This window comes from Halopseudomonas sp. SMJS2 (assembly GCF_029866945.1).
Lineage (GTDB): Bacteria > Pseudomonadota > Gammaproteobacteria > Pseudomonadales > Pseudomonadaceae > Halopseudomonas > Halopseudomonas bauzanensis.
Map to the genome: position 1 here is coordinate 3,260,864 of NZ_CP123445.1, position 57,671 is coordinate 3,318,534.

49 protein-coding genes (2 of these 49 running past the window's edge) are annotated in these 57,671 nt (G+C 58.8%); 15 read left to right on the forward strand and 34 right to left on the reverse strand.

Going from position 1 to position 57,671, the window contains the following annotated elements:
• From QAO71_RS15275 to QAO71_RS15400, 26 genes are all read right to left on the reverse strand, one after another.
• On the reverse strand, positions 1-300 hold the 5' end (the start) of the coding sequence (locus QAO71_RS15275) for a sigma 54-interacting transcriptional regulator (protein WP_136868749.1). The gene continues 1,563 nt to the left of window position 1, outside the view; 300 of the gene's 1,863 nt are visible here — the first part of the coding sequence; the start codon lies at positions 298-300; the stop codon falls past the left edge of the window.
• A gap of 38 nt (positions 301-338) precedes the next feature.
• The gene (gene leuD, locus QAO71_RS15280) at positions 339-977 is read right to left on the reverse strand and encodes a 3-isopropylmalate dehydratase small subunit (protein WP_136868748.1); all 639 of its coding nucleotides are present in this window, start codon (positions 975-977) and stop codon (positions 339-341) included.
• Positions 978-980: 3 nt separating this feature from the next.
• Positions 981-2,396 carry a 3-isopropylmalate dehydratase large subunit gene (gene leuC, locus QAO71_RS15285; protein ID WP_280164813.1) on the reverse strand — a complete coding sequence of 472 codons (1,416 nt, stop codon included), beginning with the start codon at positions 2,394-2,396 and terminating at the stop codon, positions 981-983.
• Positions 2,397-2,793: 397 nt separating this feature from the next.
• Positions 2,794-3,384, reverse strand: coding sequence for an isochorismatase family protein (locus tag QAO71_RS15290; protein WP_280164814.1), 591 nt, complete (start codon positions 3,382-3,384; stop codon positions 2,794-2,796).
• A gap of 8 nt (positions 3,385-3,392) precedes the next feature.
• On the reverse strand, positions 3,393-5,246 hold the full coding sequence (locus QAO71_RS15295) for a hydantoinase B/oxoprolinase family protein (protein WP_280164815.1): 1,854 nt from the start codon (positions 5,244-5,246) through the stop codon (positions 3,393-3,395).
• Positions 5,247-5,250: 4 nt separating this feature from the next.
• Positions 5,251-7,314, reverse strand: a complete 2,064-nt coding sequence (locus QAO71_RS15300) for a hydantoinase/oxoprolinase family protein (protein WP_280164816.1) — start codon at positions 7,312-7,314, stop codon at positions 5,251-5,253.
• 72 nt (positions 7,315-7,386) lie between these two features.
• Positions 7,387-8,643, reverse strand: a complete 1,257-nt coding sequence (locus QAO71_RS15305) for a DUF1329 domain-containing protein (RefSeq protein ID WP_211242594.1) — start codon at positions 8,641-8,643, stop codon at positions 7,387-7,389.
• 16 nt (positions 8,644-8,659) lie between these two features.
• Entirely contained in the window at positions 8,660-10,312 is a 1,653-nt protein-coding gene (locus tag QAO71_RS15310; protein ID WP_211242593.1) for a DUF1302 family protein, read from the reverse strand.
• A gap of 19 nt (positions 10,313-10,331) precedes the next feature.
• Entirely contained in the window at positions 10,332-11,858 is a 1,527-nt protein-coding gene (locus QAO71_RS15315; RefSeq protein ID WP_280164817.1) for an efflux RND transporter permease subunit, read from the reverse strand.
• The gene (locus tag QAO71_RS15320) at positions 11,855-12,745 is read right to left on the reverse strand and encodes a hypothetical protein (protein WP_280164818.1); all 891 of its coding nucleotides are present in this window, start codon (positions 12,743-12,745) and stop codon (positions 11,855-11,857) included. The genes QAO71_RS15315 and QAO71_RS15320 overlap by 4 nt, the downstream gene beginning before the upstream one ends.
• Before the next feature lie 2 nt (positions 12,746-12,747).
• Entirely contained in the window at positions 12,748-13,725 is a 978-nt protein-coding gene (locus QAO71_RS15325) for a YCF48-related protein (protein ID WP_136868740.1), read from the reverse strand.
• The gene (locus QAO71_RS15330; protein WP_280164819.1) at positions 13,718-14,641 is read right to left on the reverse strand and encodes a hydroxymethylglutaryl-CoA lyase; all 924 of its coding nucleotides are present in this window, start codon (positions 14,639-14,641) and stop codon (positions 13,718-13,720) included. The genes QAO71_RS15325 and QAO71_RS15330 overlap by 8 nt, the downstream gene beginning before the upstream one ends.
• A 2-nt stretch (positions 14,642-14,643) precedes the next feature.
• A complete protein-coding gene (locus QAO71_RS15335) occupies positions 14,644-15,843 on the reverse strand; it encodes a CoA transferase (protein ID WP_280164820.1) in 1,200 nt (399 codons plus the stop codon).
• A 314-nt stretch (positions 15,844-16,157) separates the two neighbouring features.
• Positions 16,158-18,236 carry an FAD-dependent oxidoreductase gene (locus QAO71_RS15340; protein ID WP_136868738.1) on the reverse strand — a complete coding sequence of 693 codons (2,079 nt, stop codon included), beginning with the start codon at positions 18,234-18,236 and terminating at the stop codon, positions 16,158-16,160.
• Positions 18,237-18,293: 57 nt separating this feature from the next.
• Positions 18,294-20,411 carry an FAD-dependent oxidoreductase gene (locus QAO71_RS15345; RefSeq protein ID WP_136868737.1) on the reverse strand — a complete coding sequence of 706 codons (2,118 nt, stop codon included), beginning with the start codon at positions 20,409-20,411 and terminating at the stop codon, positions 18,294-18,296.
• Between the two features lie 102 nt (positions 20,412-20,513).
• Positions 20,514-20,903: a nuclear transport factor 2 family protein gene (locus QAO71_RS15350; RefSeq protein ID WP_169304553.1), complete on the reverse strand. Its 390-nt coding sequence runs from the start codon at positions 20,901-20,903 to the stop codon at positions 20,514-20,516.
• 22 nt (positions 20,904-20,925) lie between these two features.
• Positions 20,926-21,672, reverse strand: coding sequence for an aspartate/glutamate racemase family protein (locus tag QAO71_RS15355; protein WP_136868735.1), 747 nt, complete (start codon positions 21,670-21,672; stop codon positions 20,926-20,928).
• 262 nt (positions 21,673-21,934) lie between these two features.
• On the reverse strand, positions 21,935-23,896 hold the full coding sequence (locus tag QAO71_RS15360; RefSeq protein ID WP_169304552.1) for a carboxylesterase family protein: 1,962 nt from the start codon (positions 23,894-23,896) through the stop codon (positions 21,935-21,937).
• 155 nt (positions 23,897-24,051) lie between these two features.
• Complete coding sequence (dctM, locus tag QAO71_RS15365) at positions 24,052-25,332, reverse strand: C4-dicarboxylate TRAP transporter large permease protein DctM (RefSeq protein ID WP_280164821.1); 1,281 nt, start codon at positions 25,330-25,332, stop codon at positions 24,052-24,054.
• Positions 25,329-25,976 carry a TRAP transporter small permease gene (locus QAO71_RS15370; protein WP_036989021.1) on the reverse strand — a complete coding sequence of 216 codons (648 nt, stop codon included), beginning with the start codon at positions 25,974-25,976 and terminating at the stop codon, positions 25,329-25,331. The genes dctM and QAO71_RS15370 overlap by 4 nt, the downstream gene beginning before the upstream one ends.
• Before the next feature lie 68 nt (positions 25,977-26,044).
• Positions 26,045-27,043, reverse strand: coding sequence for a TRAP transporter substrate-binding protein (locus QAO71_RS15375; RefSeq protein WP_280164822.1), 999 nt, complete (start codon positions 27,041-27,043; stop codon positions 26,045-26,047).
• Positions 27,044-27,100: 57 nt separating this feature from the next.
• The gene (locus tag QAO71_RS15380; protein WP_280164823.1) at positions 27,101-27,928 is read right to left on the reverse strand and encodes a CoA ester lyase; all 828 of its coding nucleotides are present in this window, start codon (positions 27,926-27,928) and stop codon (positions 27,101-27,103) included.
• Positions 27,925-29,130, reverse strand: a complete 1,206-nt coding sequence (locus tag QAO71_RS15385) for a CaiB/BaiF CoA-transferase family protein (RefSeq protein ID WP_036989018.1) — start codon at positions 29,128-29,130, stop codon at positions 27,925-27,927. Before QAO71_RS15385 ends, QAO71_RS15380 begins: the two co-directional genes overlap by 4 nt.
• Entirely contained in the window at positions 29,123-30,499 is a 1,377-nt protein-coding gene (locus QAO71_RS15390) for an MmgE/PrpD family protein (RefSeq protein ID WP_280164824.1), read from the reverse strand. The genes QAO71_RS15385 and QAO71_RS15390 overlap by 8 nt, the downstream gene beginning before the upstream one ends.
• A 29-nt stretch (positions 30,500-30,528) precedes the next feature.
• Positions 30,529-31,692 (reverse strand): acyl-CoA dehydrogenase family protein, encoded by a 1,164-nt coding sequence (locus tag QAO71_RS15395; RefSeq protein ID WP_036989016.1) that lies wholly within the window; start codon positions 31,690-31,692, stop codon positions 30,529-30,531.
• A 74-nt stretch (positions 31,693-31,766) separates the two neighbouring features.
• The gene (locus QAO71_RS15400) at positions 31,767-32,594 is read right to left on the reverse strand and encodes a MaoC family dehydratase N-terminal domain-containing protein (protein WP_136868730.1); all 828 of its coding nucleotides are present in this window, start codon (positions 32,592-32,594) and stop codon (positions 31,767-31,769) included.
• Positions 32,595-32,739: 145 nt separating this feature from the next.
• Here QAO71_RS15400 and QAO71_RS15405 point away from each other — a divergent pair, with 145 nt between their 5' ends.
• Complete coding sequence (locus QAO71_RS15405; RefSeq protein WP_036989013.1) at positions 32,740-33,645, forward strand: LysR family transcriptional regulator; 906 nt, start codon at positions 32,740-32,742, stop codon at positions 33,643-33,645.
• Here the strand turns inward: QAO71_RS15405 and QAO71_RS15410 are convergent.
• The 5 genes from QAO71_RS15410 to QAO71_RS15430 form a co-directional block, all read right to left on the reverse strand.
• The gene (locus QAO71_RS15410) at positions 33,618-34,478 is read right to left on the reverse strand and encodes a zinc-dependent peptidase (protein WP_280164825.1); all 861 of its coding nucleotides are present in this window, start codon (positions 34,476-34,478) and stop codon (positions 33,618-33,620) included. The two genes, QAO71_RS15405 and QAO71_RS15410, sit on opposite strands and share 28 nt — an antisense overlap.
• 243 nt (positions 34,479-34,721) lie before the next feature.
• Complete coding sequence (locus QAO71_RS15415) at positions 34,722-35,231, reverse strand: flavin reductase family protein (RefSeq protein WP_280164826.1); 510 nt, start codon at positions 35,229-35,231, stop codon at positions 34,722-34,724.
• A 110-nt stretch (positions 35,232-35,341) separates the two neighbouring features.
• Positions 35,342-36,376 (reverse strand): methionine synthase, encoded by a 1,035-nt coding sequence (locus QAO71_RS15420; RefSeq protein WP_074779483.1) that lies wholly within the window; start codon positions 36,374-36,376, stop codon positions 35,342-35,344.
• Positions 36,377-36,402: 26 nt separating this feature from the next.
• Positions 36,403-37,386: a DUF1852 domain-containing protein gene (locus tag QAO71_RS15425; protein ID WP_280164827.1), complete on the reverse strand. Its 984-nt coding sequence runs from the start codon at positions 37,384-37,386 to the stop codon at positions 36,403-36,405.
• A 267-nt stretch (positions 37,387-37,653) separates the two neighbouring features.
• Positions 37,654-38,553 carry an MBL fold metallo-hydrolase gene (locus QAO71_RS15430; protein ID WP_280164828.1) on the reverse strand — a complete coding sequence of 300 codons (900 nt, stop codon included), beginning with the start codon at positions 38,551-38,553 and terminating at the stop codon, positions 37,654-37,656.
• Between the two features lie 208 nt (positions 38,554-38,761).
• On the opposite strand from QAO71_RS15430, the gene QAO71_RS15435 reads away from it, so the two are divergent.
• A complete protein-coding gene (locus QAO71_RS15435) occupies positions 38,762-39,742 on the forward strand; it encodes a helix-turn-helix domain-containing protein (protein WP_074779489.1) in 981 nt (326 codons plus the stop codon).
• 113 nt (positions 39,743-39,855) lie between these two features.
• Here QAO71_RS15435 and QAO71_RS15440 read toward each other — a convergent pair whose 3' ends face one another.
• Positions 39,856-41,295: a glutamine synthetase family protein gene (locus tag QAO71_RS15440; RefSeq protein WP_280164829.1), complete on the reverse strand. Its 1,440-nt coding sequence runs from the start codon at positions 41,293-41,295 to the stop codon at positions 39,856-39,858.
• A gap of 268 nt (positions 41,296-41,563) precedes the next feature.
• Between QAO71_RS15440 and QAO71_RS15445 the strand changes: the two genes are divergently transcribed.
• The 11 genes from QAO71_RS15445 (at position 41,564) to QAO71_RS15495 (ending at position 52,680) form a co-directional block, all read left to right on the forward strand.
• Positions 41,564-42,334 (forward strand): gamma-glutamyl-gamma-aminobutyrate hydrolase family protein, encoded by a 771-nt coding sequence (locus tag QAO71_RS15445; protein ID WP_280164830.1) that lies wholly within the window; start codon positions 41,564-41,566, stop codon positions 42,332-42,334.
• Positions 42,331-43,677, forward strand: coding sequence for a glutamine synthetase family protein (locus QAO71_RS15450; RefSeq protein ID WP_074779493.1), 1,347 nt, complete (start codon positions 42,331-42,333; stop codon positions 43,675-43,677). The genes QAO71_RS15445 and QAO71_RS15450 overlap by 4 nt, the downstream gene beginning before the upstream one ends.
• A 51-nt stretch (positions 43,678-43,728) precedes the next feature.
• The gene (locus QAO71_RS15455) at positions 43,729-45,099 is read left to right on the forward strand and encodes an aspartate aminotransferase family protein (RefSeq protein ID WP_280164831.1); all 1,371 of its coding nucleotides are present in this window, start codon (positions 43,729-43,731) and stop codon (positions 45,097-45,099) included.
• Positions 45,100-45,326: 227 nt separating this feature from the next.
• On the forward strand, positions 45,327-46,424 hold the full coding sequence (locus QAO71_RS15460; RefSeq protein ID WP_074779495.1) for a polyamine ABC transporter substrate-binding protein: 1,098 nt from the start codon (positions 45,327-45,329) through the stop codon (positions 46,422-46,424).
• Between the two features lie 46 nt (positions 46,425-46,470).
• On the forward strand, positions 46,471-47,607 hold the full coding sequence (potA, locus tag QAO71_RS15465; RefSeq protein WP_036989000.1) for a polyamine ABC transporter ATP-binding protein: 1,137 nt from the start codon (positions 46,471-46,473) through the stop codon (positions 47,605-47,607).
• On the forward strand, positions 47,604-48,503 hold the full coding sequence (locus tag QAO71_RS15470) for an ABC transporter permease subunit (protein WP_036988999.1): 900 nt from the start codon (positions 47,604-47,606) through the stop codon (positions 48,501-48,503). Before potA ends, QAO71_RS15470 begins: the two co-directional genes overlap by 4 nt.
• The gene (locus tag QAO71_RS15475; protein WP_280164833.1) at positions 48,500-49,345 is read left to right on the forward strand and encodes an ABC transporter permease subunit; all 846 of its coding nucleotides are present in this window, start codon (positions 48,500-48,502) and stop codon (positions 49,343-49,345) included. The genes QAO71_RS15470 and QAO71_RS15475 overlap by 4 nt, the downstream gene beginning before the upstream one ends.
• 135 nt (positions 49,346-49,480) lie before the next feature.
• Positions 49,481-50,254, forward strand: a complete 774-nt coding sequence (locus QAO71_RS15480) for a hypothetical protein (RefSeq protein ID WP_280164834.1) — start codon at positions 49,481-49,483, stop codon at positions 50,252-50,254.
• 38 nt (positions 50,255-50,292) lie between these two features.
• Positions 50,293-50,922, forward strand: a complete 630-nt coding sequence (locus QAO71_RS15485; protein ID WP_136868726.1) for a TetR/AcrR family transcriptional regulator — start codon at positions 50,293-50,295, stop codon at positions 50,920-50,922.
• Positions 50,923-50,965: 43 nt separating this feature from the next.
• Positions 50,966-51,466 (forward strand): DUF4334 domain-containing protein, encoded by a 501-nt coding sequence (locus QAO71_RS15490; RefSeq protein ID WP_280164835.1) that lies wholly within the window; start codon positions 50,966-50,968, stop codon positions 51,464-51,466.
• 89 nt (positions 51,467-51,555) lie between these two features.
• Complete coding sequence (locus QAO71_RS15495; protein WP_280164836.1) at positions 51,556-52,680, forward strand: aminotransferase class V-fold PLP-dependent enzyme; 1,125 nt, start codon at positions 51,556-51,558, stop codon at positions 52,678-52,680.
• Positions 52,681-52,702: 22 nt separating this feature from the next.
• Here the strand turns inward: QAO71_RS15495 and QAO71_RS15500 are convergent, their stop codons facing one another.
• Positions 52,703-53,425 carry a VC0807 family protein gene (locus QAO71_RS15500; RefSeq protein ID WP_036988995.1) on the reverse strand — a complete coding sequence of 241 codons (723 nt, stop codon included), beginning with the start codon at positions 53,423-53,425 and terminating at the stop codon, positions 52,703-52,705.
• 91 nt (positions 53,426-53,516) lie between these two features.
• On the reverse strand, positions 53,517-54,497 hold the full coding sequence (locus QAO71_RS15505; protein WP_074779503.1) for a calcium/sodium antiporter: 981 nt from the start codon (positions 54,495-54,497) through the stop codon (positions 53,517-53,519).
• Between the two features lie 163 nt (positions 54,498-54,660).
• Here QAO71_RS15505 and QAO71_RS15510 point away from each other — a divergent pair, with 163 nt between their 5' ends.
• Both QAO71_RS15510 and QAO71_RS15515 read left to right on the forward strand, forming a co-directional pair.
• The gene (locus QAO71_RS15510; RefSeq protein WP_280164837.1) at positions 54,661-56,283 is read left to right on the forward strand and encodes a methyl-accepting chemotaxis protein; all 1,623 of its coding nucleotides are present in this window, start codon (positions 54,661-54,663) and stop codon (positions 56,281-56,283) included.
• Between the two features lie 66 nt (positions 56,284-56,349).
• On the forward strand, positions 56,350-57,671 hold the 5' portion of the coding sequence (locus tag QAO71_RS15515) for a methyl-accepting chemotaxis protein (RefSeq protein WP_280164838.1). The gene runs 586 nt beyond the window's last position; the window shows 1,322 of its 1,908 coding nt (coding positions 1-1,322); its start codon is at positions 56,350-56,352; its stop codon lies beyond the right edge, outside the window.

Genomic DNA, 57,671 nt, shown 5'->3' on the forward strand with positions numbered 1-57,671 from the left:
CCGGGCGGTAATAACCGCCTGGACCAGATCCGTTTGCTCTACCTTCAACGCCAATACCGGCATCGGCAAGGTATCGTTCAGATAGAAGGCATTGGCGCCAGCGCTGATAAATACATCTACCGCCTGACGCTCGATCAAATCCCGTGCTGAGCGCACCGCGTCATTGAAAATGTTATCAATGATGGTGATGCTGGCGACCGCCTCAAACTCAGGTATGAGGCTATGCACCAGCCGGCTCAGCTTCGAGTTACCGATCAGGCACACCCTGACCCGGTCAAGTTCCGCATTGGCAAATTCCACGCTCTGACCTCTTTTATTGTTATCGGGGCAGTGGGAGCTCAGGAACGAAAAACCCAGGGTTCTTCGCGCTGCCTTATGGCCTCATATGTTTTTATCTGTTCCGCGTACTGCAGGGTCTCGCCAATCTCATCCAACCCGCTGAGCAAACGCTGACGACGGCCCTCCTCCAGCTCGAAGACCCAGTTGAGGGTACCGACTCGCAACATTCTGTCGGTCAAATTTACCTGCACTTGCAGGCCGATCTCGGCCTGCGCCAGGTCGAACAACTGATCGACCTCGGCCTGCGGTAACCTCAGCGGCAGCACACCATTATTGAAACAGTTATTGTCGAATATATCGCCGAAGCTGGGAGCGATAATGACCCGCACACCAAAATCCCGCAGGGCCCATACGGCATGTTCACGACTGGAGCCGCAGCCGAAATTGGCTTGGGCAAGCACCACACTACCACGCCGATAAGGCTCCCGGTTAAGAATGAAATCAGGGTTTTCCCGCCGCGATGAAAGCGGGGTATCAATCTCTCCCGGATCGAGATAACGCTCGTCGTCGAATAGAAAATTGCCGAAGCCGTGAGAGTCCAGACTCTTCAGGTATTGCTTGGGTAGCAACATATCGGTATCAATGTTGGCCCGGTTCAGCGGAATAAGAATTCCCGAATGCGTGATCAAAGGCTGCATATTTCAAAGGCTCCTGAAATCAACCAGTTCCCCAGCCACTGCCGCAGCAGCGGCCATAGCCGGGGACATCAAATGGGTACGTCCACCCTTGCCCTGGCGTCCTTCAAAGTTACGATTGGAAGTCGCGGCGCAGCGCTCGCCTGGATTCAATCGGTCCGCATTCATGCCCAGACACATGGAGCAGCCCGGCGCTCGCCATTCAAACCCAGCTGCCTTGAAGATGCGATCCAGCCCTTCCCGCTCTGCCTGCAGGCGTACCAGTCCAGAGCCAGGTACCACTAGCGCCTGACGAACGCGGCCATGTACTCGGCGATCACGCAAAACGGCGGCCGCAGCGCGTAGATCCTCAATGCGCGCATTGGTACAGGAACCGATAAACACTCGATCCACCGGTAGCCCGGCCAGCGGCTGCTGCGATTTCACTCCCATGTAACTGCGGGCGCGCTTCCAATCCAGCCGTTGCAGCGCGTCACGAGCCTGACTATCGTCGGGAATCAGGCCATCAATCGACGCCACCATATCTGGCGAAGTGCCCCAGGTGACCTGAGGCTCGACATCTTCAGCGTCGAGTTCAAAAACCTTGTCAAACTTCGCATCCGCATCGGAATGCAGTGTGCTCCGCCAGACCTCTATCGCCGCTTGCCAGGCGTCGCCGGTGGGCGCCATGGGGCGGCCGCTGACGTACCGCTCGGTGACCTCGTCGTAAGCGATTAGTCCCACGCGCGCACCAGCCTCGATGCTCATGTTGCACAGCGTCATGCGTCCTTCCATGCTCAGAGCACTGATCGCTGTACCGCTGAATTCCAGTGCATGGCCGCTACCACCAGCGGCGCCGATGCGGCCGATGATGTACAGGGCCAGATCCTTGGCGGTAATGCCTGGCGCCAGCTTGCCGTTCACCTGAATACGGAAATTCTTCAGCTTGCGGCTGCGCAGCGTCTGGGTCGCCAGCACATGTTCAACCTCGCTGCTACCGATCCCATGGGCCAGTGCCGCGAGAGCGCCGTGGGTGGCGGTGTGGGAATCACCGCACACAAGGGTTACACCGGGCAGCGTAAAACCCTGCTCCGGTCCGACGATATGGACAATCCCCTGTCGCGCGTCCTCCAGCGCAAACAGCGGGATAGCAAACTCCCGACTATTGTCCTCCAATGTCGCGATTTGCCGCCGGGCAATAGGGTCAGCTACACCGCCAATGCCCTGCTCGCGGCTGAGCGTCGGCACGTTGTGATCCGGCGTCGCCAGGCTGGTATCGAGTCGCCAGGGTAGACGACCAGCCAGACGTAAGTTGGAAAATGCCTGGGGTGAAGTCACCTCATGCAACAGGTGACGGTCGATGTACAGAAGCGTAGATCCATCTGGCATGTCAGCGACCCGGTGCCGCTCCCAGAGTTTGTCATAGAGCGTATGTGCCCCCATATGTACCTCGAGACAGTCAATTATCAACGATACCGCGCACGTTCAGCGGCGATGTGGCGTCCAGGGTACCCAGCGATATAGCTCTTCAGTTGTACCGCTGGCTACTCGATAGCCGCAGTAACTATCCAACCGCCCTCTCGCTTGCGGTTGGATAATGCATAAAGGGCGCTGGCAGCTCTGCTCATTCACATCAGCCGCCTCCAATGCTTGTCTGCTGCGATCCAGCTCCGCGCCAGAAACCTCCCGTTGCGCGCCATCAAGGCGTGCAACATTCGCCTTGAAGTGTCCCACCCAGGCGGCCACGTACTGCTCACAGAGCGGTGACTGTCGGGTCACCTCGGGCTGTACCTCGCCGCTCGGATAAGAGGCGCAGGCGCTCAAACCGAGCAGCGACACGCTAACCAAGCAGCGCAAGGCATTCCTCCACCGAGCGAACGTCCGCATACTTGATCTTCAAGTCCCTGAGGTTGGCGGCATGCGCTTGCGTATCACGATCCCCGGTCGCCTGCTCGGGAATCAACACCCGAAAGTCATGCTGCAACGCGTCCACAGCGGTAGCACGAACGCACCCGCTGGTCGTCAGACCGGTAATCATTACGCCATCGGCTCCAGTCTGGCGAATCAATTCCGCCAGGTTGGTGCCAAAAAAAGCACTAGCCCAGAATTTCACAATCACCGGCTCTCCCACTCGAGGCTCAAGCCGCGGATCGATTTTTACCAGCGTGGAGTCGGCCTTCAGAACATTCAGAACAGGCAGTTTTTCACGGAACACACGGGCCTGATCCGGGCTGTCATAGGCTACTGTCGTGAAGAACACCGGCCAGCCGCGCTGACGGAACGCCTCCAGCAACTGGGCATTTGCTGCTACCACCGCATCACAGGAGCTGGCCAACGGGCTATGCTCGGGGTCAGTAAAACCTATGGCCAGGTCGACCAGCACCAGCGCATAGCGCTGGGCTGGAGCCAGAGTACGGGAATCCAGAGTCATGCTTCACCTCAATTCCACGATGGAGTAACCGGCGCTGGCAAACCGGTTTCTTCAAGGCAGCGGGCCTTGAGTTCATCCAGCGTACCGCCACGATCAAACAGCTGAAGCTCTCCGCGCTCGGCAGCCATTTGCTCACGTAGCCCGGCGGTGGCCTGCGCGTCTACTACGCCGTCATGGATCACCACACCGTAACGGCGTGCGCCTTCGGCGGTGACCAGCCCCTTACCCACATCACGCAATACCAGTGCAGGATCACGCCCCAGAGGGTCACCCCAACCACCGCCACCCCAGGTATCAAACAACAGCAAATCGCCAGCCTTGACCTGGATGTTGTCGCACTTGGCTGGCAGTATCTGCCGACTGCCATCAGCCCGAATCAGCTCCTTGCGACTGCGCTCCCCCGGCGCCCCGCCATTCACGCCCCAGGGGTAAGTCAGCCACCGATCGTCGTGGATGGAAACATCTCCATCAACCAGCAAGCGATAGGCGACCCGCAAACCGTTACCGCCGCGGTGCAGACCTGCACCGCCGGAATCTGCCAACGTTTCGTAGGTTTCGATACGCAGCGGGAAGTAGGCCTCAACATACTCATTGGGTACGTTGGTAAAACCGGGCCACAAGGAATGGCCATCCGGCCCATCGCCTACTGGCCGACCGGGAATACCACCAAAGCCAATCTGGAAGAGTTGGAACCATTCGCCTTTCTGGTCATAACCGGAGTACATGAAATGCGGTGAGTCGGAGAAGCCAGCCGCATTCATGGCATCTGGTGTTCCCTGGCCAAGCAGCCCACCCATCATGTCAAAAATCCGCCCAAGCAAATGCGTACGGCAAGACAATGCTGCCGGGAAGTTCGGCTTGAGAATCGAGCCCTGAGGAATACGCACCTCTACCAGGTCATAGAAGCCGTCGTTGAGCAGAATGGCCGGGTCATACAAGCTGATGGTCAGGGCGCCAAAGAAGATCTTGAACATCTCTTCGTTGACATAGAAATTGACCGAAGAAGGTGCCTGAGGGTCGGTGCCCTCGAAGTCAAAAATGGCCTTGTCCCCTTCGCGCCATAGCGCACAGCGCAGCGTGTAAGGGCCCAGTCCGGCGCCATCGTCACAAATGTAATCTTCAAATTCCTGACGCTGCTCCGGTACCACCCGGGTAATGACTTCACGCATGGCGCGGTAGGTACGATCGAGCATTTCCTGTTGAGCGCTATAGAAAGCATCATCACCGAAGCGTTCAGCCAGCTCCACGCACCGCCTGCTGGCGGTACGGCAAGCAGCCACGATCGCATTCAGATCAGAACGGTTCCAACGGGGCATGCGTACGTTATGCAGGATGACCTCAAGCATATCGTTGTTCATTTCCCCACGGCGATACAGCTTGACCGGAGGAATACGGATGCCTTCTTCCCAGATGGTGCTGGCATCGGTCGGCAGGCTGCCAGGGACTTTGCCACCCACATCAGACATATGCCCAAACATGGCGGCATAGTTGATGATCCGGCCATCCTTGAAAATCGGCATGAGCACCAGCCAGTCGGGCAAATGGCTCACCGCTCCGTTGCATAGGTAGGGATCATTGGTAAGGAAAACGTCACCTTCTTCTATCTCCCCTTCGTAACTATTAAGGAAGCCGGTGATAAAGGAGCCGAACTGACCGACAATCATCTTGCCTTCAGAGGTAGCAATCATCGGGAAGGCATCACCCTGCTCGCGGATACCAGGGCTCATGGCGGTCCGGAAGAGCACAGCATCCATTTCCTTACGGGCGTTGGCCAGCGCATTCTCAACGATATCAATGGTGATGTTGTCCACATCGATGCGCTGGAATGCGGTGTTATTTGTCTGTTTTATTTTCGCAACCATGTTGTTACTCCTGACCCTGGGGGCGAATCAATAGGTTGCCGACGTGATCGACAGCAGCTTCATAATCCGGGAAGACAACCGTAGTAGAGTCCATCTCCATGACGATTGCGGGGCCGGGTACAACCAGCCCGGGTGCCAGACGCTGACGTTCGTACAGGGTGGCCTGATGTTCCGCACCGGAAACATAGATGGGCGACGTACCGATCACGGCGTCTTGCAGATTCACACCCTCGGTTTCAAATACCCGCTCGGTGATATCCGGACGTGGCGAGCGTGCAATGGCTCGCAAGTTGACTAACTCATGCGCCTCGCTCATGGAAAAGGTGAACAGTTGTTCGTGCTCTGCATCGAAGGCTGTGGAGATCGCCTCCAGTCCTTGTTCCTGCAGCGCCTGGAGATCAATATCCAAGGTCAAGAGCAGCGCCTGCCCCTGATACCGCACATCTACCTGCCAAGTCAGCTGCTGCAGCTCGGCTGCTACGCCCTGTAAAGCCAGCGAACCACGCACGGTATCGCCCAGTTGCTGCAGGGTTTGCAGTACTTCTTCTTTCTCAAGATCACTGATGCGCTTGACCAGCGAACGAGAAGCTTCATCCTTGACCCGCGTAGTGGCATCACCGTAAGCACACAAGACCCCCGGCGCTGGCGGCACGATGACCGGCCAGGAGTTCATCAAAATGCCCATAGCGTTGGCATGCAGTGGCCCGGCACCGCCAAAACCACAGAGCGCGAAGTCGCGAGGGTCGTAGCCTTGCTCAACGCTGATCAGACGCAACGCCCCGTACATATGCTCGGTGGCAATCCGCACAATACCCTCTGCTGCGTCGTGCAGTGATACACCCATGGCATCAGCGATCTTCTGAACCGCAGCAACAGCCAGATCCTTGCGGGGCTGGAAGTCTCCTCCCAGCTTCTGCTCGGCCGGTAGATAGCCCAACACCACGTTGGCATCAGTCACCGTAGCTTCATCACCACCCCGATCATAAGCGGCCGGCCCTGGCACCGCCCCGGCGCTTTCCGGCCCGACGCGCAATGCTCTGGTCAACTCTGGTACCGTAGCAATGGAGCCGCCGCCTGCACCTACTGTGCGTACATCCACCGACGGAGCGCGCACCGATACGTCCCCGACCCGCGTCTCCCGGCGAATGCGCGCCTGATTATTGTCAATTAGCGCCACGTCCGTGGAGGTGCCGCCTACGTCAAAGGTAAGCACCTTATCGAATCCACCCCGCGAGCAGAACCAGATAGCCCCTGCAACACCGCCAGCGGGCCCAGACAGCAACATGTTCACAGGCGTCGCGGCAGCTGATTGGCTGGTAGCCAAACCACCATCGGAACGCAGGATAGACAGCTTCACATCCGGCCGCAGGCGCGTGACCAACTCGCTCTGCAAATGCTCCATATAAGCCGCAACCTGTGGGCGCACATAGCTGTTGACGACCGTGGTTTCGGTACGCTCATACTCCTGCATTTCCGGAACTACTTCGGAGGACAGCGAAACCGGAATCCCTGGCATGACTTGTTGTGCCAGTTCATGGATGGCCCGCTCGTGCGTGTCACTGGCATAGGCGTTCACCAGACTGATGGTCAACGCTTCGATACCGGTCTTCTTTAGCCGCTCCAGCTCGTTGATCATTGCATCGCGGTTGAGCTCGCGCACCACATTACCTTGAGCATCGATACGCTCGTCGGCCTCCACCGTCCATTCGAGCGGTGCCAGCAACTCTCCTTTATTGAAGGTTACCCAACCACCCAAGCCGCCCGGCACAAAGGAACGGGCTATATGCAAAACCTGTTTGTAGCCCTTGGTGGTAACCAGACCAACCTTGGCGCCACGACGGGTCAGGATGGCATTAGTGGCGACGGTCGTACCGTGCATGACCGAGTGGATCTCCGATGGCTGTACGCCAGAGATCCGACACAGTTTTTCTATTCCCTGGAGCACCGCAATCGAGGGGTTGTGCGGTGTGGAAGGAACCTTAGCGGTAAAACTGGCGCCGGTTGCATCATTTATAAGCAGCAGGTCGGTGAAGGTACCGCCTACGTCTGCACCCAAACGAAAACTCATGTTGCCTCCAGCACTGTTATTGGAATTATGTCGCGCTATGGAAGCCGGGGCGCTGGCACCCCGGCGGACAGGTTAGCGTGCAGCCCTCTCCAGCTCGCGTAGAGCAATATCATCTGCAGTGGTACCGGGCGTGTTAAGTCGCGGGCCACCCAGAACGAAGGCCGTACCATGGCGCCGCTGGTAGTCGATAGTGAAACCGGCAGCCGAAACCATCCCGACATCACCATCTTCTGTCGCGATAGTCTTGAGGTGATAGTTCATCCACTTCCAGAACTGACCTTGGCGGTCATAAGCTTCAGCTTGATAGAAGCGCGGAAACTCCACGTCCATGTACATGACTTTCTTGCTGTATGGATGCTCCGGCGGAGTAGTCGCCTCCACTACCCAAACTTCGCGAGGCTCCCACTGGTCGTTGGGGTTCCAGTGCGGCCAGTTCTCCAGATCAACAACAGGAAACTCAGCGTTACCGGACGCTTCCATATCCCATGTTTTTCCAGTGGAATTGGCTACAGCCAGAATCCAGCGCTTACCTAACAACTTGTATTCGGGGTACCAGGTAGGGTGGGCGTTGAATATCTCGATATCGTCGTTGAGCTGGTCAGTTCCACCAATCGGATCCATCCAGGTACCACCAGATAGACGACGGGTGCGCCGTACCGATCTGACATAGGCCCATGAGTCTTCCAGTTTGGGCGAGTCATAACGGATGGTGAACAAGCCCAAACCACGGATATCATTGGGATAGGTGGCATACAGGAGCGTTTTGGTCAGGATACTGCCGTCGCCCTCAACCACTTGGTCAGTACCAAGACGCCCTTTCAGGAAGTAACGCTTGAATGCCCATTGCTGGCGTCGCTCCAACCCGACCTTATCGTTGAGAAACAGATAACCGAAGTTCGGATAATCCTGGAAGTTCTTCACCGGCTGAGCGTAATGATGGTTCCAGATCAGTTTGGCTGCCGCATCCGGATCATCCTCACTGACCTCGGGAAAGGGTATACCTGCAACCCAGCCCTCGACCGTTCGGGTATCAGGGTTATACATCGCCTTGCCCGCGTTAGCCTTGGTTGCTTCCATATAGTCCTTGCCCAGAACAACAGGTTCGGAAGCCTTTAGCGGCAACTTCAAGCCTTCGTCCTGAATCAGCAGCTTCATCCGTTCGGTCAGCAGGCTGTCAATACTGTGACCTTCGAAGCTGTCTTCAAGGTGTTGCTCAAGGTTCTCTTTACTGATCACTGTCCCTGGAGCCAGTTCCGCTGCCTGGGCGACCAGAGACGCGGCAAACGTCAGCGCCAACGCGCCCGTCAGTCGATACATGGTAGTTCTCATTATTATTGTCTCCTGTTCAGAACTGGTAAGTTATCCGCAGCGACAGTTGGTCATTGCCTGCGAAATAACCGAACATATTGGTGTTATTGAAGCCCTGTAGCGCTCGATCCTGCTTCTTGTCCTCGAAGAAGATGTCTGCTTCGGCACGTATCCTCCAGTTATTGCCATAAGCAAACTCGACACTTGGAATCACAAAACTACCGCCGTAGCTCAGGTCAGTACCCAGCGCCAGCGAAGGGTTAATCCGGTCGTTGTCGTAGTTGGTAGCCAGAATGGCGGTAGCAATAGTGGAGTGTTCTTTGGTGCGACCACTGAAACCGGCCGAATTGACAACCTCATCGTCACGGTCGTAATTAGTGATCCAGGTGTTAAACAGCTGCACCGAGAAGAACGAAGGGCGACTGGTCTTGAGATAGCGCTGCAAGCTCAGCTGCTTATCCATCCGCAACATGGTCTTGAGCACATCCTTCTCGACAATGCCGCAGAAGCCGGGGAAGAAAGCACAACCGCCGACTTCACCCGCCTGAATACCTACGTTGTAAGGCGAGTCGGGGATGTAGGAGACCTCGGCCGAAAACACAGCGTCAACCGACTCCACATATCGATTGGCGGTGATACCGAAGACATCCACAAACGGGAAGATCAGTTCGCCCGCCGTGGAGTTGGGATCGGAACGATAATCGCCCTTGTAGGCGCCTTCGAAGGGACGACCACTGGCAGCGTCACCTACGCCCAACGGGTTGTTCGGATTGGGGTTGATGACCGGGTTCAGCGATGGGCCATGGAACCAGCCCAACGAGTATTCCCACTCCCCAATCATGCTCTTCCAGCGCAGGCCATAGGATGGATCGTCCATATCAGCGTCTTTATGCTTGAAGTTGTACGGCACGTCCGCGCCGAACGGTGCAGCTTCAAAGGTGATGCCCTTGTTCGGGTTATTAGCCCAGCGCCCCCCTTCAAGGTCGAAGCTGTTGCCGCGGTCGCGCGCCCGGTTCATGCGCCCGGGGATATACAGCACCTGCAGACTGCCGTTCAGGCTATCGAAACGCTCGACCACGTTGACCATCCACAGCGGCTTGCGGGAGTCCTCATTTTCCGGCTCCAGGAAGGAACGGATACGGTTGTCATAACCGTGGATGACGTCCAGTGACTGGAAGAAGTCGGTTTCCCCCCAGACCACCTGCTGCTTGCCTATCTTCAGCGAGGTACTCGGCCGGACATCGGTTTGCCACCAGAACTCCCGAATCTCTTCTGTGTTGTAGACATCGTCCATCAGATTCACACTGGACTTGGTGCGGTTACTGAACAGGTCCGATGCCGCGTTACGGTCCATCGCGCGCTGCAGATCCTTCAGGTAGTCGGTCTCGATTTCCCGGGCAGCGCGGCCCGAGATGAACAGCTGCGAGCTGCCAAGATCCTTGTACATACTGAGCTTGAGAGTGGTGCGAGCCATGGACAGGTCATAGCGATAGTTGCGCCGGCGTTCCGCTCCAACCAACCCATTTGGATCCCGCGTGTCCATGACGTAGGGGTTTTCAAGGTTCCACGAGAGGTGCTCACGAATATACCCGCTGACCTCCCAGTCGTCGAAAAAGCCGCCTTCAGCTCTGGCTAGATCATGCGCTCCCAGACTTGCTGCCAATACCGCACAGGCTAGAGAGGTTCGCATGGCGCTCGATCTTGTTTTTTTATACGCGCTCATATTCATTTCCCGATGTATTCAGGTTGGTGAGGTTGCCCTCTGATGGGGCGTGGTTCGACTGGCTGGCGCCAAAAATGAAACTGGGTTTGAACACCAGCGCAAGCGAAGGCATGACGAAGAGGGAGGTCAATGCTGATACGGCCAGCCACAGGCCAATCAACATGCCCATCTCCGCCTGAAAACGCAGTGATGAAAAGGACCAGAAGAGTACGCCGGCGGCCAGGGTAAAGGCGGTCAGCACCACCCCACGGCCAGCCGATCCAAGGGACTGCAGTACGGCATCAAGGTGATCCGCTTCAGGATATTTCTCCAGGTACTCCTTCATCGAGTCAACGATATAGAAGGCATAATCCACCCCCAAACCGATACCCAGCGCCACTACCGGCAGGGTGCTGATGCTCATACCGATCCCCTGCCAGGCCATGAAGGCGAAAGTCACCACGTTGGAGATCAAGACCGGAATGATGAAAAAGATCCCGCTGACCGATGATCGATACACCACCAGGCAACAGAGCACCACCACCAGGAAGGCCAGCGCTGTTGCCGCGATCTGGTCATTCAGCAGAATCTCGTTGACCGCGGCGATGATCCCGAGTACACCACCGAACAGTTTGATTTCGACCCCTTCTAGCGGGTTTTCAGCGATGAACTGGTTGGCATAATGGGTCGCCTTGCGCAGGGTGTCGCCCTTGTGGTCACGGAAGAACAGGGTGACCGAGGCATTGTTGAACACCACATCGACAAACTGGTTCAGGTCATCCGGATCCGCTCCCTGCATGTAGAAGCTGATCAGTTCGCCATTCTCCATGCTGCTGGCACCGAGTTCGCCGTAGCGGGGGTTGCCCTCGTAGAGATTGCGCCGAATGTCGATAACGATATCCGCCAGCGAGACCGCACCGCCGATTTCTGGCTGACGTTCCATATAGCGGGAAAAGCGCAGCATCCAGTCCAGTACTTCCGGTCGCTTCATAGCATCCAGCTCGCCCCCTTCAAGCACCACGAACATCTGCTCGGAGCCGGGATACAGCTGGTTGATCAGGGCACTGTCGCGGTTGAACTGCGAGTTCTGCCAGAGGATTGGCGAGCCATCGCTGGCATCACCCACGTTGACTTTGGTGGCCTCGAACATGAAACCAGCCAGTAGCACCAGCGTGACCGGCCCTACCCAATACCGCGTGCGGGTGCGCACTACCCACTTGGCGCCAGACAGGATGATTCGCATGAACCCATCGAGGTTGAAGGGGTGTGCGTAGCCCTGCGGGCGGCGGATATATGACAGCAGTACCGGCGTGAGAAACACCGCCGAGACGGTAATACTCATCACCCAGATGGCGCCAACGATGGCAACCTTATGCAACAGCGGGATGGGCGTGATGATCACGCAGAGAATGGCGCCAGCATCGGCATACAAACCCAGCATGCTGGGACGGAACAGCTCACGCATGGTCTGCTCGGATGCCTTGCGCGCATCCAGCTCACCATTGTGTATCAGATCATCGAACCGGGTGATCATCTGCACCGAATGGGAGAAGGCTCGAGCGTGATGATGAAAGCAACGACGATAACCAACGGGTCGAAGTTGTAACCCAACAAGGTACCGATACCCAGCGCCCAGATCGCCGCAACAACACCGGCGATCAGTGGCAGCAGAGTGCCGCGCCAGGTGCGGGCGAATACGAACAACAGCAACAGCATGGCCACCAGCGACAGAACGGCGATGCTGACCGTCTCGTCCAGATAGTGCGACACCCAGCCATACAGGATCGGCTCACCCACCAGGTGCAGGCTCACCTTATCAGCCACTGGCGACGCATCCAGCAGCCCCTGGATCTGTGGAAAGATGGTGCTGTAGTCCACCAGGTGATCGTAGAAATCCACCTGAATCAGCGCAGAGCTCAGATCCCGATCGACAAACAAGCCATACACCAGCGGATTGTTCAGCACCGCCTGACGCAGATCACGCATCTGTTCTGCGGTTTGCGGCAGATCGGGCCACATCAGCGGACGGGTTTCAATGCCCTCACTGGAGGCGTTGACGCGCTTGAGCTTCTTCGAGGCCAACGAGGTGATCTGCATGGGGTTGACGCCTTGCACCTGCTGCAGACCAACGGTAATGCGCTGGATCTCCCCGAGCACCTCCTGACGGAAGATGTCGCCTTCCTTGGCCTTGACCAGGATAGTGACCCGGTTACTCGCGGCGAAACTGTCCTGATATTTCTGGTGCACTTTTACATAAGGGTGATCATGGGGAACCATGTCACTGAATTGCGTGCGGATATCCAGACCGCTCAGGGTCATTGCAAAACCCAGAGTGATGATGCTTACAACGACCAACACCGCAAGGCGATGACGTATGGCCCAGGCACTCAAGCGTGCTGTGCGAGTTGTAAAATAATTCATGACTATTGCTCTCCGGGCCAGATTTGCAGTTGGTCCCCATGCAGCAACCCAAGCTGCTGCCCGATCAGCACGACGCCATCGGCGGTGGCCAGCAGGCGGTTGTGGTAGCTCATATCCAGCCCTTCCGGTGCCCAGGCCTGCCACTGACGTTGCGGGTTGCTGCTCCTGAACAAGGCTCCCCGCGCGCCGGTGACCAGCCACTGGCCATTGCGTTCCACCACATCGAACAAGTGCTCATCGGTAAAGGCCGGGATCATGTTCCAGCTATCACCACCGTCATGACTGATGAAGGCCTGGCCGCGGTTACCCACTGCCATGCCAGTAGCACCGTGAAAGTACACGGCCCGCAGGCTTTCGCTGCCCAGTTCCTGAGCACTCCAGCTGTGGCCATGATCTTTGCTGCGCAACAGGCGACCGAACTCGGCCGCGATCCACAGATCGTCATCCGCGCCCGCGCTAATGGCATTCAGGTTGATGTCTTCACCCAGTCCCAACGCCTGCCAGTCGCTGGCATCGGCTGAGCCGCGAAACAGCGCCCCCATCTCACCCACTACCCAGAACTCGCCGTCAATGAACTTGACGCTCTGGAGCTTGCCGGCCAGTTCTGAGACCTGCAGTTCGCGATGCTCCCACGGACCATCCACTATCCGAGTCCAGACCTGCCCCTGATTCCCCACCACCACCTTCTGGCCCATGGGCGACACGGCAATGGACTGCAAGTTGCTGCGCTGTGGCAGCTCTTCGCGGATCCAGCTTTGCCCTGCATTCTCGCTGGTTAGCAGGGCGCCGTTCTGGCCTACGATCCAGATGTTCTGGCCCAGTACGGCGCCGTCAAAGAAAGCATCCCGAGTTTCAAGTAGCGGCTGATCCAGCGGTACCGGATCGACCGAGGGTTTGATGAATACAGCAGCGTATGCCAGCCCGCCGATCACCATCCAAGGCGCCAGGCGCGCCAACCACCCTCCAAGAAAACTAAACATTGCGAGCCTCCTGCTGCTTGTGCCACTGGCGCTCAAGCCAACGGAAAGAGTGGCCACCCAGTTGGCCGCCGGTCAGCTGTTGCACCTGCTGCACTGCTTGAACCAGCGCCAGCGGCTCAATACCAGTGCGATAGCCTATCGCATCCAGCATCAACACCAGGTCCTCGGTCGCCAGGTTGCCGGTCGCCCCTGGGGAAAATGGGCAGCCACCCAGCCCCCCAATGGAGCTATCAAACTCGCGCACACCGCACTGCAGCGCCGCCAACACGTTGGCCAGAGCCATGCCTCGGGTATCGTGGAAGTGGCAGGAGATCTGATCCGTTTCGCACCATTGCGCCAGCGGCTGCAAAACCCGCTGCACACCGAGCGGATTAGCCGCGCCTATGGTGTCGGCAATAATGACTGTGTCCGCACCTGCATCCAGCATCTGATGGGTAAGTTGCTGCACTACCTCTGGCGACGTGACACCTTCAAAGGGACATTCAAAAGCGACAGCAACATAGGCCCGCGCCTGCAGCCCATCAGCCTTCGCTCGCTGCATCAGCTCCGCACTGACTGCGGTCGCTTCAGTCAAACTCATGTTGATATTGCGCTGGTTCATGGTTTCGGTCGCGGACAGCACAACGGCAACCGAGCCCACGCCAGCTTCACGTGCCAATTGATACCCCTTCAGGTTGGGGATCAGCGCCGAGTAGTCGACCTCACTCAGCATCGGTAGACGCGCAAACAATTCACCAGTGCCGGCCATTTGCGGGACAGCTCTGGGGGATACGAAACTACCCATTTCAATTGCGCGGATACCCGCCTGCACCAACGCTTTAATCATGTGCAGCCGTTGCTCCAGACTCAGCGTCTGACCCTGACTCTGCAATCCGTCACGGGGGCCAACCTCGTTGATCTTGACGAAATCTCTCATGGTTAGCCCACCACCTTCTGCTGTTTCAGTTCGGCAATCCGCGCTGCGTCATAACCAAGAACCTGCTGCAGCACCCTATCGGTGTGCTCTCCCAGCAAGGGGGGGGCGGTATAGGTGTCGGCATTATCGGCACTGAGTTTGATCGGGTTGCCGGGCACCTCAACGCTACCGCCTAACGGGTGGGGTATATCCACCACCATCTGGCGATGGCGCACCTGGGGATCGGCCAGCGCGTCACTGAAGCGATTGACCGGGCCACAGGGCACCCGTACCGCAGTTAACTGTTCAACCCAATAGGCGGTGGTGTTGGCCTGCAGGACTTCATCCAGAATCCCGTCGATCAGCGTCTTGTTTGCCAGACGCACCGGCTGAGTCTTGTACTTGGGATCCTTGAGCTCCTCGACATCCAGCAGTCCTACCAGGTTGTCCCAGAAGCTATCGAAGATGACGGCGATAACAATGAAGCCATCAGAGGTGGCGTAGGTGTTGTAGGGCACATGAACAAAATGGCCATTACCCAAGGGCTCAGGATTCTCGCCACTGAGCAGGTGCATGGTCGCCATATAATTCAGCATGCTGACCTGGCAATCGAGCATGCTGATGTCCACATGCTGGCCATGGCCCTTGCTGTGCCGTGCCTGCAACGCAGCCAATACACCCATGACAGCAAACATGCCACCGCCCAGATCCCCTATAGGAATACCGGCGCGCATGGGCGTTTTCGCATCCAACCCGGTGATCGACATGCCGCCGCCTATGCCTTGAACGACCTGGTCAAAGGCGGGCCGCAGATAGTTTGGTCCATCCTGTCCAAACCCGGACACGGAGCAAGTAATGATGCGTGGATTGATCTGTTTGAGATGTTCAAAGTCGATCTTCAACTTCCTGGGCACACCGGCGCTGAAGTTATCCAATACCACATCGGCGTTACGTACCAGATCGTGAAAAACTGCTAGTCCCTGCTCGTTTTTTAAATCGACACATACACTCTGCTTGTTACGATTAAGCGTAAGGAAGTAGGCCCCCATACCTTTAAAAGAGTGCCTTGGATCATTGGCTAATAATGACCGCGTGCCCTCACCCGCAAGAGGCTCAATTTTGATGGTCTCAGCCCCAAGGTCTGCCAGAAGCATTCCGGCGTAGGGCCCGGATAACATATGCGTCAGATCGAGGATGCGAATCCCCTCTAGCGGTTTGCTCATGCTTTTCTCTTTATATTTATTGAGTTCTACATAACCATTTAGCAAGTACCTTGCCAATTCACCACATAAATCCATAACCAGCTGATTAATAACGATTTAATAAATAAAAAGAACACAAGAACGGCACAACCAGCCGTACTCTCTGCGCAAATTGAAATGCCGGTTTCAGATTGAAATAAGCACCGGCGACGGCCATCACTCTTCCTACATAAAGGAGCCATTAATGGAGCGCCTTATCCCCCGACGGAGAGATATACAGGCAAAAAAAAGCCGGCACCCGAAGGTGCCGGCAACGCCTACTGGCGGAGCAGTTTTTAGATGAGGCGAGCCATCTCCATCGGGCCACTGAATTGTTCTATAGAGCCCGGCTCGATATAGCGTTTCCAGTTATCGAAGATCTCTCGACCCGCCAGAAATCCTTCAAAAACTGCATGATCTGTCTTACGCGGAACAACAGCATCACCAACCCGATGCACGTTCGGCAAAACATCCTTCAGTTGGTGATAAAGGCTGTCTTCAGGCAGGTGGCGCACAGCCAATACAATATTATCGAAGCCCGACAGCACTTCCTCGTCACCGGTATATAGATTGAACGTGACAACATCGCTGCCACGCACCTCGCTGACCCAAGCGTTCAGGGTGTAGGTCAAACCCTGACTGAAAAGATTGGCATACACTATGGGCTGGTCCAGAGTAGTAGCCAGACGATGGAAGAGCGCATTCCAGCGCGTCAGCACATGCACCTCATGGCCGTTATCCACCAACAGTTCGGTAATACCCGCAGAATAGCGGTTACCCTCTTCATCCAGCACCAAAACCCGTTTCCCGACCCTTTCTGGATGCGCCAGCACATCCAGCGCGGTAAGTACCCGGTCGCTGTCCAACCCAGGCACCTTGTCTACCAGTGGGTTGATATCGGAGTAGCCGCTGCGGTCAGGCAAGGAGCCGGTAGCGACGATAACCCCATCGGGGTTCAGCGCCCGGATCATCTCAACGCCAGCCTCACAGTTGAGCTTGACCTGAACACCGTGCTTGGCCATATGCACCTTCAGATCTTCGGTAATCCAGGCGAAGGAATCCCGGCGCGGCAGGCGAACTATGTGGTTGACCTGACCACCCAACTCAGATCCTTTCTCCAGCAAGGTCACCTGATGCCCGCGCTTGGCTAGTCCTTCGGCGGCCTTCATGCCAGCCGGCCCCCCACCAACCACGACCCAGTGTTTGCTGACCGGTGCCAGTTCCAGCGTCTGCGGGCCAAAAACTTCCTCGCGGCCCGTCGCCGGGTTGATCTGACAGGTCATGGAGGTGCCATGGAATAGCCGCGAGACGCAGCCCTGGTTGCAGCGCAGACAGTGATAGATTTCGTCTTCCCGGCCTTCGGCCGTCTTGATGGCAAACTCCGGGTCGGCGATTTGTGCGCGGGTCATGGCGACCATGTCAGCCCCACCGCGGGCCAGTATCGTCTCAGCTTCACCGGCGCTGCCGATCCCGGACACACAGAACACCGGGATCTGCAATGCTCGCTTGAGCCGCGCCACCGGATCGGCCAGCCAACCATTGGGTACATCGTAGGGAGGCATGATGTAGGTAGCCGACTGGTACACGCCCGCCGTGGCCATGATGTAGTCGATATCACCGGTAGCCTCGACCGTACGGGCGACTTCAATCCAGTCCTCGATTTCCATGCCGCCAGGTACCATCTCGTCCATGGACAGACGAATCCCAACTACATAGTCCGGCCCTACCCGCTCACGCACGGCACGTATCACTTCGAGCGGAAAGCGCATCCGGTTCTCGAAACTGCCGCCGTATTCATCGTCGCGCTTGTTGAAGAGAGGTGAAATGAACTGGTGCAGCAGATAGCTGTGCGCCAGATGTACCTCGACCCCGTCAAAGCCTGCCTGTTTCGAATACTCGGCCGACACCACCCAACCCTCGACCACTTCATCCATGTCGCTACGCTCCATGGCCTTGGCCATTTCACCAAACACCGGCGACTTGATGTTGGATGCCGACCACAGCACACGGTAATCGTCCATCGCATGAGTCTCGCCCATGACCCCGAAGTGGTTGAGCTGCGCAAAGATATGCGAGCCAAAACCATGCACCACATCGGTCAGCGCACGGTCACGCTCGACCATCTCGGGACGGTAGCCATACGAATAACCGCGACAGAATGTGTTGGAGGTGGGATGGATCAGCCGGTTGCCGGTGATCATCAGGCCAATGCCGCCCTTGGCACGGGCCGCGTGGTAGTAAACATCGCGGTCAGTGGTCAAGCCTTCGGGTGAATTGAAGGCCATGGCGTGCGCGGACTGCATGATGCGGTTACGCAGCGTGATGTTGCCGATTTTCAGCGGCGAGAACAAATGAGGATAGCGCTCAACGGTCATCGGATTCTTCCTCCGGAACCAGCGCTCCGGCGCTGGTCCGTTATCTTGTTATAGGTATCAGACTTGAGGGGCGCCCATGGCAGCGTGCCAGTCGGCACCGAAGCCCTCCAACTCACCTTGTTCTATGAAGCGCGCCGGGTCGTCCAGCAGTTCACGGCCGGCGAGCATGCCCTCGTAGATACTGTCCTGCAGGGGGCGCGGCAGGTTGGCATCACCAATGCAGTACAGCCGAGCGACATGCCCCTGCAACTGGCGATAGAGCGCATCATCCGGCTGGTGCCCGGCAGCGATGACAAAGCTATCCGCCTCCAGTACTGCGCTGTCCTCATCGGTAAACAGGTTGAGCAGCTGGGCGCGCTCGCCATCGATGCGCCGCACCCAGCTATTGAGGGTGTAGTGCAAGCCCTTGCCGAATACGTGGCGATAGTTCACCGGCAGATCCAGGGTGAGCGCGAGGTTCGGGGCCAATGCAGTAAAACGGCTGACCAGATGGACTTCATGCCCACGGTCAAGCAGGAACTCCGCCGCACCCAGGGCATAGCGACTGCCGTCCTCGTCGAACAGCACCACACGCTTGCCGACCCGCTCCGGTGTATGCAATACCTCGATCACGCTGAGCACATTGTCCTGCTCAGTGCCCGGCACCCGATCAACCGCAGGACGGGTGGATGTGAATGCCGTCTTCAAGGGTATCGAGCCAGTAGCCAGAATCACGCCATCGGCCGCCCGCGCCATAATAGCGTCGGCATCCAGCGCGGTATCCAGGCAAATTTCCACACCGGCCTTGCGCAACTGACGTTCAAGATCGCGTGCAATGAAGCCGAACTTCTGCCGACGTGGCAATTGCGCAGCCAACAACGTCTGCCCGCCCAGCTGCCCGCCCCGCTCCACCAGCGTGACCTGGTGGCCGCGCTGGCGCAGGGTTAATGCCGCTTTCATGCCCGCCGGGCCACCACCAACCACCAGCCAGTTCGCGGGTCGCTCGGCTGCCTGCAGGGTGTGCAGCCCGAAGCGTTGCTCGCGTCCAGCAGCCGGATTGACCACACAGGAAATGGCATTGCCCGCCATCAGCCTGGCAATGCAGGCCTGGTTGCAGCGAATACAGTGGGTGATCTCGTCGTCGCGACCTTCGAGCAGCTTGTTGCAGAACTCCGGATCAGCGATCTGGCTACGGGTCATGGCCACCATATCGGTGGCGCCTTCGGCAACCAGTGCCTCGGCCTTGGCCGGGTCAACGATATGCCCAACAATGAACACCGGAATATCGCTGACCTTGCGGAGCGCCGCACGCAGCCGGGCGCCATCCTCCACCAGCCAATTCTCTGGATAGTCGCCCGGCGGAATCTGATCCGCATGCGCCGCATAGGTACCGGCCGTGGCACTGACGTAGTCGATCAGCCCGGTCTCCACCATCTTGCGGGTCATATCGATAGCAGTATCAGCCTGCATACCGTCGACCGTGCACTCATCCAGTGAAACGCGGATACCAACGACAAAATCAGGCCCAACCGCTTCACGCACCCGGCGCATGGTCTCGATCGGAAAGCGCACTATGTTGTCCAGGCTGCCGCCATACTCATCGGTGCGTTTGTTATACACAAATGACAGAAACTGCTGATGTAGATAGCCGTGAGAATAGTGCAGCTCGACGCCATCGAAGCCTGCAGCCTTTGCGTTGCAAGCGGTCAAGGCGAAGTAATCCGAGACCTCATCCATCTCGGCCTTGGTGATTTCCTTCGCCCACTCATTGTATGCCGGTGATTTCATGGTAGAAGGCCCAACGAGCAGACGGTAATCGTCGAGGGCACCACTGCGCCCTTGTGGTCCAAAGTGGATCAATTGAGCGAAAATGCGCCCACCAAAGGCGTGTACGGCACGTACCATTTCCGCATCACGCTCAATCATTTCCGGGCGATTTCCCCGTGCCAGCGAACGGTTAGGTCCAGTGGATTGTGGATGGACATGGCGTGCACCAGTGACGATCAGACCTATACCGCCCTTGGCGCGCTCGGCCTGGTAATGAATGTCACGGTCGTTGGTCAGGCCATCGCCGGAAGCGAAGCCCTTGGCATGCGCAGTCTGCATCAAGCGGTTGCGCACTGTGATATTACCGATCTGCAAGGGAGAGAAAATCGAGGGATAGCGTAGCTCCCCTGGCTGTCTGGGTTGGATCATCTTTGCCTTATCCTTTGTTATTTTTTTGCATCAGGCAGGGGGTCGCCTGAATTCAAGAGCAATCGCTGCCCTCTCCAAGCGGCCCGCTCGTATATCTTGTAATCAGCGCAGTACGTTCTCACCACTCATGAACACAAACACCCGGCGAAACTTACCTTCTTCGACATACCAGAAGTTGCAGTTACGTAAGCGAGTTTCATTACCCTGCGCGTCCTTCAGATACACGTTGAATCGAGCACAGACCGTTTGGGCAACGTCATCTACAGCAACTTCGAAGTCGCCGTGCCAGATCTCTTCATAACCGGAAAACAGATTCTCGAACATCTTGCGAACACCGGTATGGCCGCTATGGGTAAGGTTATCGGTCTGAATGGTGAACTCGACGTCCTCATGGCAGCAGTCCAGCACTTGTTGCATGTTCTTCTTATCAACGTTACCGAAGTATGAAGTGATCGCCAGCTCAGTTAATTGTTCACGGGTCAAACGAGTCATATCTCTCTCCAGATTATTATTGTCAGTTAACGAACGCGTGATAGGCCGCGTCATTCGGGTTTTCCGGCGCGGGGTAGGCTTTGCGACTGTGCGTCAGCCCCAGGCTCAACATCAGCTCACAGAGCTTGTAGGAGATCTGTCCGGGATTGATTACCGGAATCGGCAGCCGCTCAGTCAGGTAAGCGTGGGATTGATGCATCGTGGTCGAGCCAAGAACAATGACATCGGCACCATCTTCCGTCATGGCCTTGTGCGCCTCAGCCTCCAGCTTGGCAAACACCACTTCTTCCTTGCCGCCGAGCAGTTCCTTGAGGTCCGGACGGGTATTGATTGAGCGTAGCGATGCCACACGATCCCACAAGCGGTATTCGGTCAGGGTTTTTTCGTAGAGGGGAAACCACTCATCCCACATGGTGATGACGCTGAACTTCTTGCCCAGCATGCAAGCCATGTAGAAAGCCGACATGCCTGGCGCAACCACCGGAATATCCAGGCGCGAACGCAGGGCCGCCAGCCCGGAATCACTAACGGTATCTATACAGACCGCACTATAACCTTCTTCCTGGGCACGTAGCCCCGCCTCAACCACAGAGAAGTCCATCAGCAGGACGTCATAGGCGCTATCTGCCAGCGATGCACCTCGCGCAACAGGAACAAACTCTGGATGAAAACCAGGCAGGATCAAGCTTTCCGGTAACTGCGAAGCACGATTCATTGCACCAGCCTGGTCCATGGGGATCGGGATAATGACCTTGATACGGTACGTCATGGCATCTCTTTCCTTAGCGCTCTGGCCTGTTGCCGTGGGCGCCTGGTTATTGTTGTCCCATTAACGATGCAATATGGTTGCCAAGTTTAAGGAAACGGCTCCAGGCCCTTATAAGGGCCATTTCAGCAATCAGAGATCGAAGCGACAGTGAAGAAGGCAATGCAATGTGAAATAGTTCAGTGCAATAAGAAATGAAAGCAAAAACGCCGCATCATCGGGACTGATACGGCGTTAGAGTTATTACGCGATCGCAAACGATAAGTTAATCCGAGGCAGGAAAGGCCTCGTCTAGTCCAGTCTCAACGGTCAGACTCTGAGCAATACGCACGTAAGTGTCATTTCCCGAAGTGTAGGCTGGCCAATCAAAGCCTTCGATGGAGGGATTACCACTACGGGCGAAGTTGGCCCACATGGCGCGCATATTGTCGGTGACGGCCACGTCGTTCGGGTTCCAGCCCGGGTGGTTCATGGCAAAGCCCTGCGGCGTTGGGGTATCGCCGCCGACCGGGTCCTGCAGGCCGGTCAGCCCCAGCAGGTAGTGGGAGAGGAAACTGCCGGGGTAGTCGAACACGTACACCAGCTCAGCACCGTGGTAGGCCAGCGCGCCCTGGCTGGACCAGTTATCCGGCAGGTGATCGAACACGTAGACGAAGGTGTCCGCCTCGTTATTATCGGCCATCCACGGCATGTACCACTTGAGCCCATCAATCAGGCCAGGAGTATCGCCTTCGTTGGCACCAGCGATGATCGGTACGTCGTTGTGCCGCCCAGCCTCGAAGCTGTCGCGGATGCCATCGAGCATGTACACGCCATCCACGTTTGGAGAAAACACCCGTCCGGAGCCGTCCGCGGCAGCAACCAGCTGTGGCCAGGGAACTGCTCGCAAAGCGGCGGCCACGTCTTCAGCATTCTGCACACCCAGCGCCTCGGCGACGGCGATACCGTCCTGCTCCTCGGCCGCCAGCAGATTCTCAACCGGCATCAACTGGTCATCCGGGCCGGCCATGCCGCTCTGTACAATGGCCTTGTGGAACAGGCCGCTGGCCATGGGGGAATTGATCAGCGACAGCACCTTGCCGCCGCCGCCGGACTCACCAAAGATGGTGACGTTATCCGGATCGCCACCAAAGGCTTCGATGTTATCCCGCACCCATTCCAGCGCGGCGATCAGATCCAACTGGCCGTAGTTGCCCGAGGTCTCGTTCGGCGATTCGGCGGTCAGAGCGGGATGCGCCATATAGCCCAACGGCCCGAGGCGATGGTTGACCGTGACCACGACCACGCCTTCCTTGGGCAAGGAGGTATTGTTGAACGCCTTGGTGTTGCCGGTAAGGATGGCGAAGCCGCCGCCATGGAACCAGACCATCACTGGCAACTTCTCGCCGTCAACGCCATCCGGCACGGTGACGTTGAGATACAGACTGTCCTCGCTCATGCCACCTTCGCCAAAGGCCACATAGGCCGGGTTCTGCGCCGACTGATCAGCCCAGCCAGTAGCCCAGCGCACGCCCTCCCAGGCGTCCGGTTTGACCGGTGGCTGCCAGCGCAGATCGCCCACCGGCGGCTTGGCGTAAGGCACGCCATACCAGGCCCAGGTACCGTCATCATGCTGGAAGCCGGACAGCTTGCCGTATTCGGTATCGATGATCTTCTGCGGTGCCAGCGCGCGGGCCAAGTGTTCCTGCGCATCGGCTGCGGCAACTACCGCTCGCGGCCCGGGGAAAGTATCGGTGAATACCGGCGGCTCGGCATTGTTCAGATCATCCAGCAGGTCGGTCAGCGAGGCGGCGAATGCCGTGTAATCCATGTCGAAGACCAGTCGGTCGGCGTAGACCGAAACCTGCTCGGCAATCTCCGGTGTAATGGTAATGCCATTGCTGGTATTACCGTCCTGATCGAGGGTCTGCAGCAGCACGGCGATATTGGTTACCGCATCATCGGTGTGCTCTTCGGCACCCGCAACCAGATCCAGCGGCGTTAGTATTTCAGCGCCCTCAGCTTCGCCGAGCTTGAGATCACCGAGATGGAAAGCAACGGTTTCGCCGCCGCGATAGGCAAAGCTGCCCTGCTCGTCCGTCGTGCCCTCCTGGCTATCGGTCTGGTAGCGCAGGCCGGCGACGGGGCTGTCAACGAAGGTACCGGTATGCGTGCCGGGCCCCTTGCTGCTACCACCGCCATCAAAACAGCCCGCCAGCGTCATGGCGAATGTGCATATGAGGGGCATTGTTGTCAGGCGGGCTGCCCGACTGGAAAGTGGGATTCGCGTCATTGTCTGCCTCATTGTTGTTGTAATAAGCGGGCCGGGGAAATTCCCCGGCTCTACAATAGATAGACAATAATGTGAAATGCATCAACCTAGGAACATTACCAACTATAGACTCACATCCCCAGCCACTCCGGTAGCGCCAGAGAGATCGCCGGCACGTAGGTGATGATGGCCAGGAAGAACAGCAGCAACATCAGCCACGGCATCGCCGCGCGAATCACCCAGCCCACCGGCATACCGGTCACCGCCGAGGTGACGAACAGGTTCAGGCCCACCGGCGGGGTAATCAGTCCGATCTCCATGTTCACCACCATGATGATGCCCAGGTGGATGGGATCGATGCCCAGTTGTATGGCAATCGGGAACAGGATCGGCGCGAGGATCAGGATGATCGCCGACGGCTCCATGAAGGCACCGGCAATCAGTAGCATGATATTCACCGCCAGCAGGAACATCCACGGCGACAGTTCCATCGCCGTTACCCAGGCGGTGATGGCCTGGGGGATCTGCTCGGTGGTCAGGACGTGGGCGAACAGCATGGCGTTGGCGATGATGAACATCAGCATGATGCTCAGCTTGCCCGACTCCAGGATCACCTTGGGGCATTCGCGCAGGGTCATGTCTTTATAAACGAATACCGCGACAAACCAGGCATAAACCGCTGCTACAGCCGCTGCTTCGGTGGGCGTGAACATGCCGGAGTAGATGCCGCCCAGGATGATCACCATCAGCAGCAGGCCCCATAGCGCCTTGTGCGCGGCCGACAGCCATTGGCGCACTGATGCCCGGGGCATTGCCGGCAGGTTCTTTTTCACCGCGATGATATAGATCGCCGCCATCAAGGCCACGCCCAGCATCAGGCCGGGAACCACTCCGGCCATGAACAGTTTACCCACCGATTGCTCGGTGGCAGCGGCATAAACCACCATGACGATCGATGGCGGGATCAGAATACCCAAAGTACCGGCGTTACAGACGATGCCGGCACCGAACGCCTTGGGATAACCCGAGCGCACCATACCGGCAATGGCGATGGAGCCCACCGCCGCTACCGTCGCCGGCGAGGAACCGGACAGCGCGGCAAATAGCATGCAGGCCATCACCGCGCCGATCGCCAAGCCGCCACGAATGTGCCCGACGCTGGCATTGGCGAAGTCGATCAGCCGCCGCGCCACGCCACCGGTGGTCATGAAGGCGCCCGCCAGCAGGAAAAAGGGAATGGCCAGCAGAGTGTAGTGCTCGGAGGTCTCGAACAGCTTGACCGCCAACCCGCTCACCGAATCGGGACTGAACAGGATGATGGTGAGCGAGCCGGCGACGCCGAGGGACACGGCGATCGGCACGCCCAGGAACATCAGGACGAACAGAGCCAGGAACAGGAAAGGAATAGTCATGGGCGGCGATCCTCACTGTCGGCCAGCTTGGCGGCTTCTGCCGCCTCGTCAGCCAGCCCAAGGCCGGTCTGCTGGTGGCGGAGGATACGAATCAGAATTTCCGCGAAGCGGATGAACATCATGGTAAAACCCAGCGGTACGATCAGTGCGACATGCCATTTGCGGATACCGAACTGATCCAGGTCATCGGCGTAGATGGCGTTGCCGAACAGAGCCACGACCCACTCGAAACTGGCAACGCTGAGCAAGCCCGCATAACCCAGACAGATCATGCATGCGAGGATGCCGATGCCCCATTGGATGCGCTGGCTGGTCAAACGCACCAGAGCGTCGACCCCAATATGCCCTGCGGTACGCACACCGTAAGCCAGGCCGAAGAAGATCAACCAGGCGAACAGCGCCTTGCTCAGCGCATTACCCCAGGTCATTTCCTGGGCCAGGTAGATGATGAAATCCCCGATGGCAAAGAAAAACGCGCTGATGCCTGCAGCACCGCGTATTTCGAAAAAGTCGCCCAGCAGGAAGAACGGGTTGTAGAGATTGTTGATGATGACGTAGACAAAGGTCACCAGGGTCATCGCTGTCAGCAGAAAGACGATGACGCCCTCCTCGAAATGATCCCAGGCAAGACGCAGAGCATGCATGGTGGATTCTCCGGAAATTAGAAAACGGATAGCGCCGCAACCGGCATTACCAGCTGCGACAAGGCAGGTCAGTTCACGGGCTGCTGGTTGCTGGCTTCGGCTGCAGCAATCAGGTCCGCGCCAATCTGGTCGGCGAACTTCTGCCATACCGGACGCATCGCCTCGCGCCATTCGGCGCGCTGTTCAGGGGTAAGGGTGATGATCTCAGTGGCTCCGGATTCAGCAATTCGGGCGCGGGCACTGGCGTTGAGCTCCTCGGCCTGGCGATTCACTTCGACGCTGACTTCCGCCAGGATATCTTCCAGTTCGCTGCGGATGTCCTCGGGCAAGCCATTCCAGAATCGCGCATTGGCAATCACCATATAATCGATCAGGCCATGATCGGAGGCGGTCATGTACTTCTGGACTTCATGTACCTTCTGGCTTTCATAGTTGGACCAGGTGTTCTCGGTGCCATTGACCACACCGGTCTGCAATCCCTGGTAGACCTCGGCAAAACTCATCTTGCGGGGAATGGCGCGCAGCGCCTTGAATTGCTCGTCCAGCACCGCCGACGCCTGCACCCGGAATTTCAATCCGCGGGCATCGCGCGGCTCGCGCAGAGGCTTGTTGGCGGACATCTGGCGCATGCCGTTGTGCCAGTAGGCCAGACCGAGAATGTTCTTGTGCAGCATCGACTGGAGCAACTCCTGACCGCGTTCGCTCTGCTGGAAACGGTCCACCGCCGCCATGTCATCGAACAGGAACGGCAGGTCATAGACCTGCAGTGGCTTGGCGTAGTGCTCGAACTTGGACAGCGACGGCGCCAGCATATGCACATCGCCGAGCATCAGCGCGTCCATCTCCTTGCCATCACCGAACAGGGACGAGTTGGGATAGACCTGTACCTCGACCCGACCCGGCAGGCGCTCCTCGGCCAATTTCTTGAACAGCAGGGCGCCCTGCCCCTTGGGCGTGTTGTCTGCCACCACATGGGCGAACTTGATGATCACCGGCTCGCTCGCCTGGGCCAGGCCTGCCAACAACGGCAGGGTACAGATCAGTGCCTTGATCAGGTGTTTGAACATGGGGTCATTACCTCTTGTTGTTATCGTGTTTGTTTTTGTCTGGGTCGGCCGCGAGGCTCAGCCCGGCGGTTGGCCGGCACGCTGGAGCACGCGCCTGGCGTGGCCGATCACTGGCGCATCGACCATCTGTCCATCGACCACGAACACACCATCACCAGCAGCGCCGGCGGTCACGACCCGCTGCGCCCAGCTCAACTCTTCGGCGCTCGGCATCAGGGTGTCATGCACAACCTGCACCTGGCCGGGGTGGATGCACAGCATTCCACCGAAGCCCATATCCCGGGCATCGGCGGCCATCTGGGACAGACCGTCGGGGTTGTTGATGTCGGGGAAGACGCTATCCAGTGGCGATGCCAGCCCAGCCACCACGCTGTTCAGCAGGATGGCGTAACGCGCCTGGTCGAGCATCCGCCCGGCTGCGGCGGCGCCGCTGGTCAGACCCAGAGCCAGCCCCAGATCCAGCGCGCCGAAGCTGAGGCGCTCGACGCCTTCTGCCTGGGCAATGGCAGGCAGCGCTTGCAGCCCCAACGCGCTTTCGATGATTGGCCAGACGGAGCGGCCACTGGCAGCAGCCAGCGTCACCTGCTCGGCACTTTCTACCTTGGGCAGCAAGACGCCCACCACACCGGCATGCCGCCGGCACAGTTCCAGATCCGCCTCCTGCTGCGGATGCCGGGGAGCATTGATGCGCACCAGTATCCGGGCCTGGGGATTCTCGGTCAGAAAGGTATCCAGATTGGCCCGCGCTTCGGCCTTGAGGTTCTCCGCCACGGCGTCCTCGAGGTCGACGATGACCCGGTCGGCGCCACTGGCCAACGCCTTGGGAATGCGATCGGGGCGGGTCGCCGGTACGAACAGCGCCGTGCGGATGATGGTCGTATTCATACCGCCCCCTGCTGCCGCAACTGTGCGATATCCGCCGCGGCGTAGCCCAGCTCGGCGAGCAGGCTGTCGGTATGCTCACCGAGCGAAGGCACCGCGTCCATCCGCGGTTCGAAGGCAGCGTTACGCCCTGGCGGCAGCAAGGCCGGCAACGAGCCCGCCGGGCTTCCCACCTCGCTCCAGCGCTGACGCGCCTTGAGCTGCGGGTGAGCCCAGACGCCGGCCATGTCGTTGACATGGGCGTTGGCGATGGGCGCCGCATCGAGTCGTGCAATCACCTCATCGGCGGTCAGCTTGCCGAATGCCTCGACGATGATGGCCCGCAATTCGGCGCGGTTCTCCGAGCGCCGGGAGTTGGCCGAGAAGCGCTCATCGGCGGCCAGTGCCGGCTGCAGCAGCACCTTGCCGCAGAAAGACACCCACTCGCGTTCATTCTGCAGGCCGAGCATCACGGTACCGCCATCACCGGTGGGGAACGGGCCGTACGGGTAGATGGTGGCGTGGGCCGCGCCGGCACGGGGCGGCGGCGTCGCTCCCTGGTAGGCGTAGTACATCGGAAAGCCCATCCATTCGACCAGGCTTTCCAGCATGGATACATCGATACGGCTGCCGATGCCGGTCTTGTCTCGCAGCATCAGCGCCGACAGCACCCCGGTGTAGGCATACATGCCGGCGGCAATATCCGCGATGGAGCAACCGGCCTTGGCCATCTGGTCGTCACCCGGGCCGCCGGTGACCGAGAGAAAGCCGCCCTCGCTCTGGATCAGCAGGTCATAGGCCTTCTTCTGTTCGTAGGGGCCACCTTCGCCGTAGCCGGAAATATCGCAAACGATCAACTGCGGAAAGCGCTCGTGCAACGCCTCAAAGGAGAGCCCCATGCGCGCCGCAGCGCCGGGCGCCAGGTTCTGCACCAGCACGTCGGCCTTGGCCAGCAGTTGCTCCAGCACCTTGTCGGCGCCAGGCTGCTTGGCATTCAGGGTCAAGCTTTCCTTGGAGCGGTTGGTCCAGACGAAGTGCGAGGCCAGACCATCGACACGCTCGTCGTAACCCCGGGCGAAGTCACCGGAGCCAGGGCGCTCGACCTTGATCACCCGCGCACCAAGATCGGCCAATTGCCGAGTACAGAACGGCGCGGCAATGGCATGTTCCAGACTGATCACGGTAATCCCATCCAGGGGACGGGGTTTGTGGTTCTGCTCACTCATGAGCTTTCCCTCCAACCAGGCTGACCTGGCTCATATCCGTCTGCTCACGCAGTGCCCACACCCGGGCCACCAGTGCTTCGGCTTGGTCGGCATTGCAGGCGCCGGAGAAGGCCACCAGGCGGCGGAACTTGTCCTCCAGCTCGGCTCGGCTCAGGGTGTTGCCCGGATCGCCCTTGGGTTCATCGATGCTGCCGTGCAGCGTGCGGCCGTCGCCGGTGGTGACCTCGACTCGGCCCAGCCAGCGCTGCGGGTAGGCGCCATCGACTTCAGGGTCCAACTGCATGCTGACTTTCTCGCGGAAGACGCCAATGCGCGGATCGACCAGCGCATGCTCATGGAATTCCGGCAAACCGGCCTTGCCATAGAGGGCGACTAACCCCAGCACGGTGCCCATGGAGAACTTCGCCTGGTGTACGCTCTGCGGCGCCACAACCCGGCCGAGTACATCGATGGCGCCCTGGTGTACACGGGTAACCACGCTGGCGATGTCGTCGGCCTGCAGCTGCTCGCGCTGCATCAGGTCCAGCAGCGCATCGGCCGCTGGGTGGGTATGCCGGCAGGAGGCATGGAACTTGAACGAGGTTTCCGGCAACGCCCAGCGACTGCCCAGCCGGTCGGACAACTTGCTCGGATCAGCATCGCTGGACATGCCAGCCGCCATGCCCTGCTCGCCTTCGAGAATATTCTGAGCCCCGGTCAGGCCATCTGCGGTCAGGTAGGCTGCCAGCAAGCCATCAGCAGCAGCCTTGGCGGTATGCAACTGCTTGGAGTCGGCGGCGTCACGCAGGAACTCCCACAGTCCAGCAGCCTGGGTGCCGGCGCTGCCCAGCAGATGAGTGAACTGCTGCTGGTCGAAGTCCAGCAACTTGCCCACCGCGACGGCGGCGGCCAGGGTGCCGACGGTCGCCGTGGTATGGAAGATGCGGTAATGCGAGCGACCGAGAAACTCACCGATGCGGATGCCCGCCTCATAGCCGGCCACCGAGGCCAGAATCAGGTCACGACCACTCTTGCCCAGGTCCTGGGCGGCGGCCAGCGCGGCGGGGAATACCACCGTGGCCGGGTGCAACACCGAGCTGTTGTGCAGATCATCCTGCTCGACCAGATGCGAACTGGCGGCATTGACCAGCGCAGCGAAATAGGCCGAGCTGGACTGGCCATTGACCAGGATCTGCGCCGGCCCGCTGGCCGGTCCCATCTTCTGCGCATAGCGCTCGAACAGCGGAATCGGGTGGGCACCCTGACTGGCCAGGGCCGAAGCCAGCCAATCGAGGAACAGGTCCTCGGTACGACTGATGACCGCTTCAGGCAGTTGCTCGTAACTTAGCCCCGCGAGAAATTCGGTAAGCGCCTGGGTGTGCTGACTCATGTTGTTTTCCTTTGCTTATCCAGTGGCGCTCAGAAACTGCGCGGTAGGCCGAGGATGTGCTCGGACACGTAGGACAGGATCAGGTTGGTGGAGATCGGCGCCACCTGGTACAGCCGGGTCTCGCGGAATTTGCGCTCGACGTCGTATTCGTTGGCGAAACCGAAGCCGCCGTGGGTCTGCAAGCAGGCGTTGGCCGCCTCCCAGGACGCCTTGGCCGCCAGGTACTTGGCCATGTTGGCCGCCGCGCCAGCGTTACGCCCGGCGTCGTATTCCTCACAGGCGCGCCAGCGCATCAGATCCGCCGCTTCGATCTCGATATGCGCCTCGGCAATCGGGAACTGCACGCCCTGGTTCTGGCCAATCGGCCGGCCGAACACCACGCGATCGCGGGCATATTCAGCGGATTTCTGGGTGAACCAGTGCCCATCACCGATACATTCGGCGGCGATCAGCGTGCGCTCGGCATTCAGGCCATCGAGGATGTAGCGAAAGCCCTTGCCCTCTTCGCCGATCAGGCTCGACTCGGGGATTTCCAGGTTGTCGAAGAACAGCTCGTTGGTTTCGTGGTTGACCATGTTGGCGATCGGCTGCACGGTCATGCCGTTACCGACGGCTTCACGCAGGTCGACCAGGAAGATCGACATGCCGTCGGCCTTCTTCTGCACCTCGGCCAGCGGTGTGGTCCGCGCCAGCAGGATCATCAGGTCGGAATGCTGAATGCGCGAGATCCACACCTTCTGGCCGTTGATCACATACTTGTCACCCTTCTTCACCGCGGTGGTCTTGATCTTGGTGGTATCGGTGCCGGTGGTTGGCTCGGTCACCCCCATGGATTGCAGGCGCAGTTCGCCACTGGCCAGCTTGGGTAGGTAGAAGCTCTTCTGCTCTTCGCTGCCGTTACGCAGCAGGGTGAACATGTTGTACATCTGCCCGTGCACGGTGCCGGAGTTGCCACCGCAGCGGTTGACCTCTTCCAGAATGATCGACGCCTCAGCCAGTCCCAGCCCCGAACCGCCGTACTCCTCGGGAATCATCGCCGACAGCCAACCGGCCTGGGTCAGCGCCGTGACGAACGCCTCGGGGAAACCCTTGGCTTCGTCGATCTTGCGCCAGTATTCGCCGTCAAACTCGGCGCACAGGGCGCGCACGCCTTCACGGATGGCGTTGTATTCTTCGTTCAGGTACGGATTCATCTCGGTTCCTCTGGTTCAGGGTCGGCCCCGGCGCGCCATGGCTGCCGCAGGCGTCGGATTCTGTCGATGGAGAGTCAGTCGAATTGCACTTCGGCTTGTTGGGCGATGCCGTCGCTATTGCCTGCCCACAGCTCGGCCTCGCCGGTGTCGGTGCGGCGACCGCCCACGACAAAGTTCTGCGGCGCAATCAGCGGCCGAACACCGCGATAGGCGAAACGACGCAGGCGCGCCTGCGGGTTGGCCCGACAGAAGGCCCGCAGATTCAGCGTGGCGATCAGCGGCCCGTGCACCACCAAACCCGGATAACCTTCGGTCTCGGTGACATAGGGCCAGTCGTAATGGATACGGTGACCGTTGAAGGTGACGGCGGAATAACGGAACAGCAGGGTTGGGCTGGGTGTGACCGGCTCCCGCCAATCACCCTCGGGCAGTGCTGCGCCAGTGGCCAGTTTTGGTGGGCTGGGCTCGCGGTAGACGATATCCTGTTCCTCGCGGAGCGCCAGTTCACCTTCCTGCAGATAATCGTGCTGGACGGTGACGAACAGCAGCGCACCGGTGCGGCCGTGCTTCTCTTCAACCTTGAGAATGGTGGAGATGCGTTTGGCATCAGCCCCGGCCCGGAGCGGCTGGTGAAACTCGATACGCCCGCCGGCCCACATGCGATTGCGGTTGTCCGCCGGCGGCAGGAAACCGCCACGGGCTGGGTGACCGTCGCCGCCGAGCCCGGCTTCCGCTACCGCCGGTTGGAAAAAGCACCACTGCCACAGCGGTGGCAAGGCATCACCGGCCTGTGGCGCCGGCTCGCCCAGGGTGGCGGCGATGCGCTGAAGCAGGGTCAGGCTGAGGTGATCATGAACTTCTTCGCTGCGTCCGATCCAGGCGGATAATACTGATTCGCTCATCGGTTGAATCCCATGGCTTGCTGGTATTTTTCAATATCATTGCCAAGGGGCTACCGATCTGTGAATCTACATTTCGGGAAGGGGGCGTTCGGTTTTACTTAACGCCAAGGCCGCACGTCAGCTTTTTCGCGGGATACAGCGCAGCATGCATTTCGATTTATCAGACCTTCGTCTATTCATTCATATCGCCGAGTCGCCCAGCCTGACTCAGGGCGCACGCAAGGCGTTCATCTCACCCGCCGCCGCCAGCGCCCGCATCAAGAGTCTGGAAACCGAGGTCGGCAACCGCCTGCTCTACCGCGACAGTCGCGGCGTGGAACTGACCCCGGCCGGCCAGCTGTTTCTGCAGCATGCGCGGTTGATCATGCGTCAGGTGGATTACTTGAAAAGCGAATTCACCGAATATGGCACCGACGCCGCCGGGCATATCCGAATCTTCGCCAACACCACTGCGGCCACGGAGTTCCTGCCAGAGATTCTCGGCGACTTTCTGGCTGAGCGCCCGGGTGTAACGGTGGACCTGCAGGAACGCCTGAGCCGGGATATCGTGCGTGGCGTATTGGATGGTTCCACCGACCTGGGCATCATCGCCGGGCCGGTCAAAGCCGAGAACCTGCAAGTGATTCACTTCAGCACCGACCGGCTGGTGCTGGTCACCCCCAAAGATCACCCGCTGGCCGGGCGCCAAAGCATCAGGCTGGCGGAAACCGCGGGCTATCCCCATATCGGCCTGCATGAAGGCACCACCCTGCTGCGATTTCTGCAGGAGCAGGTCGCCGAGAACGGCAACAGTCTGAACATGCGCATCAAGGTCTACAGCTTCGAGGCCATGTGCCGGCTGGTCGAATCCGGGGTCGGTCTGGCGGTGATGCCGGATTCTGCCGCCCGCCGTCACCAGCGCACCATGAACCTCGCGGTGATCGAGCTGAATGAGCCCTGGCGCGTGCGTGAACGCAGCATTCTGTTACGGGATCTGGAGGCTTTGCCGAAGGTGATCCGAGCTCTGATCGACCGATTGCAGACCTACGGTCTTGAGGACAGCGGATCCTGACGGTAGAAACCCGTCAGGTGTCGATACACCGCAGGCCAGGCTGTCTGCAGTGATTCGGGTAATTCGAAGAAGGTTTCCGACAGCACGGCGAAGAATTCCGCCGGGTCTTCCAGTGCGTAGTCATCCACCGGCAACGGCTCGTCGTTGTCGGCCCTACGCGCCAGATCATTCCAGGCCGCGGCAAAATCATGCTGCCAGGCCGCCGCATCCATGCCGGGATGCAGCGGCGGCGCGCCATTGGCGCTGGCGTCGCGCATATCCAGGGTATGCGCCAGTTCGTGGATGACTACGTTGTAACCATCGCCCTGCCCCGAGTGACAGACATCCTCCAGCGACAACACCACCGGGCCGCGCTCCCAGGCTTCGCCACTACGCTCACTGACTTCCTGATGGACGATTCCATATTCATCCTCCCAGCTGTGCTCGGCGACGAAAGGCCCGTCGTAGAGGATCAGGGTCTGCCAACGGTCGTACCAGTCCAGCCCCAATTCCAGTACCGGCACCACGGCCATCCCGGCGATGCGCAGACGCAGGTGATCATCCAGCTCGGCGCCGTTGACCGCCACCAGGTGCTTGCGCAGCAGCAGGCGCAGCGCCAGTTCCTGAATACGGCGCTGCTGCTCCGGTGAGTAACGCCGGTAAACCGCCCAGTCGCCCAACGCCTGCTGCCATTGCTCGGCGGATACGGCCAGCCGGCGCAACTGTCGGTCTTCACGCCAGTGGCTCAGGCGTTGCCACCAGCTGCGTCGCTCGCGACGTGTGGCCTGTTTGCTGATAGCAATTTCTCCAGTGCAGGGGAACTCTGAATCCGTTTTCCAGCCATGATACGGCATCCGATCGCAGGGTGACCTACCAAGGAACCTGATGAGCGGTTCAGCGCCTCATACAGTCGGTTGATGGCGCCTACTCGTTCAATCAGATTTGTGTCTACAGTCTGTATACACAGCGACGACACGCCTCCCCGAGCAACCAGTGCACATCCATCTGCAAAGCGGCATACCGCTCCAGCCATCGCTAACTGACGTGGCGTAAGACCTGCCACTTTGCCAAACACGAAAAGCCCGAGCACTGAACCCTCAAACCGCGCCGTGCGCGGTGAGGTTGCAATATTGTCCTTTGAAATACAGTAGTGGCTGCGCAGCAGCAGCTTCTTGCAGGTTTAACGCTTTCACTTCACCAATCACGATCAGGTGATCACCTGCGGCATGTTCAGCGTGAATTTCGCAATCAAGCCAGTCCAGGCTGTCGGCAATGATCGGATTCCCCAGCGGCGATGCCCGCCATTTGATTCCGTGCCACTTGTCCGTGCCTTGCCGAGCGAACTGGTTAGAAATATTGACCTGTTCACCTGACAGGATATTGACTGCGAATCGACCGGCCTGGCGCATTCCAGGATAGCTGTACGAGCTGGATTTAACGCTGAATGACACCAGCGGCGGACTCATCGACACGCTATAAAATGACTGGCAAGTGAAGCCAACCGGCTCGCCATCAATGTGTGATGTGATCACCGTGATACCGGATGCGTAATGCCCGAGCGCTTTGCGAAAGCGCAATGGCTCGATAGCTGTACAGGGAAGCGACATAGTAGGTCCTGAATATCGGGTGTAGCTCGAAGGTGTTGAGGAAGGCTTGACGTAGCTCGGTAACTTTCAAGTTACCGAGACAACCTCCCCGCCCCCATTCCAACGTCAGTTCAGCCCTGGCTCGAGAGCTCTCTTCGGACGATGTCCGCACCTGCGCTTAACGCATTCAGCTTGCCTCTTGCCACTCGCCGAGGTAATGGCGCCATGCCGCAGTTGGTGCAAGGATAGAGCTTGTCGGCATCTACAAACTGAAGCGCTTTGCGCAGGGTACTGGCAACGTCTTCTGGTGTTTCAATCGCATGGTTTGCCACATCAATGGCCCCTACCATGACTTTCTTGCCTCGAATGAGCTCAATGAGGTCCATCGGAACATGAGAGTTGTGACATTCCAGTGAGACTATATCGATACTGGACTTTTGCAGCTTGGGAAAAGCCTCTTCATATTGTCGCCACTCTGACCCCAGGGTCTTTTTCCAGTCTGTATTGGCCTGGATGCCATAGCCGTAGCAAATATGCACAGCCGTTTCACATTGAAGGCCTTCAATCGCCCTTTCCAGAGTGGCAATACCCCAATCATTCACCTCATCAAAGAAAACATTAAATGCGGGCTCATCAAACTGGATAATGTCAACACCCGCGGCCTCTAATTCTCTGGCTTCTTGATTGAGAATCCTGGCAAACTCCCAAGCCAGTTTTTCGCGGCTTTTATAATGATTGTCATACAGCGTATCGATCATAGTCATGGGGCCTGGCAGAGCCCATTTTATGGGTTGCTTGGTTTGCTGACGCAAGAACCTGGCATCTTCAACAAAAACCGGCTTTTGCCGCGTAACAGCACCCACGACCGTCGGTACGCTCGCATCATAGCGATCACGAATTCTAACGGTTTCACGTTTTTCAAAATCAACGCCACTGAGGTGCTCAATAAAGGTAGTGACGAAATGCTGGCGCGTTTGCTCACCATCACTGACAATATCAATACCTGCTTGCTGCTGTTCTTGCAACGACACACGTAAAGCATCTCGTTTCCCCTCAACCAATCCTTCCTCGTGCAATTTCCAAGGAGACCAAAGTGTTTCAGGTTGTGCCAACCAAGAGGGTTTGGGTAAGCTGCCAGCCGTTGATGTGGGCAACAATTTTTTCATAATAGATGACCTTTGTTGTTGATTAGTCAAAGAGCGTAATTAGCGGACCACTGCTCAAGAACAGCCCGGTGCGGCTTGATGAAGTGCTCCTCAACAAACCTTCCCTGCTCAATAGCCAGTCGGCTGCGCTCCTCTCGGTCATAAACAATTCGCGTTAACGAATAATCCTGGTTATCCAAACGGGGTTGATAGGATTTTCCCGCTGCAGAGTTCGCATTATATATCTCAGGCCGGTAGATCTTTTGGAAAGTATCCATCGTGCTGATGGTACTGATAAGCTCAAGATTGGTGTAATCAACAAGCAAATCACCAGAAAAATAGAAAGCCAAAGGCGCAACACTATTTGGGGGCATGAAATAGCGAACCTTCAACCCCATTTTCTTGAAGTACTCGTCAGTTAACGAGTATTCATCTTGTTGATACTCCACGCCCAATACAGGGTGCTGATTTTCAGTCCGATGGTAGGTCTTGCTACTCGAAACACTTAGGCATATAACCGGTGGCTTGCTAAAATTCTCTTTGTACGCATTTGAGTTAACGAAACACTGGAACAGTTTGCCATGCAAATCGCCAAAGTCATCTGGCGTACTAAATGCGGACCGACTCTTATTGTGCTCCTGCAAAAGCACACTGAAGTCATAATCTCGCACGTACGAGGAGAAATTATTCCCTACAACACCATCAATGCGCTCGTCAGTTTTCCGATCAACAATACTCGCCTTCAATATCTCAATCAACGGGAGCGCATCACCACTGTTTTCAGCATCAACATTCATCTCGACAGAGATAATTTCAAGCTCGACAGTATAACGGTCGCCTTTGGGATTATCCCAATGCGCCAGCGCATTAAAACGATTGTCAATCATGTTCAAGGTGTTACGCAAATTCTCTTGGCGACTCTCCCCTCTAGCCAAATTAGCAAAATTGGTTGTGGCACGCGTATTGGCTGAGGGCTGGTAGTTCTCATCGAAACAAACGCTTTTAACAGTAAATGCAAACTCTTTACACATGGTAATCTGAAACCCTGATTTTCGAGACAAACCAGATCTCTGGCTTTTTTCTCGCAGTAATCTTTATACTTCCTATCGTTGGGACATATCTTATGCTGTGCCCTTGCTTTAGTAACAATGAAATGATTTCACTACGTCTTTAGTCATATTCATGATGCGCCGCGTTCGAAAGGACGGTTCCCCTTTGTCACTGAATCACCGGAGCCCAGGCACAAAAAAGCCAGGCTGCTTTTGACAGCAGCCTGGCTTGATATCGCTATTACAATCTCAGAAGTTGAGCGTCGCGCCATCTTCCGGAATTTCAACGCGATCCGCGATACCCTTTTCCTGCACGTATGCCTTCAGCTCTTCGCGCGTCAGAGCCATGTGGTTGATGGCGTCCATGTGCGTGGCAACGATGGTGGCATCCGGCGCTGTCTTGGCCGCCCGCAGTACATCTTCCTTGCCCATGATGATCGAGCCATCAAAACCATTCATCATTGCATAGCCTGCGTTGATCAGGACGATCTGCGGGGCGTAGTCTGCAAGCGCCATATCCACTTCATCGCGCCAGACGGTGTCACCTACCAGATACAGCGTGTCATGGCTTGGCGACTGGAATACCACCCCCATCGCCTCACCGAGGAAAGTTGCCACTTCCGCCGAGGCATACATTTCGTCAGTGCCGTGCTGGCCACCAATCTGGCTCAGGGTCACGCCCTCGAACTCGGCCTTGGAAAGGATGCGAACATTGGTAAAACCCTGTCCACGGATCATCAATGCATCAGCCAGGTTCTGCACAAACAGCGGGATATCCTTCGGCAGCAACTGCTGGGCAGCATCGTCCCAATGATCAAGATGGGTATGGGTGATGATCACTGCGTCGACGTCTGCAATAACGTCCTTCTCGGACATGGGCAGGTCTACCAGCGGGTTGCGCAGGTTGCTGCGATAGGTGTCTTCAAACCCCGGATAGGTGCCTTTTTTCGATAGCATCGGGTCGATCAGGAAGGTGGTGTCGCCGTAGGTGATCTTCACCGTGGCATTGCGGATCTGCTGCAACTGCACAGCCGCGGTAGTAGTGGATGCGCTGGTAGCAGAAGTAGCAGGTTGTGCATGGGCAAATGTCGCAGCGATGCTCAGGCTCAGGGCCACAGCGAGCGAGCTGGCAAGGGTTTTCATGGTCATGTGTTTCTCCAGGGATAGCCAGTGAAGGTGCTGCCATTGTCGGCTCCCTCAGCAATCAAAAAAAGTGGCCTATATGACAATATTCGATATAAATGGGCCACCCCTGCAGCTGCCATCCAAAATAGCCGCTTTGACCCGATACCCTATATAGGATAAATTTGGGCAACCCGTTTTCCACCCGCTGCTACTTCGCTCGAGAGGTAATTCCATGTCCGACATCAGTGTAGTCGTACTGGCCTTTGACGGGGTCAGTCTATTCCACCTTTCCGTCCCCGGCATGGTCTTCGGTGCGGATGAAGGGATCGCTCCTGCTCGCTATGAGGTGCTGTATTGCACGCAGAATCCGGGCCGGATACGGAGTGATCAGGGTGTGATGATCGATGTGCCCCACGGTCTCGATGCCATGGCAAAGGCCGATATCATCATCGTGCCGGCCTGGAGTGATCCCGGGGAGCTCACCTCTCCCGAGCTGACAGCAGCACTGCAACAGGCCCACGAGCAGGGCAAATTGATCGTGGGCCTGTGCCTGGGTGCCTTTGCGCTGGGCCATGCGGGCTTGCTGGATGGCCGCGAAGCTACTACTCACTGGGCCGCGCGCGAGATGTTTGCCAAGCGCTTCCCGCGCACCCTGTTCCGGCCCGACGTGCTCTATGTTGCCGACAGCAATATTGTTACCTCTGCCGGCACGGTCGCGGCCATCGATTGCTGTCTGCACCTGCTGCGCGAGCGCCATGGTTCCGAGGCGGCCAACCATGTCGCCCGGCTGCTGGTCACCCCGCCGCACCGGGCCGGCGGCCAGGCGCAATACATCGAGCGGCCGGTGCCACGCTGTGCCAACGATGACCGCCTGCCCGGCGTACTGGAGTGGGCACGGGCGAACCTGGCGCAACCGCTGTCACTCGACGCCCTCGCCGAGGTGGCAAAAATGAGCCGGCGCACCTTTACCCGGCGTTTCCGGGAGGCCACCGGTACTACCGTCACCAAATGGCTGAATGCTGAACGGGTGGCCAGAGCTCAGCAATTGCTGGAGACCACCGATCTGTCGATCGAGCGCATTACCTCGGCGGTGGGTTTCGGTACGCCGCTGGCGCTCCGGCAGCAGTTCGCGGCGCAGCTGGGCACGTCACCGTCCAGCTATCGGCGCACCTTCAACAATCAGGTAAACGCGACAGCATCATCAATGACTTGATTTCATCTCACGAACAGCCGCCGAGCAGGCCGGCCGAAGATGGCGGCCTGCTCGGCGCCGGGGTAAACAACCGGCCCGATCTCAACCATGCCTGACTCGGTTACTGGCGCCCGCTATACGGTGTGCAGGTACCACATGTATTCCAGATCCGAGATGGTCTTCTCGAACTCCTCCAGCTCGCTTTCCTTGCACAGCACGAAGACGTCGAGATATTCCTCGCCGATGTATTCCTTCATCACCTCGGAGCCTTCCAGCTCACGCAGGGCGTCGCGCAGGTTGGTCGGCAGCGATTGCTCATGCTGTTCATAGGCATTGCCTTCGGTCATTGCCGGCGGCTCGATGCGGTTGCTGATGCCGTGGTGGATGGCCGACAGCAGCGCTGCCATCAGCAGGTAGGGGTTGGCATCGGCGCCGCCGAGGCGGTGTTCGATGCGCATGGCGTCCGGCTCGCCGCCCGGTACCCGGACCGCCACGGTGCGGTTGTCGATACCCCAGGTCGGGGCGCAGGGCACGAAGAAGCTCGGGCTGAAGCGGCGATAGGAGTTGACGTTGGGACACAGGAAGGCCATGTATTGCGGCAGGGTTTCTAGCAGGCCGCCGATGGCCCAGCGCAGGTAATCGGACAGGTTGCCGTCGGCATCCGGGGCGAACAGGTTGCGTCCGTCGCGCTCCAGGCTGATATGCACGTGCATGCCGTTGCCTGCCTGGTCGTGGTAGGGCTTGGCCATGAAGGTGGTGTCCATCTCGTGGTCGTAGGCCACGCTCTTGATCACCCGTTTAAGCAGCACGCTGTAGTCACAGGCCTTGACCGGGCAATCGACGTGATGGAGGTTGACTTCAAACTGGCCGGGGGCCGATTCGGCGACGATGGCGTCAGCGGGGATGCCCTGCTCGTGGGCAGCCTCGATGACGTCCTCGAGAAACTCCGCGTATTCGTCCAGGTCGTCCATGGAGTAGACCTGCACCGAATTGGGGCGTTTGCCGGAGATCGGCGAGCGCGGCGGCTGCGGCCGGCCGGTAATATTTTCCTGATCGATCAGGAAAAATTCCAGTTCGAAGGCCGAAACCGGTTTTACGCCCAGCTCAGTGAAGCGCTCCACCACTCGTTGCAACACGTACCGCGGGTCGGCGAAGAACGGCGTCTTGCGATCCAGCTCGTACATGGTCATCAGCAGTTGCCCGGTCGGGCGCTTCTGCCAGGGCTCGATGCAGAGGGTGCCGGGGATCGGCAGGCAGATGCGGTCGGCATCGCCGATTTCCACACCGAGACCGGTTTCCTCGACGGTGGTGCCCTGGATGTTCAGGGCGAATACCGAGGCTGGCAAGGCAATACCGCGCTCGAAGGCCTTGACCAGGGCCGAGCGGTCGATCCGCTTGCCACGTACGATGCCGTTCATGTCGGCAATCAACAGATCGATGAAATGGACTTCCGGATACGCCTCGAGAAAGGCTTCGGCTTCCTGCACCGAGGCCGGAACGATGTTCCCAGCGTCAAGGGCGATGACCTCGGCGGGCTCGGTACCGACGCCCGTGACATCGGCTTGAAAGGACATGATGGCCACCTGTTATTTGTAAAATATATCAACCATGACTCTTGAGTTGAGAGTAAATCCGAAAGGCTCCAGTGAGTCAATAGAACCCCGACCGCCCCGAAATGAGGCATGGCTGCACCCTTTACGATCCATATCGGAGACCTGCGGGCCGACTTTTGTCCGCGCTTGTCAGCAGAACATCATCATTTTGTGGTTAGTATTTTTTGTTGCTATTGTATGAAAAATTGAACAACAACCCTTCAGAGTCGTGAGCCGCACAGGCGTTATCATGTCCGCTAACCGCAAGCCATTGATCGGCATATCCTGCTGCACCACCCACTTCGGCCCGCACCCCTTTCATATGGCCGGCGAGAAATACATTCGTGCGGCGCTGGACGCTGCCGGTGGCCTGCCCCTGCTGATTCCAGCCCTGGGCGATGAGCTATTGATCGACCAGTTGCTCGATACCTTCGACGGCCTGCTGTTCACCGGCTCGCCCTCGAATGTCGAGCCCCAGCACTATGCCGGCCCGGCCAGCGCTCCGGGTACCCAGCATGACCCGCAACGCGATGCCACCACCCTGCCGTTGATCCGTCTGGCAGTCGAGCGCGATATTCCGGTGCTGGGGTTGTGCCGGGGTTTCCAGGAAATGAATGTGGTCTTCGGTGGCAGTCTGCACCAGCGCCTGCATGAGGTGCCCGGTTTTATTGAACACCGGGAAGATACCGAGCAGCCAGTCGATGTGCAGTATGGTCCCGCCCACGAGGTGCGCATCGAACCGGGAGGCCTGCTTGATCGCATTGCTGGCTGCAGCTCGGCACAGGTCAACTCCCTGCATACCCAGGGTGTGGACCGTCTGGCCCCCGGCCTGCAGCCTGAAGCAACGGCGCCCGACGGACTTATCGAGGCTTTTTCCGTTACCGCAGCCACCACCTTTGCCCTCGGCGTACAGTGGCATCCAGAATGGAAGGTAATGGAAAACCCGTTCTATAGACGTATATTCAAGGCGTTTGGCGACGCCTGCCGGGCCCGAGCCGCCCGGCCCAAGAGGACTGTATGAACAAGATTGAAGCTTTTCTCAGGGAACACAGAATCACCGAGGTCGAATGCATGGTCAGCGACCTCACCGGCATCGCCCGGGGCAAGATCGCGCCGACTGCCAAGTTCATGTCGGAAAAGGGCATGCGCCTGCCCGAGAGCATTCTGCTGCAGTCGGTCACCGGCGATTACGTGGAAGACGATGTCTACTACGATCTGCTCGACCCGGCGGATATCGACATGATCTGCAAGCCGGATGACGAAGGCATCTATCTGGTGCCCTGGGCCATCGAGCCCACCGCGCAAATCATTCATGACGTTTACGACAAGCACGGCGAGCCGATCGAGATGTCGCCGCGCAACATGTTGAAGAAGATCCTGCGGTTGTATGCCGACAAGGGTTGGAAACCGCTGGTGGCGCCGGAGATGGAGTTCTATCTGACCAAGCGCAACGAGGACCCGGACCTGCCGTTGCAGCCACCGGTCGGTCGCTCCGGGCGCCAGGAGACCGGTCGTCAGTCGTTCTCGATCGACGCCGCCAACGAATTCGACCCGCTGTTCGAGGATATGTATGACTGGTGCGAGGCCCAGGGCCTGGATCTGGATACGCTGATCCACGAGGAAGGCACCGCGCAGATGGAAATCAACTTCCGACATGGCGACCCGCTGCACCTGGCCGACCAGGTGCTGGTGTTCAAGCGCACCATGCGCGAGGCGGCGTTGAAACACGATGTGACTGCCACCTTCATGGCCAAGCCCATCACCAACGAGCCCGGCAGCGCCATGCACCTGCACCAGAGCATCATCGATGCGAAAACCGGCGAGAATATCTTCGCCAATGCCGATGGCAGCATGAGTCAGCTGTTCCTGCATTACATCGGTGGCATGCAGCGCTACATTCCCGAAGTGCTGCCGCTGTTCGCGCCGAACGTCAACTCGTTCCGCCGCTTCCTGCCGGACACCTCGGCTCCGGTCAACGTCGAATGGGGCGTGGAGAATCGTACCGCGGGCCTGCGCGTGCCCGACTCCACACCGCAGAACATGCGTCTGGAAAACCGCCTGCCGGGGGCCGATGCCAATCCCTATATCGCCATCGCTGCCAGCCTGTTGTGCGGCTATCTGGGCATGGTCAACCACATCGAGCCGACCGCACCGGTGCAGGGCCGGGCCTATGAGCGTCGCAACCTGCGCCTGCCCTTCTCCCTGGAATCGGCACTGGAGCGCATGGAGCAGTGCACCGATGTGCAGTCCATCCTCGGCGAAAAATTCTGCCGCGGTTATATCGCGGTCAAACGGGTGGAGAACGAAAACTACAAACGCGTCATCAGCTCGTGGGAACGGGAGTTTCTCTTGCTGAGCGTATAGCGACCGGCGGCGCGCTCCCCGGTCAGGCAGTGGATCACAGGAGTACCGGCAATGACGACAGCAGGCAAACTGACTACCGCTGAACTGCGCGCACTGGATGCAGCCCACCATCTGCATCCCTTCAGCGATCACAAGGACCTGGGCGTCCGCGGCACACGCATCATCGAGCGGGCCTCGGGCGTCTATCTCTGGGACAGCGATGGCAATCGCCTGCTCGATGGCATGGCCGGCCTCTGGTGCGTCAACATCGGCTATGGCCGCACCGAGCTGGCCGACGCCGCCTATCGGCAGATGTGTGAGCTGCCCTACTACAACAGCTTTTTCCAATGTACCCATCCGCCAGCGGTGCAACTGGCCAGCGCCATTGCCGAGCAGGCGCCGGCGCACATGAATCACGTGTTCTTCACTGGCTCGGGCTCCGAAGCCAACGACACCGTGGTGCGCATGGTAAGACGTTACTGGGATCTGCAGGGCCAGCCAGAGCGCAAGACCATCATTGGCCGCATCAATGGCTATCACGGCTCCACGGTGGCCGGCGCCAGCCTGGGCGGCATGGCACCAATGCACGAACAGGGCGACTTACCCATCCCCGGCATAGTGCATATCGCCCAGCCGTACTGGTACGGCGAAGGCGGCGACATGCACGAGGACGAGTTCGGCCTGTGGGCAGCCCGGCAACTCGAAGAGAAAATTCTCCAGGTCGGTACCGACAAGGTGGCCGCCTTCATTGCCGAGCCCATCCAGGGCGCTGGCGGGGTCATCGTGCCGCCCGCCACCTACTGGCCGGAGATCAAGCGCATCGTCGAGCAGTACGGCATCCTGCTGGTGGTCGATGAGGTGATCTGCGGCTTCGGTCGCACCGGCGAGTGGTTCGGCAGCCAGTACTATGACCTGCAGCCTGACCTGATGCCAATCGCCAAGGGGATGACCTCCGGCTACCTGCCCATGGGCGGGGTGATCGTCGGTGACCGGGTCGCTTCCAGCCTGATCGCCGACGGCGGCGAGTTCTTCCATGGCTATACCTATTCCGGCCACCCGGTGGCAGCGGCGTTGGGCCTGGAGAACCTGCGAATCCTGCGCGATGAACAGATCGTCGACTATGCTCGTAACGAGGCAGCGCCCTACCTGCAGCGCAAGATTGCCGCGCTGGCCGAGCATCCGCTGGTCGGCCAGGTGCGCGGTGTCGGCATGCTCGGCGCCTTCGAACTGGTCAGCGACAAGGCCAGCCGGGAACGCTTTCCCGGCAAGGGTGCCGCCGGCAGCCTGTGCCGGGATCTGTGCATCAGCAATGGCCTGGTAATGCGGGCAGTGGGTGACAGCATGATCATGTCGCCACCGCTGGTGATTCAACCGGAGGAGATTGACGAGCTGTTCGAGAAGGCCTGGCGCAGCCTGAACATGGTTGCGGAGCAGCTGAGCTAGGGGTGTAAACGGCAAAAACTGGCACAATGCCGCGCGGGGTCTATCCGCCTGCCGCGCGCTTGCATACACTAGCCACGCCGACGGCAACGTCGGGCAGAAAAGACATGGAATAGCCGCCCAGAACCGCTCCGGGCGGTGACAGATCAACCGCTAACGGCTGGCGTTACCGGCCAAACCAGAAGCAGCAGGCCGCCTCGACATGGGCAGCGTCTGCAACAGGAGAAGACATGAAACTTACAATGCGCAAGACATTGCTGGCCATGGCCGTTACCGGGTTGTTCACCAGCGCAGCGTATGCCAACGGCGAGTTGAAGATCTACAACTGGTCCGACTACATCGCCGAGGACACCATCGCCAACTTCGAGAAGGAAACTGGCATCAAGGTGACCTATGACGTATACGACTCCAACGAGGTGCTGGATGCCAAGCTGCTCACTGGCCGCTCCGGCTTCGATATAGTCGTGCCGTCCAATCATTTCCTGACCAAGCAGATCGAGGCAGGTGTATACCAGCCGCTGGACCACAGCAAACTGCCGAACATGAAAAACCTCAACCCGGCGCTGATGGACCAGATGGACAGCATCGACCCGGGCAGCCAGTACTCGATTCCCTATATGTGGGGCACCAACGGTATCGGCTACAACATCGACAAGGTCCAGGCCATCCTCGGTGAGGACGCCCCGCTCGACACCTGGGACCTGGTCTTCAATCCGGAGGTTGCCGCCAAACTGGCCAGTTGCGGCATTTCCATGCTCGACTCCGGTGACGACATGCTGACCTCCACCCTGCAATACCTGGGTCTGGACCCCAACAGCAATGATGCTGACGACCTGAAAAAGGCCGAAGAGCTGCTGATGAGCGTGCGTGGGCATGTGACCTACTTCCACTCCTCACGCTATATCTCGGACCTGGCCAATGGCGAGACCTGCGTTGCTGTCGGCTTTTCCGGGGATGTATTCCAGGCCGCAGCCCGGGCCGAGGAAGCGGATAACGGAGTGAATATCGGCTACAGCATTCCCAAGGAAGGTACCCAGCTGTGGTTCGACATGATGGCCATCCCCAAAGGTGCGCCGAATGCCGACAACGCGCATACCTTCATCAACTATATCCTGCGCCCGGAAGTAGTCGCGCCGATTACCGACTATGTGGCCTATGCCAACCCCAACCTGGCGGCCAATGAATTCGTTGACCCGGACGTGCTGAACGACCCGGCGATCTATCCCACCGAGGAAGTCATGGCCAAATTGTTTGTGGCCAAACCGCGCCCGCTGTCATCTCAACGGATCATTACCCGCGCCTGGAACCGGATCAAGTCAGGGCGTTGAACCTTCCCGGGGCCGCTGTTGCGGCCCCAACTGACAGGAGAGCTATATGGTGGGTGCCGCAGGGGCCATGAAACAGGCCATGGCCAAGGCCGAGCCGGTCGAGTTCGTCAAGATCGAGCGCATCAGCAAACAGTTCGATGATGCCCTGGCCGTGGATGACGTGACCCTCACCATCAACCGGGGCGAGATCTTCGCCCTGCTGGGCGGTTCCGGCTCGGGTAAGTCTACCCTGCTGCGGATTCTCGCCGGCTTCGAAAAGCCCAGCGAAGGCCGGGTACTGCTCGATGGCCAGAACATCACCGACCTGCCACCGCACAAGCGGCCGATCAACATGATGTTCCAATCCTATGCGCTGTTTCCACACATGACCGTGGAGCAGAACATCGCCTTCGGCTTGAAGCAGGACAAGTTGAGCAAGACGGAAATCAACGAGCGCGTGGCTGAAATGCTCAAGCTGGTGCATATGGGCAAGTATGCCAAGCGCAAACCCCATCAGCTGTCCGGCGGCCAGCGTCAGCGCGTGGCCCTGGCCCGGTCGCTGGCCAAGCGGCCGAAACTGCTCTTGCTGGATGAGCCCATGGGCGCGCTGGACAAGAAACTGCGTTCGCAGATGCAGCTGGAACTGGTGGAAATTATTGAGCGCGTCGGCGTGACCTGCATCATGGTCACCCACGATCAGGAAGAGGCCATGACCATGGCCCAGCGCATCGCCATCATGGACCAGGGCTGGATTGTCCAGGTCGGCACCCCGGTGGACATCTATGAAAGTCCAGTGAGCCGACATGTGGCCGAATTCGTCGGCAGCGTGAACATCTTCGAGGGCGAGATCACCGCCGACATGGAAGACCACGCGATGATCCACTGTCCGCAACTGGACCGGAACATCTATGTCGGCCACGGCATCACCACCCGTGCCCAGGACAAGAGTGCCATCTACGCCCTGCGGCCGGAAAAGGTCTTTGTTTCGACCGAACAGCCGGAACAGGAATACAACTGGGCTCACGGCGAGGTGCATGATATCGCCTACCTGGGTGGCCATTCGGTGTATTACATCAAGCTCGACAGCGGCAAGATGGTGCAGGCGTTCTTCGCCAACTCCGAGCGCCGGTTGCCACGCCCGACCTGGGAAGACAAGGTCTATGTAAGCTGGGATGACGACGGCGGTGTGGTGTTGCCGTCATGAGAAAGCACCTGCGGCTGCCCAGCGGCAAGGCGCTGGTCATCAGCATCCCCTACCTGTGGATGTTCCTGTTCTTCCTGCTGCCCTTTGTCATCGTACTGAAGATCAGCTTCTCCCAGGCGGCGATTGCCATCCCGCCCTACGAAGCGATCTTCCAGTATGCCAACCAGGCGCTGACGGTTGTCCTGAATATGGGCAACTACATCTTCCTGACCCAGGACAGCCTGTATTTTGCCGCTTATCTCGGCTCGCTGAAGATCGCCCTGGTGGCGACGCTGGTCTGCCTGGCGCTTGGCTACCCGATGGCCTATGCCATCGCCCGGGCGCCCCGTGAGCGGCAACTGATCTATCTGCTGCTGATCATGATGCCGACCTGGACCGCCATCCTGATTCGGGTCTATGCCTGGATGGGGATTCTCAGCAGCAACGGCCTGCTCAATTCGGTCTTGCAGAGTATCGGCCTGATCGACGCGCCATTGCAGATTCTCAACACCAATACCGCAGTCTATATCGGCGTGGTCTACGCCTACCTGCCGTTCATGGTGCTGCCGCTGTATGCCAATCTGGTCAAGCACGACGAGACGCTGATCGAGGCCGCGACCGACCTGGGTGCCAGTCGCATCAAGGCGTTCTGGAAGGTAACCGTGCCGCTGTCCCGCTCAGGCATCATCGCCGGCTCCATGCTGGTATTCATCCCGGTGGTCGGTGAGTTTGTCATTCCCGAGCTGCTCGGCGGGCCGGAAACCCTGATGATCGGCAAGGTACTGTGGCAGGAGTTCTTCAACAACCGTGACTGGCCGGTGGCTTCGGCGCTGGCGATCGTGATGCTGGCGATCCTGCTGATTCCGATCACCTTGTTCCATTACAACCAGGCCCGGGAATTGGAGAAAAAAGCATGAGGCGTCCCGACTTTTCCAGCGTCGTGCTGTGGCTGGGTCTGGTGTTCATCTACCTGCCGATGATCATTCTGGTCATCTATTCGTTCAACGCCTCGCGGCTGGTGACGGTGTGGGGCGGCTGGTCGATGCATTGGTACGTCGGCCTGCTGGATAACTCCCAGCTGGTGAGCGCCGTCAAACGCAGCCTGCAGATCGCCTTTTACACGGCGACCGCAGCGGTAGCGCTGGGTACCCTGGCGGCTTTCGCCATGAGTCGCTTCCAGCGCTTTCGCGGGCGAACGCTGTTTTCCGGGATGGTCACCGCGCCGCTGGTAATGCCCGAGGTGATTACCGGGTTGTCCCTGTTGCTGCTGTTCGTGGCGCTGGCGCAGATCCTGGAATCGCTGTTCGGCGTGCTGTTCGACCGCGGCATGCTGACCATCTGGATTGCCCACACTACCTTCTCGGTGGCCTACGTCGTGATTGTCGTGAGCAGTCGCCTCGGCGAGCTGGACCAATCCATCGAAGAGGCCGCGCTGGACCTGGGCGCCCCACCATGGAAGACCTTTCTGCAGATCACCGTGCCGATGATCGCACCCTCGATCCTCGCCGGCTGGCTGCTGGCTTTCACCCTGTCGCTGGACGATCTGGTCCTGGCCAGTTTTGTCTCCGGCCCCGGTTCGACCACGCTGCCAATGGAAATCTTCTCCGCCGTACGCCTGGGTGTGAAACCGGAGATCAATGCTGTTGCCAGCGTGATCCTGTTCGCCGTGTCGCTCCTGACCCTGCTGATCTGGTTCATCGCCCGTCGTGCCGACAAACGCAGTCGGATGCTGCCGCCGGATGACGAACTGGCCGGCTAAGCCGGCGGCAGCGCGCACAGACCATGTAGTCCATTTTGTGGGAGCGGCCTTGGCAAACGACTCCAGCAAGGTTATTCTCTGAAAACTGAATGAACATTCATTCAAGTACAAAACAACATCAGGAGAATTACCACCATGAGTCAGGGTAACGTTGAAATCTACGATCTGATGGCGTGCAACGTATATATGGATTTCGAGAACACCGGGCTGCCCAAGGAGCAGCACAAGTTCCTGATCGCCTTTCATCCAACCAATGGCGCGCCGGTTCACGAGTTGATCGACAGCATCACCGCCCGCGGCCCCGACGGCTATGTGGTAGAGGTAGCCAACCAGCCATTCACCATCACCAACCTCAACGGCCACATCTTCGACCGCACCACCAATGCGCACTGGTACATGGTGAACCTGGCCACCGGCTTCATGACGCCCGGCGAGTACACCATCGAGGTCAAGTGCAAGGACGGGTCGGTCAAGAGTATTTCCCGGCTGCAGAACAACGAGCCTTCCGATCGGCTGATGGTGGCCTATCTCAAGCACCGCGATACGCTCAAGGCCAGCTATAGCCCCGGCCAGGGCGAAAAACTGCCCGCCGGGACATCACTGGAAAAGGTCGCCATTGACTGCGCCTCGTTCAAGGAGCTGACCGGCGAGGACGCCTGGTACGTATTCCGTATCTGCAAGGCGGCCAACAGCAAGGAGTTCGATCCACAGAACCTGTACTGGTGGGACAATATATTCCTCGAGCGCTTCACCAATCCGGACGCCGGCAAGAACCGCAATCATCTGGTGATCGGCAATGCGCTGAAGCAGAACACGGCGTTCACCTACTTCACCGAGCTGACCGATGGCAACACCATGGGCGGCACCAACATCTGCATCTTCCAGCCATACCAGACTTTTTACACCTGAACGCTGTACGAACAGTCGGAAGCGGTTAGAATGCAGCGATGAATAATCATTCCAAAACCGCCAACAACAAGGCACAGGCCCCGGCCAGAGCGGCTCGGCCGCGGATCAAGGACAAGCGCAGCGCCATCCTGCAGGCGGCACTCAAGGTGTTCGCCGAGGGGGGCGTCAATGGCGTGCCCATGCCGGTAGTGGCGCAACAGGCCAATGTCGGCACGGGCACTATCTATCGCTACTTCGAGAGCAAGGAACTGCTGGTCAACGAGCTGTTCCGCGAGCAGAAGATAGCGATAAACCAGCGCCTGTATGGCGATCTCGATCTGCAGCGCCCGACCCGGGAGCTATTCGATGAGGTCTGGCGCCGCATGGTGCTGTTTACCCGTGAAGCGCCGCACGCCTACCGCTTCATGGAACTGCAGGACCATCGGCCCTACCTCGATGAGGCCAGCCGGCAATTGGAGCATGAGGCGCTGGCACCTATCCTGGCGCAGTACCGGGCATTGCAGAAACGCGGCATATTCCGCGCTGATCTGCGGGCCGAGGTACTGATGACGCTGGTATGGGGCGCCTTCGTCAATCTGATCAAGGCCGAGCGCGATGGCCATATCAGCCTGAGCGATGCCGATATCGATGCTGCCAGGGACGCTTGTTGGAGTCTGTGCACTGGTTGACCCGACTGTTCGCATTACACCACACACCCTAGGGATGAATGACATGCGAACAATGACTGCAACACTGGCCGCCCTCGGCCTGACTACCCTGCTTACCGGCCACAGCCTGGCCGCGGATGCAGAACAACAGTGGCTGGAGATGATCGCCAGCGGTGAAGCCTATTCGGCGGAGACTCTGCTGCCCCTGTTCAAACAGCTCGAACCGGTGGATACCGACTTCATGGTCGGCACCTGGAAGGGCGGCAAGTTCGACGGCGGTGCCGAGCCGGACCCGATCAACTGGTACGGCAAGCGTTTCACTTCTCCCACGGATGTGGAGCCGCTACTGGTGACCAATGCCGACGGCGAGGTCGTCACCTACGACCGCCTCGGCGCTGCGCAAATGCGCCAGGTGGTGTTCGATGGCAAGGCGTCTGCCGCGCTGATCTACGACAGCCAGCCGATCATGGATTATTTCCGCAAGGTCAACGAGAACGTGGTCATCGGTCTGGGCGACATCAAGGGCAAGCCCACCGACTTCTTCTTCCACCTGACACGGCAATAAGCCGTACTTGCAATCGCCCGGTATTGGGATAGGGTTTCAGAACGGGCCGGCATCACACCGGCCCACCCTACTCTGTAAGGAGATTGCCCGTGTCCAGCCTGGTTCCCGCTGTCGATCCCGACGGCTTGCTTGAATACTCAGTGGTATTCACCGATCGCTCGCTCAATCACATGTCGGCAGCCTTCCAACAGGTGATGCGTGATATCTCGTCCAACTTGAAAGACGTCTACAGTGCGCAAGGCGTAGCCCTGGTGCCCGGTGGCGGGACCTATGGTATGGAGGCGGTAGCCCGGCAATTCGCCCGGGGCAAACGCTGCATGGTGCTGCGCAACGGCTGGTTCAGTTATCGCTGGTCACAGATTTTCAGCGCAACCGAGTTGCCCGCCGAGGAAATCGTACTCAAGGCACGCCAGATCCGCAGCGGCGATCAGGCCCCCTTCGCCCCGGCACCAATCGAGGAAGTGGTCGCAGCCATTCGCGAAAGCAGACCCGACCTGGTATTCGCACCCCATGTGGAAACCGCTTCGGGCATGCTCCTCCCGGACCATTATCTGCAAGCCGTCGCAGCGGCGGTCCATGAGGTTGGCGGCCTGTTCGTGCTCGATTGCGTGGCTTCCGGCACCCTCTGGGTGGATATGCAGGCCTGTGGCGTTGATGTGCTGATCAGCGCGCCGCAGAAAGGCTGGAGTTCATCGCCCTGCTGCGCGCTGGTCATGTTCAGCGAACGCGCCCTGGTGCGCATCGAGCAGACCACCAGCAATAGCTTTGCCGGAGACCTGAAAAAATGGCTGCAGATCATGCAGGCCTACGAGAATGGCGGTCATGCCTACCATGCAACGTTGCCGACCGACGCATTGCAACGCTTTCGCGACACCATGCTGGAGACGCGTGATTACGGTTTTGCGCGGGTAAAACAGGAGCAACTGGAGCTCGGCCAGGCCGTACGCGCACTGTTGAGAGAAAAAGGTTTTATCAGCGTGGCGGCGGACGGTTTCGAAGCAGCCGGTGTGGTGGTCTGCTATACCGCCGACGACCGCATTCACAACGGCAGCGGTTTCATCAGCCAGGGCTTGCAGACCGCCAGCGGCGTGCCGCTGATGTGCGATGAACCCACCAGCTTCAAGACCTTCCGCATCGGCCTGTTCGGCCTGGACAAGCTGCATAACCGCGAGCGCACGGTGGATAACCTGCGCGCGGCGCTGGAGGCGCTATAGCAATCCAGCAAACAGCTGGATGCTACTTCTTGTCCGCCTGGCTCACCGCCATGATTTCTTCCATTTTCAGCCCGGTCAGACCATGGATGGTCCGCCACAGGTAGAACAGGATGCCCATCATCATGATCATCGAAGGAATGGCGATCATCGGGTAGCTGACCAGGGTCATGCGACCCAGCTCGGCATTGAATGCCTCAGTGCCGGCCGGGCTGACCACTATCCACTTGGCAACGATGTAGTTCATGACCGAGGAAAAGAAGAAGGTCCCGGCCAGGAAATAGGTAGCCTTGAGCAAGCGCTGTTCGAATATTTCATGCAGCCCGCGCTCCTGCAGACGTTCATCGACGCGCTGCACATTCAGCACCTTGTCGTTGTACAGCAGGGTGCGGATCAGCGGATAACGGGTGCGGGTGGAAAACAGCACCGCCAAGCCGATAACGCCGGGCACAGCTGCTTCCTTGATGGCCAGCCACTGCGGGTCGAGTTCCAGCAGACCGATGCCGCCGGTGAGAAAGACGCTGATTACGCCCAGCACCGCAATGAAGTTGTACTTGCGGTAGCGGATCAGCTCGAACAACCCCCAACCCAGTGGAAAGGCCAGCGCCAGGATCAGCGCCTGATGCGGACCAAAGTGCGCCTCGCCGCTGAACTTCATCAGGATCACCGAGGGGATCACGATGCTGACCAGCAGGTCGATCATCGGGCGGGGTTTGTGTTGCGGGGTCTCGCGCAGAGCTTCATTCATGGTATCGGGTGGTTCTCGTCTTCGTTGCACATATCATACACGCAGCGGCTGACTGGCGCAGGAACGCTGAACCGGCCAACCGCTGGCCGCTTCAGGCGGCGGCAGCCATGGCGGTCCATACCAGCAGGCCGGTGTAACCACAGAAGACCGTCAGCAGGCCTGCGCCTTCCACTCTATTGATCCGCCCGGGTCGGCCACGCCAGGCAATGCACATCAACAACAGGGCTACGGTCAGGCCTGCCATCAACGCCCAGTCACGTGTCAAGGCCTCCGGCGGCGCGACCAATGGATTGATCACCGCGGCGAGGCCGACCACCCCGAGCGTGTTGAATAACCCCGAACCGATGATGTTACCCAGCGCCAGGTCATGTTCGTTCTTGCGGATGGCAGCCAGCGAGGATGCCAGCTCAGGCAACGAGGTACCTATCGCAACAATGGTCAGGCCGATGATCATGTCATTGATACCCAAGTCGCTGGCGATGAACACCGAGCCCCAGACCAGCAGACGTGAGCTGACGATCAAGAGTATCAGCCCCAATACCAGCCACATGATTGCTTTGCCCAGGGGCATGGTATCGGCCAGGTATTGTTTGCGGATTTCATCGGCAACCACATCGTCCCGGCTGCGCATACCATCGCGAATCGAGAGCGCCAACAACAGGGCGAAGACCACCAGCAGCACGATACCATCGACACGGCTGAGGTCACCGTCATACACCTGCCATCCGGCCAGTGCGGTGATGCCCAACAGAATGGGCAGCTCGCGCCGCACTACCTGCCCGTGGACGGAAATCGGACTGATCAGCGCAACCAACCCGATGATCAAGGCAATATTGGTGATGTTCGAACCCCAGGCGTTCCCCAGCGCAATGCCTGAATTGCCTTGCAATGACGACAATGCCGAGACCGACAGCTCGGGGGCAGAGGTACCAAAGCCGATGATCAGCATGCCGATCAGCAACGGCGGCATGCCCCCGTGTACGGCGGCCGCGGAGGCGCCTTCAACGAAGCGATCGGCACTCCAGACCAGCACAACAAGACCAACAATGATGGCGGCAATGGCAAGCAGCATGTCTGTTTACATTCCAGTCGATAAGAAAGGCGCAGTATGAGTTAAAGTTCTGGCGGTCGCCAGCCGACACAACCCGCAGATCAACAATATTCCTCCAACGCCCATCCACACCCGTGTGCCTCTCCGGGGCGTTGTCGTTCCTCTTTTTCGATGGGATTTACTGATGGTACTCAAGTCCTCCCTGCGCCGGCAGAGCCTGGCGCTGATCATCGGCAGCCTGTTGCTGATGCTAGCTGTAGCCCTGGTCAGCGTGTTCTCGCTGGTCCAGGAGCTGCGCAACTACCGATTGTTGATGGAAGGCCCCCAGGCCACCGCCGGGCTGATCAACGAGACCAACCTGACATTCAAGACCCAGGTCCAGGAATGGAAGAACGTACTGCTGCGCGGCGGCAAGCAAGCCGACCTGGACCGCTATTGGCAACAGTTCCAGCACAGCGAAAAGCAGGTGCAACGCCTATTGGGACAGATCCTCGAGTTGGAGCTGTCGTCGGCCTTCCATGAGCGGGTGTCTTCTTTGAAGAAAGGGCACCTGGCGCTGGGTGCAGATTACCGTGACGGCCTGGAGCGGTTTCTGGCCGCCGGTCGCGACCCGGTGGCCGGCGACAATCTGGTCCGCGGTATCGACCGCGATACCAGCGATCAGCTGGAGCAACTGGTGGCGGGCATCAACCAGCATGCCGCCAGCGAGATCGAGCGTATCCGCGCGGCCACCCTACGTACCGTCTGGCTGTCGATATTGATCATGGTCGCCGCGACGCTTTTGATCGGCGGTCTGGCCAGCTGGCTGATCAGCACCCAGTTGATCAATCCCATCACTCACCTGATCCGACAGGTCGAACAACTGAGCCAAGGCCGCTTCGGCGAGCAGATCAGCAGCCAACGCCAGGACGAACTGGGGGTGCTGGCCCGGGCCGCCAATCAACTGCGCGGCTTCCTCGCCGAAACGGCGGAAGGTTTGCGCCATGGCACCACCGAACTCGACCGCGCCAGCGGCGGGCTGAATACCGTCGCCACCCGTATGGCCCAGGGCAGCCGGGAACAATTCTCCCGCACTGACCAGGTCGCGGCTGCGATCCAGGAAATGTCCGCCACCAGCGCAGAGGTCGCCCGCTACGCAGCCGATGCCTCCAGCGCCGCGGATGCCGCCGACGATAATGCCCGCAATGGCCGCGTGGTGATGACCGAGACCATCGATTCCATGCAGGCACTGCTGCGGGAGATCCAACGCACTGCCGAGGTGGTTCACCAACTGGAAAACGATAGCCTGCGCATCGGCAAGGTGCTGGAGGTGATCCAGAGCATTGCCGAGCAAACCAACCTGCTGGCTTTGAACGCCGCCATCGAAGCCGCCCGCGCTGGCGAGGCCGGGCGCGGTTTTGCCGTCGTTGCTGATGAAGTGCGCACCCTGGCCAAGCGCACCAGTGAGTCCACCACGGAAATCCAGACCATCATCAACAGCGTGCAGAACGGTGCCGAGGAAGCTGGCCGGGCTATCGAAGCAGGCAGGAGCCGCAGCGACACCAGCATGCAGCAAGTCACCCTGGCCGGCGATAGCCTGCAACAGATCGCCCTGGCGGTCGAGTCCATCCGCGACATGAACCGGCAGATCGCCACCGCCGCCGAGGAGCAGACCAGCGTGTCGGAGGACATCTCGCGCAACATCACCGAAATCACCCAGATTGCCGCTACCAATCAGGAAGAAGTTGATCACACTGCCCACGCCAGCGCAGCGCTGCATGAGCTATCAACCGAACTGAATCAGTTGGCCGCCCGGTTGCATGCATGAGCCGGAGCTCACCCATAACAACAATAACCAGCTATACCCTTTTTCACACACCGGAGAGCAACATCAATGAAAAGCTGGTTTGACAACCTCAGTGTCAACCTGAAACTTGGCATGGGCTTCGGCCTGGTTCTGCTGTTTACCCTGATCCTTTCAGTGATCGGCTGGCGCAGCCTGGGCATCCTGATCGAAGATGGCAACCAGGCGGGCGAGGTCGCCAGGCTGGAAAACACCTTGAGCAAACTGCGCATCATGCGCATGCAGTACCTGGCGGCGAACGGCGACGAGACGATCGCCAATCAGGTGCAAGACCAACTGGATGCATTTGGGGCAGAGCAACGCCATCTGGCCAACGAACTGACCCATGCCGAGGACCGCAATACCGCGCAGCCCCTGCCGGGCATCATCGATGCCTATCAGATCTCGCTGAATAGCATGCGAGCCGCCTTTGCCAGCCGCAACGCCGCTCTGCAGGCGATGAATCAACAGGCCAGCCAGATGGCCGAAGTGCTGGCGACAATGCAGAACCAGGCCAACCGCAATGAAGATGCGCAGCTGATGCAGGCCGTTGACGCTTTTGCCACCAGCTTTCTGCAAGTACGCTTCGATAGCCTGATACTCAGGGCCGAAGGCGGCGCCGAGGCAGAGCAGGCGTTCAACCTTGCCGTGACAGCCGCCACCAGCGACCTGGAGCAACTCGATCGATTGCTGCTCGGGGGCCAACAGGATCTGCTGAGTCGGGCGCAACAGATACTGGGTGACTACCTGGCTCAGCATCAACGTTACGAGGCCGGCACCAGCCAGATCGTCCAGGCTCGCCAGGAAAATGCCGTGCAGGGCGCCGATATCATGCGCATCACCGAGCAGCTGCGACAGACACAGCTGGAGCGTGGCGATCGGCAGGCAACCTCCGCCCGCGTATTGCAGGTCACCATGGCTGTACTGGCCCTGCTGATCGGCGGTCTGAGCGCCCTGCTGATCACCCGTCAGATTACTGGCCCGCTGAGAGAAACCCGCCAGACCTTGCAGCGCATTGCCGATGGCGATCTGACCCATAACCACGCCGTAACCCGCCGCGATGAGTTCGGTGAACTGCAACGGGGCGTGCAACGCATGGCAGACAGCCTGCGCGAGCTGATCGGCCGGATTCATGAAAGCGTCACGCAGATTGCCAGCGCTGCCGAGGAGCTGTCCGCCGTCACCGAGCAGACCCGCGTCGGCATCAACAGCCAGAAGGAAGAGACTGACCAGGTGGCAACCGCCATGCAGGAAATGTCGGCCACCGTCCATGACGTAGCGCGTAACGCCGAGCAGGCCTCACTGGCGGCCACCAGCGCCAATGGCGAAGCCCGCAACGGCGACACGGTGGTGAACGAAGCCATCAGCCAGAT

What these genes read in the sequence shown, in the direction of transcription:
- leuD (WP_136868748.1), bottom strand. Translation starts at nt 977, where the DNA reads ATGCAGCCTTTGATCACGCATTCGGGAATTCTTATTCCGCTGAACCGG.
- leuC (WP_280164813.1), bottom strand. Translation starts at nt 2,396, where the DNA reads ATGGGGGCACATACGCTCTATGACAAACTCTGGGAGCGGCACCGGGTC.
- QAO71_RS15290 (WP_280164814.1), bottom strand. Translation starts at nt 3,384, where the DNA reads ATGACTCTGGATTCCCGTACTCTGGCTCCAGCCCAGCGCTATGCGCTG.
- QAO71_RS15295 (WP_280164815.1), bottom strand. Translation starts at nt 5,246, where the DNA reads ATGGTTGCGAAAATAAAACAGACAAATAACACCGCATTCCAGCGCATC.
- QAO71_RS15300 (WP_280164816.1), bottom strand. Translation starts at nt 7,314, where the DNA reads ATGAGTTTTCGTTTGGGTGCAGACGTAGGCGGTACCTTCACCGACCTG.
- QAO71_RS15305 (WP_211242594.1), bottom strand. Translation starts at nt 8,643, where the DNA reads ATGAGAACTACCATGTATCGACTGACGGGCGCGTTGGCGCTGACGTTT.
- QAO71_RS15310 (WP_211242593.1), bottom strand. Translation starts at nt 10,312, where the DNA reads ATGCGAACCTCTCTAGCCTGTGCGGTATTGGCAGCAAGTCTGGGAGCG.
- QAO71_RS15315 (WP_280164817.1), bottom strand. Translation starts at nt 11,858, where the DNA reads ATGATCACCCGGTTCGATGATCTGATACACAATGGTGAGCTGGATGCG.
- QAO71_RS15320 (WP_280164818.1), bottom strand. Translation starts at nt 12,745, where the DNA reads ATGAATTATTTTACAACTCGCACAGCACGCTTGAGTGCCTGGGCCATA.
- QAO71_RS15325 (WP_136868740.1), bottom strand. Translation starts at nt 13,725, where the DNA reads ATGTTTAGTTTTCTTGGAGGGTGGTTGGCGCGCCTGGCGCCTTGGATG.
- QAO71_RS15330 (WP_280164819.1), bottom strand. Translation starts at nt 14,641, where the DNA reads ATGAGAGATTTCGTCAAGATCAACGAGGTTGGCCCCCGTGACGGATTG.
- QAO71_RS15335 (WP_280164820.1), bottom strand. Translation starts at nt 15,843, where the DNA reads ATGAGCAAACCGCTAGAGGGGATTCGCATCCTCGATCTGACGCATATG.
- QAO71_RS15340 (WP_136868738.1), bottom strand. Translation starts at nt 18,236, where the DNA reads ATGACCGTTGAGCGCTATCCTCATTTGTTCTCGCCGCTGAAAATCGGC.
- QAO71_RS15345 (WP_136868737.1), bottom strand. Translation starts at nt 20,411, where the DNA reads ATGATCCAACCCAGACAGCCAGGGGAGCTACGCTATCCCTCGATTTTC.
- QAO71_RS15350 (WP_169304553.1), bottom strand. Translation starts at nt 20,903, where the DNA reads ATGACTCGTTTGACCCGTGAACAATTAACTGAGCTGGCGATCACTTCA.
- QAO71_RS15355 (WP_136868735.1), bottom strand. Translation starts at nt 21,672, where the DNA reads ATGACGTACCGTATCAAGGTCATTATCCCGATCCCCATGGACCAGGCT.
- QAO71_RS15360 (WP_169304552.1), bottom strand. Translation starts at nt 23,896, where the DNA reads ATGCCCCTCATATGCACATTCGCCATGACGCTGGCGGGCTGTTTTGAT.
- dctM (WP_280164821.1), bottom strand. Translation starts at nt 25,332, where the DNA reads ATGACTATTCCTTTCCTGTTCCTGGCTCTGTTCGTCCTGATGTTCCTG.
- QAO71_RS15370 (WP_036989021.1), bottom strand. Translation starts at nt 25,976, where the DNA reads ATGCATGCTCTGCGTCTTGCCTGGGATCATTTCGAGGAGGGCGTCATC.
- QAO71_RS15375 (WP_280164822.1), bottom strand. Translation starts at nt 27,043, where the DNA reads ATGTTCAAACACCTGATCAAGGCACTGATCTGTACCCTGCCGTTGTTG.
- QAO71_RS15380 (WP_280164823.1), bottom strand. Translation starts at nt 27,928, where the DNA reads ATGAATACGACCATCATCCGCACGGCGCTGTTCGTACCGGCGACCCGC.
- QAO71_RS15385 (WP_036989018.1), bottom strand. Translation starts at nt 29,130, where the DNA reads ATGAGTGAGCAGAACCACAAACCCCGTCCCCTGGATGGGATTACCGTG.
- QAO71_RS15390 (WP_280164824.1), bottom strand. Translation starts at nt 30,499, where the DNA reads ATGAGTCAGCACACCCAGGCGCTTACCGAATTTCTCGCGGGGCTAAGT.
- QAO71_RS15395 (WP_036989016.1), bottom strand. Translation starts at nt 31,692, where the DNA reads ATGAATCCGTACCTGAACGAAGAATACAACGCCATCCGTGAAGGCGTG.
- QAO71_RS15400 (WP_136868730.1), bottom strand. Translation starts at nt 32,594, where the DNA reads ATGAGCGAATCAGTATTATCCGCCTGGATCGGACGCAGCGAAGAAGTT.
- QAO71_RS15405 (WP_036989013.1), top strand. Translation starts at nt 32,740, where the DNA reads ATGCATTTCGATTTATCAGACCTTCGTCTATTCATTCATATCGCCGAG.
- QAO71_RS15410 (WP_280164825.1), bottom strand. Translation starts at nt 34,478, where the DNA reads ATGCCGTATCATGGCTGGAAAACGGATTCAGAGTTCCCCTGCACTGGA.
- QAO71_RS15415 (WP_280164826.1), bottom strand. Translation starts at nt 35,231, where the DNA reads ATGTCGCTTCCCTGTACAGCTATCGAGCCATTGCGCTTTCGCAAAGCG.
- QAO71_RS15420 (WP_074779483.1), bottom strand. Translation starts at nt 36,376, where the DNA reads ATGAAAAAATTGTTGCCCACATCAACGGCTGGCAGCTTACCCAAACCC.
- QAO71_RS15425 (WP_280164827.1), bottom strand. Translation starts at nt 37,386, where the DNA reads ATGTGTAAAGAGTTTGCATTTACTGTTAAAAGCGTTTGTTTCGATGAG.
- QAO71_RS15430 (WP_280164828.1), bottom strand. Translation starts at nt 38,553, where the DNA reads ATGACCATGAAAACCCTTGCCAGCTCGCTCGCTGTGGCCCTGAGCCTG.
- QAO71_RS15435 (WP_074779489.1), top strand. Translation starts at nt 38,762, where the DNA reads ATGTCCGACATCAGTGTAGTCGTACTGGCCTTTGACGGGGTCAGTCTA.
- QAO71_RS15440 (WP_280164829.1), bottom strand. Translation starts at nt 41,295, where the DNA reads ATGTCCTTTCAAGCCGATGTCACGGGCGTCGGTACCGAGCCCGCCGAG.
- QAO71_RS15445 (WP_280164830.1), top strand. Translation starts at nt 41,564, where the DNA reads ATGTCCGCTAACCGCAAGCCATTGATCGGCATATCCTGCTGCACCACC.
- QAO71_RS15450 (WP_074779493.1), top strand. Translation starts at nt 42,331, where the DNA reads ATGAACAAGATTGAAGCTTTTCTCAGGGAACACAGAATCACCGAGGTC.
- QAO71_RS15455 (WP_280164831.1), top strand. Translation starts at nt 43,729, where the DNA reads ATGACGACAGCAGGCAAACTGACTACCGCTGAACTGCGCGCACTGGAT.
- QAO71_RS15460 (WP_074779495.1), top strand. Translation starts at nt 45,327, where the DNA reads ATGAAACTTACAATGCGCAAGACATTGCTGGCCATGGCCGTTACCGGG.
- potA (WP_036989000.1), top strand. Translation starts at nt 46,471, where the DNA reads ATGGTGGGTGCCGCAGGGGCCATGAAACAGGCCATGGCCAAGGCCGAG.
- QAO71_RS15470 (WP_036988999.1), top strand. Translation starts at nt 47,604, where the DNA reads ATGAGAAAGCACCTGCGGCTGCCCAGCGGCAAGGCGCTGGTCATCAGC.
- QAO71_RS15475 (WP_280164833.1), top strand. Translation starts at nt 48,500, where the DNA reads ATGAGGCGTCCCGACTTTTCCAGCGTCGTGCTGTGGCTGGGTCTGGTG.
- QAO71_RS15480 (WP_280164834.1), top strand. Translation starts at nt 49,481, where the DNA reads ATGAGTCAGGGTAACGTTGAAATCTACGATCTGATGGCGTGCAACGTA.
- QAO71_RS15485 (WP_136868726.1), top strand. Translation starts at nt 50,293, where the DNA reads ATGAATAATCATTCCAAAACCGCCAACAACAAGGCACAGGCCCCGGCC.
- QAO71_RS15490 (WP_280164835.1), top strand. Translation starts at nt 50,966, where the DNA reads ATGCGAACAATGACTGCAACACTGGCCGCCCTCGGCCTGACTACCCTG.
- QAO71_RS15500 (WP_036988995.1), bottom strand. Translation starts at nt 53,425, where the DNA reads ATGAATGAAGCTCTGCGCGAGACCCCGCAACACAAACCCCGCCCGATG.
- QAO71_RS15505 (WP_074779503.1), bottom strand. Translation starts at nt 54,497, where the DNA reads ATGCTGCTTGCCATTGCCGCCATCATTGTTGGTCTTGTTGTGCTGGTC.
- QAO71_RS15510 (WP_280164837.1), top strand. Translation starts at nt 54,661, where the DNA reads ATGGTACTCAAGTCCTCCCTGCGCCGGCAGAGCCTGGCGCTGATCATC.